Source organism: Halovibrio sp. HP20-59 (assembly GCF_033052795.2).
Classification (GTDB): domain Bacteria; phylum Pseudomonadota; class Gammaproteobacteria; order Pseudomonadales; family Halomonadaceae; genus Vreelandella.
In genome coordinates this window covers 57,672-114,646 of the sequence record NZ_JAWJUW020000011.1, presented here as the reverse complement: position 1 = coordinate 114,646, position 56,975 = coordinate 57,672, and the positions used below count along the sequence as shown (strand labels likewise).

Here is a 56,975-nt window from a genome sequence, read left to right as displayed (position 1 = left end):
CGGGCGCCGAGATGCTGGTGACTTATGCAAGCCCTAAGGACGAGGACAAAGTCAAACCGCTGGCCAGCGAGATGGGCGACCCCGAACTTGTGTACTGCGATGTTCAGAACGAGGAGCAGATGGAAGCGCTCTTTGAGCGTGCCAGGCAGCGCTGGGGCCGGCTCGACTTCGTGATCCACTCCATTGCCTTCGCCCCGATGGAAGACCTTCATGGTCGCTTGATCGACTGTTCGTTGGAAGGTTTCCAACTTGCCATGGACACTTCCTGTCACTCCTTCCAGCGCATGGCCAGGCGCGCTGAGCCACTGATGGAGGAGGGCGGCACTTTGATCTGCATGTCCTACCTCGGCGCGGAGCGCGTGGTAGAGAACTACAGCCTGATGGGCCCGGTGAAGGCAGCGCTTGAGTCCGCCAGCCGCTACCTGGCCATGGAGCTTGGCCCGCGGGGGATTCGCGTGCACGCCCTCTCTCCGGGGCCAATCCGTACCCGCGCCGCCTCCGCCCTCAAAGGCTTTGACGAACTGGTAGAGACAAGCCAGGCCCGTGCCCCGCTGAATCGTCTGGCCACCATTGAGGACGTGGGCCACGCCGCGGTCTATCTGGCATCATCCGCCGGTGCTGCCACCACAGGCACTCTGCACTACATCGACGGCGGTGATCGCATTCGCTACTGAGTGAACAACGACCGAGGGCAGCATGATGGAGATACACCAGGAAAACGAACGCTACATCGAAAATCACACGTTCGAGGAGATAAAAGTTGGCGACGAGGCCAGCTTCGAGAAGCGCCTCACCATGGATGACGTCAAGCTGTTTGCGATCATGTCGGGAGACGTCAACCCCTCCCATGTGGATAATGACTTTGCCCGCAGCAGCCGCTTCCAGGAGATTATCGCCCACGGCATGTGGGGAGGCGCTCTGATCTCCACTGTGCTCGGTACACGATTGCCCGGCCCCGGCACCCTCTACCTGGGGCAGACCCTGACGTTTCGCCATCCGGTGAAGCTCGGTGACGTGATCCGGGCCAGCGTCAAGGTCACCTCCAAGGATGACGAAAAGAATCAGATCACCTTCGACTGCCGCTGTGAGAATCAGCAGGGCAAGGTGGTCATCGAGGGCGAGGCGCGGGTACTCGCTCCCACCGAGAAAATCCGACGGCCGCGCACCGTTATGCCGGAGATTCGGCTGGCCGAGCGCGGTCGCCTGCACGAGATTCTCTCTGCCGCTGATCACCCAGAAGCCATCACAATGGCGGTGGTACACCCGGTGGATCGCGAGTCACTACTGGGTGCTGTTGCCGCCGCCGAGCATGGCCTGATCATTCCCCTGCTCGTGGGCCCCGCCCATAAAATAAAGGCGGCCGCAGAGGAGGCAGAGGCCGATATTGATAATTTTGAGCTGGTGGACGTGCCCCACAGCCACGCTGCTGCGGAAAAGGCTGTGGCCTTGGTGCGAGAGGGGCGGGCCGACTCGCTGATGAAGGGTGCTCTGCATACTGATGAGCTGCTACGCGAGGTACTCAAGCGCGAGAGTGGTCTACGTACGGAGCGCCTGATCAGCCACGTGATGGCTTTTGACGTGCCCACTTACCCGCGCCCCCTTTTCATCACTGATGCCGCCATCAATATCTATCCTAATCTCGACGACAAGCGCGACATCGTCCAGAACGCCATTGTCTTGGCCCATGCCCTGGGCAACAAGAACCCCAAGGTGGCCATCCTCTCCGTCGTGGAGACTATCAACTCCAAGATCGCCTCCACCGTGGACGCCGCCGCTCTCTGCCAGATGGCGCGTCGTGGACAGATCAAAGGCGGCACCCTGGATGGCCCACTCGCTTTCGACAACGCCGTCTCCGAGGATGCCGCCAGGGCCAAAGGGATTGACTCGGAGGTGGCCGGGCAGGCCGACATCCTAGTCGCCCCCGACCTGGAGTCCGCTAACATGCTCATGAAGCAGCTCACCTATCTTGCCGATGCCACCGGTGCCGGTGTGCTGGTGGGAGCGCGGGTGCCCATCGTGCTGACCAGCCGTGCCGACGAGGCGATCACTCGCATGGCCTCTTGTGCCCTGGCTCTGCTGCTGGCCGAGCACCAGAAACGCCAGCGTACCGAAAAGGAAAGCTGAAATGCGTAATGTTCTGGTCATCAACAGTGGCTCCTCGAGTCTCAAATTCGCTCTCTTCGCCGCGTCTGAAACGCAAGATGACGACCCGAAGAGCCTAGAGCTACGCTACCGGGGTAAGGTCGCGGGGCTCGGCGGCGACGACCACTCAACACCCGATGTGAGCGTAGAGAATGACCAGGGCGAGGTGATCGAACTCTCCGGCGACACCAAGTTGCCGGAAAGCACGAGACACAAAGACGCCCTTTCCTGGCTACTCGATTGGATCGACAAGCAGCCCGACCTGGAGGAGCTCGAGGTGGTCGGTCACCGCGTGGTGCATGGCGGTCAAAAGTTCCATGCGCCGGTGGTGCTCGACGCCGCGACGATCAATGAGCTCGATAAGCTCTCTCCTTTGGCGCCGCTGCATCAGCCTTATTGCCTCGATCCGGTCAAGCGGCTTGCAGAGCAGCGGCCCGAGCTCACCCAGGTGGCTTGCTTCGACACCGCTTTTCACACGACACAGCCGCGAGTGGCTCAGCAGTTCGCCCTACCCCGAGAGCTGACCGACAAGGGGCTGATCCGCTACGGCTTCCATGGCCTGTCCTACGATTATATTAACCGCGTGCTACCTGACTACTTAGATGATGACGAGCCCGCTGAACGGCTGGTGGTGGCGCACTTGGGGAACGGCGCAAGCCTGTGTGCTATCAAGAATGGCCAAAGCATAGCCTCCACAATGGGTTTCACCGCCCTCGAAGGGTTGCCCATGGGCACCCGGTGCGGCAGCCTTGATGCTGGGCTCGTGCTGTATTTGCTGAGTGAGGAGGGCATGAGCGTCGACGAGGTGAGCGAGCTTCTCTACAAGCGCTCCGGGTTACTGGGTGTTTCCGGTATCAGCAGCGACATGCGTGAGCTGCTGGCAAGCGACGCCCAGGAAGCCCGGGAGGCGATCGAACTCTACGTCTATCGTATCGCCCGCGAGATCGGCAGCCTTGCCGCCGCCATGGGCGGGCTTGACCAGTTGGTATTCACCGCTGGTATAGGTGAGCATGCGGCCCCCGTGCGTAAGGCCGTATGCCAACAGTGCGAATGGCTCGGCCTCGTCCTCGACGACGATGCCAATCGCCGTCACGCCAAGCGCATCGCTAACAGGGAAAGCCGCGTGGGTGCCTGGGTTATTCCAACCGACGAGGAGCGCATGATCGCTTGGCACGCCCTTCGCCTGATACGAGAAGCCTCAAATACTGACGCATCATGATTAGAAGGAGGCAGAGCTGCCTCCTATCAATGTCAGTTGCGAATTAGATAGTCGAAAGCACCCAGCGATGCCTTCGCGCCTTCACCCATGGCAATAATAATCTGTTTGTAGGGCACGGTGGTTACATCGCCCGCGGCGAATACACCAGGCACTGAGGTCATGCCATGGGCATCGACAATAATTTCACCGCGCGGGGTCATTTCAATCGGGGAGCCTTTGAGCCACTCGGTATTGGGCACTAAGCCAATTTGCACAAAAATACCTTCCAGCGCGATGGCTTTACTCTCATCGTTAGTGCGGTCGATATAGTTCAAGCCATTGACGCGGCTGCCGTCGCCGGTGACTTCGGTCGTCTGCGCATTCAGAACAATATCGACATTCGGTAGGCTTTTAAGCTTTTTCTGCAGCACTGCGTCAGCGCGCATTTCGCCCATAAACTCTACCAGCGTTACATGACCGACAATACCCGCTAGGTCGATAGCCGCTTCAACGCCGGAGTTGCCGCCGCCAATGACGGCAACGCGTTTGCCTTTGTACAACGGCCCATCGCAGTGGGGGCAGTAGGCAACGCCTTTGTTACGATATTCTTGTTCACCGGGGACGTTCATTTCGCGCCAACGGGCGCCCGTCGCCAAAACCAACGTTTTGCTTTTAAGCGTAGCGCCTGATTCAAACGCGATTTCGTGAAGGCCGCCGTCTACGTCAGCCGCTTTAAAAACGGTGGCGTGCTGTAAATTCATGACATCGACTTCGTACTCTTTCACGTGCTCTTCGAGCGCGCTGACCATCTTGGGGCCTTCGGTGTGCGAGACGGAGATGAAGTTTTCAATTCCCATGGTGTCCGCCACCTGCCCCCCGAAGCGCCCAGCGGCAAGGCCGGTATTGATCCCTTTGCGCGCCGAGTAAATAGCGGCCGCAGCGCCGGCCGGGCCGCCACCAATCACCAGCGTATCGAAAGCGGCCTTTTCGCTTAGTTTTTTGGCTTCGCGCTCGGCAGCGCCAGTGTCGACCTTGCCAAGAATCTGTTCAAGCGTCATGCGGCCTTGGTCAAACGGCTTGCCGTTTAGATAAATGCTCGGCACTGACATGATTTCACGTGCTTCTACTTCATCTTGAAACAGTGCGCCGTCAATGGCCACATGGCGAACCTTCGGATTGAAGATAGCCATTAAATTGAGCGCTTGAACCACGTCAGGGCAATTCTGGCACGACAGTGAGTAGTAGGTCTCAAACAGCATCTCACCGTCGAGGGCTCTGATTTGATCAAGCACTTCCTCAGACGTTTTAGGCGGATGGCCGCCAACTTGCAATAACGCCAGCACTAGCGAGGTAAACTCGTGGCCCATGGGAATGCCAGCAAACACCACGCCGGTGTCTTCGCCGGGGCGGTTGATCGCAAACGACGGCTTACGTGACGCTTGGCCGTCGCTGTGCAAGGTGATTTTGTTGCTTAGGCTGCTGATCTCTTCCAGCAGACTGAAAAGTTCTTGTGATTTGGCACCGTCATCAAGGGAGGCAACGATCTCGAACGGCTGCGTCACTTTTTCTAAATAGGTTTTTAACTGGGATTTTAAATTGGCGTCCAGCATGACAGTCGCCTCCTGGTAATTAACATGTCGGTGTTGAGTCACAGGGCACACAGTAAAACCATGCGCTTGAAACAAGTCACCCGGGCTGGTGGTGCCCGGGTGACGCGCTGCCAAAAGGGCAACTGAATTAAAAAATGTCCGCCTGGCAGCCGTGGGCAGTTTAGATTTTGCCGACTAGATCCAGTGAAGGTGCCAGTGTTTCTCCGCCTTCTTTCCATTTAGCCGGGCATACTTCGTTAGGGTTCTCACGAACGTATTGAGCGGCTTTAACTTTACGCAGCAACTCTTCGGCATTACGGCCAATGTTGCCCGCGTTGATTTCAACAATTTGGATCTTACCATCGGGATCGACAACGAAAGTGCCGCGCTCAGCAAGACCGGCGTCTTCGATCAAAACTTCAAAATTGCGTGAAATACGCAGCGTCGGGTCTGCAATCATCGGGTATTGCAGTTTGCCGATAGTTTCAGAGCTGTCGTGCCATGCTTTGTGAGTAAAGTGGGTGTCGGTTGAAACACTGTAAATTTCAACGCCCAGCTTTTTGAACTCAGCATAGTTGTCTGCCAAATCGCCAAGTTCGGTAGGGCAGACAAAAGTAAAGTCAGCCGGGTAAAAGAAGAAAATAGACCACTGGCCTTGCATGTCCGCTTCAGTCACGTCGACGAATTCGCCGTTCAGGTAAGCAGTCGCTTTAAATGGCTTTACTTCAGTGTTTATCAAGGACATAACGTTAATCTCCAGTTGTCATGAGTGAAAGGTGTATAAATAAGCTAATGCTAATGGCTAGCGACTAATGTCTAAAATTAAAAAAAGACATCAAATCAATAGTGTTGACCTATGGGGTGATGTGCAATCGTTGGTTGATGGGCAATAGTGACCCAGCGGTTTCTGGGGGTGGAAAGGGAAAAAACAAGTTTTTCTCACATTGCCTTGCGGTAGGGGGCGCGGCACCGCAAAATTCGCACGCTTATTCATATAGCCTAAGCTGATGTTAGCCGTTAGCTCACCAGCAACCGGCGTGCGTGAGGCTAAAACAGTGAAGACAATAGGAGTCATCGAATGGGGAATATCCACAAACTTTCCGCGGCCGTTGCGGCCATCTCGTTTGTCGCAGCGGCTAGCGCTGCCCACGCCCAAGAAGAGGTGCGGGTGTACAACTGGTCAGACTATATTGCGCCGGAAACGCTTGAAAAGTTCACCGAGCGAACCGGCATTGAAGTGACCTACGACGTTTATGACAGCAATGAGATTCTCGATGCGGCGCTTCTTGCCGGGCGTTCCGGCTACGATGTGGTGGTGCCTTCTACCTACTATTTTACCCGTCAATTGAAAGCCGGTGTTTATCAGCCGCTCAATCACGAGTTACTGCCTAATTTAGACAACCTCAATGCCGACCTAATGGACAATTTGGAAGCCATTGACGAAGGCAGTGAGTACTCGGTCCCCTATATGTGGGGGACCAACGGAATCGGCTATAACATTGACCGTGTGAAAGAAATCTTGGGGGATGGCGCGCCGGTGGATAGCTGGGCGCTGCTGTTTGACCCTGAAATAACCGCGGCACTAAGCGAAGCGGGCTGCGGCTTGTCAATGTTGGACTCCGGCGATGAGATGCTCTCGCCCGCTATGGCGTATTTAGGCTTAAACCCGACAAGTGAAAGTATTGACGACCTGGAAGCCGCCGGTGAGCTGCTTGCCGATGTTCGCGACGACATGACGTACTTCCATTCTTCGCGCTATGTGTCCGACCTCGCCAACGGCAATATCTGCGTGGCGGCTGGTTACTCGGGTGATGTTTTTCAAGCTGCCGAGCGTGCCGAAGAAGCCGGGCGTGAATTTAGTATCGGTTACAGCATCCCCAAAGAAGGCGCGGCCCTCTGGTTTGATATGATGGCAATCCCCGCTGATGCGCCGAATACTGAAAACGCCCATGCGTTTATCAACTTTATCCTCGACCCGAAAATCGCCGCTGAAATTACCGAGTACGTGCGGTACGCTAACCCCAACGCGGCGGCGAATGAATATCTGTCTGACGAAATACTAAACGATCCTGCGATCTACCCAGAAACCGAGGTCATGCAGAACCTATACGTCCAGGCTGAAAAGCCTCAAGATGTCTTGCGCGCCCGCACGCGCATCTGGAACCGCGTAAAATCCGGCCGTTAAGCAGATACTTACCCGATAGCGAGCCCAAGCACCTTCTCACCGGCTCGCTGTTCTTGTTTTTTAATGCCCGGAGTCCCGGGCCTTTTGATGGGAGTGGCTAATGGTCACTACGCCCCTATCGAACGCGCTTTCATCTGCTTCGCCAGCAGCACCTTCCTCGCGGCCCTTGGGCAAAACCCCGCGGTTTGCTGAGGATGTGGTGCTGGAAGTGAAGCGTTTGAGCAAACGCTTTGACGATGCGCTGGCGGTGGATGATGTCAATTTGAAGGTTAAGCGCGGTGAGATTTTCGCGCTTTTAGGCGGATCCGGATCGGGTAAATCAACCCTGCTGCGTATGCTGGCGGGATTTGAAACGCCGTCTGAGGGCAGCATTTTATTAGACGGTGACAACATCACCGCGATGCCGCCGCACAAGCGGCCCATCAATATGATGTTCCAATCCTACGCGCTGTTTCCGCATATGACGGTGGCGCAGAATATTGCTTTTGGCTTAAAGCAGGACAAGCTGCCTAAGGCGGATGTCGATGCCCGCGTGACCCAAATGCTCAAGTTGGTGCATATGGAACGCTTTGCCAAACGCAAGCCGCACCAACTGTCGGGTGGTCAACGCCAGCGGGTGGCGCTGGCTCGCTCGCTGGCCAAACGACCCAAGCTGTTACTGCTAGACGAGCCCATGGGGGCGCTGGATAAAAAACTGCGTACTGAAATGCAGCTTGAGGTGGTCGAGATCATTGAGCAGGTCGGCGTTACCTGCATGATGGTGACCCACGACCAGGAGGAGGCCATGACCATGGCCGACCGTGTGGCGATTATGGCCGACGGCTGGATTGAGCAGGTAGGGTCACCGGTAGATATCTACGAAAGCCCGGTAAGCCGTATGGTGGCGGAATTCGTCGGCACGGTGAATCTGTTTGAAGGCGAGATTATCGACGACGCTGCCGACCACTGTCGTATCGTCGCCCCCGCGCTTGAACGGCCTATCTACATAGACCACGGCATTACTACCCAGGCGATGAATCGACGCGTTTGGGTGGCCCTACGGCCGGAAAAAATTTGGCTAACGCGGGAAAAACCCACCACGGAGTATAACTGGGCGGAAGGCAAGGTCGATGATATCGCCTACCTAGGCGGTTTCTCGCTGTACTACGTGCGCACGCCGTCGGGCCAAATCATCAAGGTCAGCATGGCCAATACCGAGCGTCGCGGTGATCGGCCCACCTGGGAAGACAGCGTGTATGTCTACTGGGAAGACCACAGCACGATTGTTTTGAATCGTTGATGCCTGCGTTTTTACCGCGAGGAGACTGCTTTAAATGATGCCATCTCGTTTGTTAGCCCGTTCTTCAGCAATGTTCAAGCGCTGGCAGTTAGGGCGCCGGACTGTGATCGCATTTCCGCTCGTGTGGCTGACGCTGTTTTTTTTACTGCCCTTTGCGCTGGTGCTCAAAATCAGTTTGTCCGAGGCGGCGATTGCCATTCCACCTTACGGCCCGCTGCTTGAGTACGCCGACCAAACGCTGCAAATCTTTCTCAATCTCGGCAATTATCTCTTTCTGCTGTCAGATTCGCTGTATATCGCCGCCTACTGGGGGTCGGTGAAAACCGCGTTTATCGCCACGGCCGTCTGTTTGCTGCTGGGATATCCGATGGCCTATGCCATGGCGCGGGCGCCAGCACGTTGGCAGCTGCTACTATTGTTGCTGGTAATGCTGCCGTCGTGGACGTCGTTTTTGATTCGCGTCTACGCGTGGATGGGGATTCTCAGTAACAATGGATTAATCAATAACCTATTAATAGGACTGGGCCTGATTGATGAGCCGCTGCGTATGATGAACACGCAGTTTGCGGTCACTATTGGCATTGTGTACGCCTATTTGCCGTTTATGGTGTTGCCGTTGTATGCCCATTTGACACGCATGGACAACTCGCTGTTGGAAGCCGCCTCGGATCTTGGCTCGCGCAAGATAAATACCTTTATCAAAGTCACCTTGCCGCTTTCCATGGGCGGTATCGTGGCGGGTTCGATGCTGGTGTTTATCCCGGCGGTAGGCGAATTTGTGATCCCTGAGCTGCTTGGCGGCCCGGATACGTTAATGATCGGCAAGGTACTGTGGGAAGAGTTTTTCCTTAACCGCGACTGGCCCGTAGCGTCAGCGCTGGCGATGGTGATGCTGCTGCTGTTACTGGTGCCGATTGTCTGGTTCCACCGCTATCAGTCCAGGGAACTCGGATAATGAACAAGTTGCGGCGGATTAATTTCTCGACGTTTATGCTGGGTGTGGGCCTGCTGTTTCTCTATCTACCGATGGTCGTGCTGGTTGTATATTCGTTCAATTCGTCGCAACTGGTGACGGTATGGGCGGGTTTTTCCATCAAATGGTATGGCGAATTGTTTCGTGACGAACAGATACTATCGGCGGTGTGGACGAGTCTGCGCATCGCATTTTTCGCTGCCAGCATGGCGGTTTGTTTAGGCACCGTGGCAGCCTTTGTGATGACCCGCTTCGGCCATTTCCGTGGCAAAACGGCACTCTCGTCGATGGTGACGGCGCCGCTAGTGATGCCCGAAGTCATAACAGGCCTCTCGCTGCTGTTGCTATTTGTGCAAATGGCGCAGATTACCGGTTGGCCTGCCGACCGAGGTATGGCGACGATCTGGATTGCCCACACGACCTTTTGCAGTGCTTACGTGGCGGTGGTGGTGGCTGCGCGCCTGCGGGAAGTGGATCACTCGATTGAAGAAGCGGCGATGGATTTGGGCTCGCCGCCGATGAAAACCTTCTTTTCAATTACATTGCCGATCATTACCCCAGCACTGGTAGCGGGGTGGCTGTTGGCGTTTACGCTTTCCCTGGATGACCTGGTCATTGCCAGCTTTGTCTCTGGGCCAGGGGCCAATACGCTGCCAATGGTGGTGTTTTCGTCGGTGCGCATGGGGGTGTCGCCGAAGATCAATGCGCTTGCCACGCTGATTATCCTGGCGGTGTCGTTGGCAACGTTATTGGCCTGGTTTTTTATGCGCCGCAGTGAGACCAAGCGGGGAGCCGCCCTACAGGAAGCCGAGCTGCAAGACGACTAATTCACACTATAGAACATCGTCGTCGCGCCCAGCCACCACGCTTTCGAGCTCACCGGTCATTGGCGAGACGATAATTTGTAGCTGGATAGGCGCGCAGCACTGGTGGCAATCTTCCCAGGTGTCGTGGCTGCCCTGAGACGTGTCGATCATAAAAGTCAGCGGCGAATCGCAGTAAGGGCAGTGGAAGTCATAATTGACTAGGGCGTCGTCTTGCATTGTTGGCTACCTTGTATAGCGGGTGCGCTGATTCGGTTTGTTACTCTTATAGTGTAGCAGGGCCGCCGCCGGGTAGGGCATCGTGGGATTGAATCAGGTAGGATATCCAGGCTCTAAATACCTAAAGCAACGCAGTGAGAGTAGCGATGATGTTACGTAACATGGCAGTAGCGGCCCTGGTGGCCTTTCCGATGGTCGCGTTGGCTGAAACCCCTAATGTAGCCGCTGGTGAGTGGGAGTTTGTGAGTAAAACCAGCGTCAGCGGCGAAATGGAAATTCCGGATCAAACCGAAACCGAGCGTCAATGCATTACGCAGGCAGAGCTGGATGGGAGTGAATTTGGCTTCATTGAGGAAGAAGAAGGCTGTGAGTTGCTTGACCAAGACATAAACGCGGACGGCCTAAGCTACAGCATGGTATGCCATGCAGAGGGTGGCGAAGCGACTATTGATGGTGAAATGCGCTTTATGGGCGAGCGCATCGAAGGCAGCGTGGATATCCTGACCCAGTCACCTATGGGCGAGCTGAATATGAATACCGTTATTGAGGGTGAATACCTCGGCGAGTGTGGGTAACCACCAGCTCTTTTTAAAGCCTTTCTTCAAAGGGTGCCTGTTGGCACCCTTTTCATTAAGGGTGTCATTGCGACGAAGAAATCTTAAGCCTGTGGTGGCATTCAACCCTGAGATCGCCACGCTTCGCTTCGCGATGACAAACACAGTCACCCTCCGAGATTGCTTCACTGCGTTCGCAACGACATCCCATCTGTCGTTGCGAGGAGTGAAACGACGAAGCAATCTCAAGCCTGCGGGGGCAAATAACCCCGAGATTGCCACGCTTCGCTTCGCGATGACAAACACAGTCTACCGCTGAGATTGCTTCACTGCGTTCGCAACGACATTCCATCTGTCGTTGCGAGGAGTGAAACGACGAAGCAATCTTAAGCCTGCGGGGGCAAATAACCCCGAGATTGCCACGCTTCGCTTCGCTCAATAACATCAGTCAGACGGCGCGTTAGCTATTTCAGCTTCCAGCTGTTGCTTCACCGCCCCAGGTGAGCCGGTGTGGCGCGCCAGTAAGTCGTAAGCCACGGGCACCACAAATAACGTAAACAGCGTTGCTGAGCCTACCCCTGCCATAATGACGGTACCGATGACCAGGCGCGACTCAGCCCCTGGGCCCGTCGAGACGATCAGCGGAATAGCACCGGCCATCGTCGTCACCGCGGTCATCAAGATAGGCCGCAGGCGCGTCACCGAGGCTTCAATCAACGCTGTTTGAAACGCTTTACCCTCGTCGCGCAGTTGGTTGGCAAACTCGACAATCAGAATACCGTTTTTTGCCGCTAGGCCAATCAGCAACACCAAGCCTACTTGGCTGTAGATATTCAGCGACTGACCGCTTAGCAACAGGGCGAGCAGGGCGCCACTCATGGCTAAAGGCACCGTCAGCATGATCACAAAGGGGTGAATCAGGCTCTCAAACTGTGCCGCCAACACCAAAAACACCACCAACGCGCCGAGAATTAGCAGAAACGCAGTGGCACCGCTGGCCTGTTGAAAGTCCCGCGAAGCACCCGCCACGTTGGTTTGCGCCTCTTCGGGTAACAGGTCGGCAGCGGCCTGTTCTAAATACGCCAAAGCTTCGCCAAGCGGGTAGTCATCCGCCAGGTTGGCTTCAATGGTAATTGCCCGTATGCGGTCAAAGCGGTTCAGGGTGCTGGCACCGGCAAAGTCGGAAAGGGTGACCAAGCTTGCCAGAGGAATCAGCTCCCCGCTACGTGCCGAGCGCACCTGAATGTTATCCAGCGCCCTTGGGCTATTCTGGCGGCTCCGGTCACCTTCTAAAATCACATCGTATTCCTCGCCGTCGTCCACATAGCGGGTGACGTTACGGCCGCCTAAAAGTACTTCGAGCGTCCGGCCAATTTCGGTTACGGTCACGCCTAGCGAAGCGGCTCGCTCATAATTAATGTCTACCCGCAGCTGCGGTTGGGTTTCGTTGTAGTTGCTCTCAAGGGCCGTCAAGCGTGGGTTGTTGGCGCGCACATGGTCAATTAAGGTATCGCGCCACTGGGCAATTTCCTGGTAAGTACCGCCCCCTAGCACAAACTGCACCGGTTTTTGGGTGCGTTGACCAAACCCTTGGCGCATCACCGGGAAAGCTTGCACGCCTGGCAGCGTACTTAGGCTTTGGCGTACCTCCGCGATAATCTCCCAGGCGCTGCGGCGGCTGCCCCAGTCGGCCATATTGACGATAATAAAGCCGCTATTGAAATTCTCGATATTGCCGTAGCCACGTGGGGCGCGAACCACCACGCGCTCCAGTTCGCCACTTTCCACCAGCGGCGTCATGCGCGCTTCGATCTCATCCATATAGTCCATCATGTAGTCGAAGGTCGCGCCTTCTGGGCCGTTGACTAATACGATAAAGTTGCCGCGATCCTCCTGGGGGGTGTATTCGGTGGGCAGCGCCGTGGCCAGCCAAGCGGTGGCGGCAATCAGCAATGCAAACATAGTGACGACCAGCCAGCGCATTTTGAGCATCCACTCTAACGACGTTTGGTAGCGGCGTTGTGTGCCATTGAGCAGCCACTGCACGGCGTTGCCAATGCGGCTATCGTGCATGCCCGGCTTAAGAATTTTCGAGGCCATCATTGGTGTGAGGGTCAGCGCCAGCAGGGTGGAGACCACAACCGCGGCGGCCATGGTCAGCGCGAACTCGGAAAATAGCCGACCAATATCGCCTTGCAGCATGCTGAGTGGTACAAAGACTGCCACCAGCACCAGGGTGGTGGCGATGACCGCAAAAGCGATTTGGCGGGTGCCGCGAAAAGCCGCGACGAGTGGGGTTTCGCCGTAGTCGTGCATGCGCCGGTTAATGTTTTCCAGCACCACGATGGCGTCATCGACGATCAGGCCAATGGCGAGCACCAGTGCTAACAGCGTTAACAGATTGATCGAAAAATTCATCACCGCTAGGGCCGTGAAAGCGCCGATAACCGCAATCGGTACGGTCACCGCGGGGACCAGGGTGGTGCGCAAATTACCCAGGAACATAAAAATCACCACCACGACCAAGCCCATGGCGATAAACAGTGTTATGACGACCTGCTCAATGGCGCCGGCGACAAACAGCGAGGCGTCGTAGTTGAGGCTCAATGACATGCCGTCGGGCAGGGTGCCTTGCAGGCGTTCAAGTTCTACCTGTACCGCGTTTGAAAGCTCTAATACATTGGCCGTCGACTGCATGATCAGGCCCAGACCGACCATGGGCATGCCGTTAGAACGAAAGACAGTGCGATCCTCTACCGCGCCGACCTCTACCCGCGCCACATCTGCAAGCCGCACCAGGTAGCCGTTATCGTCCTGAGTGAGGGCGGGCGGATTCAGCGCTAGGCGCTGAAAATCCTCGGCGCTGGCAAAGCTGCGGGGCAGGCGGACAATAAACTGGCGATCTTCGGATTCAAGCGAGCCTGCCGGGAGTTCCACGTTCTCGGCGCGTAGCGCCTCTTCGATATCGCTAACGGTGAGTCCGCGGGCGGCCATTGCATTGCGGTCCAGCCAGACGCGCATGGCATAGTCGCTACCGCCGCCGACACGCACTCGGGCAACGCCGGGCTGAACGGAAAGGCTGTCGACCAGAAAGCGATTAGCGTAGTCGGTCAGCTCGGTGATGGAGTAGTCTTCGCCAGAAAGGCTTAGCCACACGACCACCTCTTCGCTGCTATCGGCTTTGGTCACCTCGGGGTTGTCAGCGTCGTCGGGAAGGTTGCGTAGCGCGCCGGCAATGCGGTCGCGAATATCGTTGGCGGCGGCGTTGATATCGTTATTAATACCAAATTCGATTTCAATCTGGGAGCGGCCGTCTTCGCTTTCCGAGGTGATCAGCTCTATACCTTCAACGCCCGCAATCCGATCTTCCAGCACTTGGGTTATGCGCGTTTCCACCACGCTAGCCGAGGCACCAGGGTAGCGGGTATCGATAGTGACCACCGGCGGGTCGATAGTGGGGTACTCTTGGAGCGGCAGACGATTGAGCGCCAGTAGGCCAAAGGCAACAATCAGCGCCGCGATAACCATTGCCAGCACCGGGCGTTGGACAGAGATATCCGACAGGCGCATTAGCGGTCAGCCTCCAGCAACGCACGGATATCGGTGTCATCATCGGCAATGCCTATTAACCTGACGGCTAAGCCATCCCGGGCCAGCTGCAGGCCGTGAAAAACAATTAAATCGCCAGCCGATAGCCCTTCGATAATTTCCACGTCACCCTGGCGGCGTTCGCCGATTTCGACCTCTCGCTGAGCCAGCCGGGTGGTTTCGTCGCGCGCTTCAATCAGCATCACAAAGTGGCGATCTCCGCTGGGTACAATCGCCGCTTCGGGAATCACTACGGTGTCGCGTACGCGCTGTTGAATGTTTACTTCCATCAACATGCCGGGGCGCAGGCGCCCATCGGTATTGTCGAGTTCAGCGCGGACGCTGACGCTGCGGGTAATAGGGTCGATTCGCGTGCCGAGGGTGGCAATTTCGCCGCTAAACACTTCGTCGGGGTAGGCGGCCGTCGTGGTACTCAGCGTTAGCCCCGGAGACAGACGGCCGAGATAAACTTCAGGCACGCTGAAATCGAGTTGCATCACGTCCAGTTTATCGAGGGTAACCAGTTCCATCCCTGGGGTGACTAGAGCGCCAATGCTGATATCGCGAAAGCCGACGCGGCCGGTGAAGGGCGCTTTTATTTGGTAGTTGGCGAGCTGAGCCTCAATGGCTTGAATATCCGCGTCCGCTTGGCGTAAACGTGACTGACTATCTTCCACGTCGGCGCGGGCCGCTAGATTGCGTTCTTGCAGCTGCGAAGCGCGATTTGAGGCGTTGCGGCGTTCTTCGCGTAGTGCTTGGGAGGCCCTCAGTTGCGCCTGTTCTTCGGCATCCTCCAGGCGAATAAGCAGTTGCCCCGCTTCGACCTGCTGGCCGTCGCGGAAATTGATTTCAGCGACAATTTCCGTGACGGTGGCGGATAGCGTGACGCTCTCATCAGCGCTAAGCGTGCCTAGCGCTTCGATGGGATCCGACCAGGCAGTGGTGACCGCCCGTGTGCCAATGACCGAGGGTGTCGATTGGGCAATCGCCACATTGGTCAGTAGTAGAGTGAGAGGCACAAATAAGAGTCGCAACAACTGTCGTCGATAAAAGGGCAAAAGCATAGTGTTCTCAGCGTTAGGTACTATTTATACAACAATTGTATAGAGTAATTTGATCATATAATAATTTTTAAGCCCGACCCTGTTAGAATGCCTGCTTTTTACAGCAGGAGTCGCCCTCATTATGATCTATGACGTCGTCATCATCGGTGCTGGCGCGGCTGGCTTAATGTGCGCGGCGCAAGCGGGCTATGCTGGCAAGCGAGTGTTAGTACTTGACCATGCGAACAAAGCGGGTAAGAAGATTCTGATGTCCGGGGGCGGGCGCTGCAATTTTACCAACCTGGGTACTACGCCACAGCACTTTTACTCGTCAAATCCTTACTTTTGCATTTCGGCCCTTAAGCGCTACCGACCTGAACACTTTGTCGAGCTGGTGGAGCGCCACGGCGTTGAACACGTCGAAAAAACGCCGGGCCAGCTGTTCTGTGCCTCCTCGGCAAAAGAGATTGTGCGTACGTTACTTACCGAGTGTGAATGGGCGGGGGCTGATATAAAGCTTAGTACCCAGATCACCCGCGTGGAGCAGCGGGGTGATGCCATGCAGCTAAGCACTTCACTGGGTCGTATTGATGCGGGCGTGGTCGTAGTGGCGTGCGGTGGGCTGTCTATTCCGAGTATGGGGGCGACAGGGTTTGGCTACGATATCGCTCGCCAATTTGGTTTAGACGTCTTTGCTACTCGGCCAGGGCTAGTGCCGTTTACCTTGAGCGATACCTGGAAAGCCCGCGCAGCAGAGCTTTCCGGCGTCAGCGTGCCCGTGGCCGCTAGCGCCAGTGGTCGCCGCTTTGTAGAGCCGATGCTATTTACCCATCGCGGCTTATCGGGCCCGGCGATGCTGCAAATTTCTAGCGTTTGGCAGCCGGGCGAGAGCCTCGCGGTTGATCTACTACCCGGTGAGAATGCGGCGGCGTCGCTGCGTGAGGCGCGCGAATCGACGCCCAAGCGTCAACTGTCTACCTGGCTTGGCGAACGCTTCCCAAAACGCTTGGCGCAAGCGCTGTTGGAATGGTATCCCGACCATGACCCGGCGCGCCCGCTGGCGCAATATGCCAACGCGGCGCTGGATGAGTGGGCGGCAAGGCTTAACGACTGGCAATTAAAACCAGCGGGAACCGAAGGCTGGCGTACTGCCGAGGTAACCATGGGCGGGGTTAATACCGACGCGCTGTCGTCCAAGACCTTTGAGGTTAAAGGCTTGCCGCAGCTGCGCTTTATCGGTGAGGTGCTGGATGTGACGGGAGAGCTTGGCGGGTACAACTTTCAGTGGGCGTGGGCCAGCGGCGTCGCCTGCGGACAATCTTGCTAGGCAACGCTGCTAGCCCAAGCAATAGCGTTAGAACTAGCTAGCTACTTTGGCTAACAATTTAAGCTTCTTAAGTAGCATGTAGCCCGCCAGAACTTTTCTGCCTGCCACCATTGCGCCGCCAGGGTGGCGCATCAGCTTGTAAGCGGTAAAGCCGCCGACAGCGTAGAGCGGCAGCTTAAAGCTTTGCCAGTGCTTGTCGAGTGGTGATGCGACCTGCTGTAAATAGTCACTATCCACCAAGATGTCTACGCGTTGCTGCTCAAGCTCAGCTAATATTAGTGCTTTGCGCTCGGCACGGCTGGGTGGCTTCGTTGGTGGTTTAGCGGTGTCTGCGGATGGTTTCATCACTTGGCTCCTCAAGCAGTGCTCGATCTGCGGCAAGCTGTTTGAGTGTTTCTTTTAAAAGCGAGTGGCGCTTCGATTGGCGAACGGCGATCCACGCTAGTAACAAACTTGCGCTTATCAACACCCCAGCGCTTATGGCGATGGCGGTTAAGCGATAGCTATCCCAGAACAGCACGACGACCAGGGCGGTCAGCGTGGCGATGCCTAATAAAAGCAACACCAAGCTAGCCCCGGCGAGAAGCAGCAGGACCAATAAGCGAGCACGCTCTTCCTCTAACTCAAACACCGCCAAACGCAGGCGAGTTTCGCTATTAGCGATTAGCGATTTCAATAAGCGTTTGGCGGCAGAGAAGACGCGTTGGGTAGGACCCAAAGCCATTAGCGACGACCGAGCAGCATACCCACCACCATGCCTGCAGCGGCAGCAACGCCAATGCTTGTCCAGGGGTTATCATGCACGTAGCGGTCGCAAGCATCGGCTTGCTGGGTCAATGAATCACGCGTGTCGTCATAGATACGCTCACCGCGTGCTTCAAGACGCTCCCGGGTATCTTTCAAGCGGCGCTCTGCGCGGCTACGCAGGTCGTTCATCTCGCCGCTGGCGTCCTTGGCCGTCGCGTTGACCAGCTCTTCAACGGTTTCGCTTAAGTGGCGCAGATCATCTTTAAGTTGATCGGCTTGAGTAGAATAAGTTGGTTGACGTTTAGCCATGGAGTCTTCCTTTGACGAATGAATGAACTATACAGACACTAGCATAGCAGCCAGACATCAACAGACAAGTGAATACGCCTATCGGTTCAGCCCTGAGGCACTAAATAAAGGATTTAAGCTAAACCCAATGCTTAGGCGGTGCACGCGATGATCATAATCAATCAAGCTTTCACCATAGCCATGATAGTACTGAACATGGGCTCGTAAGCTGTTGAAGGCAGGCCAGCTATAATCAATTTGGGTACCTATGTTGCCTGCGCTGGGGTTGCCGCGTAACTGACCACTCACTTCATGATTGTTGTTAAGGCGTTTAGCGAGTCGAATATCGCCGTATCCCATGTAGCGCTCGATATCCGGGTTGTCGTCATCCCCTGTGGATTCTGGAACGCGCCAATGCGGTGCCAAGGTGAACGCCCAGTCGCCGCTTTGGAAAATGCTTTCAAGGTAGACACGGTTCCAGCTGCGAGATAACGGGTCCGAGCGGCCGTTAGACTGGTGGTTGAAAGCCACTCGGTTACGGGTATTCACCCACCCAAGCGCCCCCCAGGCATTATCAAAGTCGATAAACATTTCGGGCTCGTAGTTGGTTTCGCGAAATGGCGACGAGGCATCTGTGTTGTAAGCCTGCCACCAGCTGCGCTGCGTATAGCCAAAATAGACATCGCCGTAGTCGCCGAATAATTGTTCAACAAGGTTAACTTTGACACTAAGCTGGAATTTTAGCTCTGTGCTACCCACCTCGGCGTCATCGGAAATACTGCGGAAGTTTTCACGGTTTTGGTTATCGTTATAGCTGATCGGAAATAGATAATTGGTGCGATGGGTGGTGATCGAAAACGGATTCCGGCTTGATTCCTGCTCCAATTCACGGCGCTCGCTCAAATCTTCCCGAGCAGTCTCTTCGGGTAGCGCTTCAAAGGGTAAACCTTGTAAGGCGTCGCTGGGTTTTTCAACCTGCTGAAGCTGTTGATGCAGCTGATAAAGTTCAGCGTTGAGTGCGCGTATACGTGCCTCAATCTCTGCTTGAGTTTCCGCTAGGGCATCCGCGCTAAAGGCAGCAAGACTGAGTATGACGAAAAGCTTTGTGAACAGCTGTTTTCGGGTGACCATCAAGGTGGCTCGCAAAATGAATGAATAGACAAATGCCGAGAGTGTTTCTATCACGCCGCCTGCGGAAGTCAACAGCACTGATTGCGCTAGCTATCAGAACGCCTGACAATACTCCTTTATCCGTTCTGCGGAGCTTTCGATGTCAATGAGGCATAAGTAACGTGTTGAGATGCGCTTGTCAGTGGTTCGTAACGTGTTTATTCCTGCTGCTTATCAATGGCAGTTTTATCCCTACTCCAGCCCACGCCGAGGTACTTGAACGCGTGCCCGAAAAGGCTGAACTAGCCTCAAGGCTTGCCGAGCTCGAAGCCATTGAAGACGCCGCGCTGACGGCCCAGCAAGCCAGTGATAAAGAGGCCTTAGAAGCAGCGCTAGACGCTTATGAAAGGCTGACATCGGTGGCTGAACGGCGCACGGCGTTAGAGGCTCGTATTGAACAAGCCCCTGAACAGCTAGCACGTTTAGAACGTGAGCTGAGTGAGGCCGAGGAGGCCTCTCAGCAGCTGTCGGTGTCTGACTTGAATGATCGGCCTCTCGACGAGCTAGAAACATTACAAAACCAAACCGTGTTGGAACTCCAGCAGCTACAAAGCCAACTAGCCGAGGTTAGCTCACAGCTACTCTCCGCTCAAACGTTGCCTGAGCGTGCCCAACAATTGATTGCTGAAACCCTTCAGCGTGCCGAGAGTTTACGCCGACAGCATGATGAGCGCGAGGCTTTGCTGGCGGATCGGCAACTTTCTGCGCTAAGCGATGCACGTTTAATTCAACTACGCCTTGAGCGAGCAGTCGCTGAACGCGAAGTGAATCTTTATCAGCGCGAATTAAGCGCTAATAGCCGCCTGCGCGAGCTAGCCCAGCAGCGCCGCGATTTGCTTTTGAGGCAGATCGATTATCAAGAGCAGCAGCTCAACATGCTGCAAGGGGTTATCGACAGCAAACGGCAGCTGGCCTCTGAGCAGGCCATTGCCGACGCTGCTCGGGATAACCCGTTGATTGCCGCCGGGCATCCGGTGGTGGTGCAAGCACAACAAACCAATCAGTCATTAAGCCTAGAGCTACTGCGGGCGACAGACCGTTCCAACAGTGTTGTGCGTGAAAACATTGAAGCTCAGCGCCAGTTGGAGCACGTTCGGCAGTTGCAGCGCAGCCTTAACGAACAAATTGAAGCTATACGTGGCAGCCAGCTACTGTCGCGCATCTTGCGCGAACAGCGCCAATCACTGCCGCCGTTGGCGGCACGGCGAGATTTACAGGACGAAATTGCTGACCTTCGCCTCAAACAGTTTGATTTGGTACGCCAGCGAGACCAGCTACGCCAAACTGAACAGTTTGCCACCCGGCGTTTAGAAGCGGCGGGTGTCGAAACCACGCCAGAGCTAGTGGACTCGCTCTCGCGGCTCTATCAATCGCGTCGAGAGCTGGTCGAGCAGTTGGAGCAGGTGTACGGCAGCTTATTAAGCGCGGCTATTGAGCTACAGCTTAACCAGCAACAGCTATTAACCACTACCAGCGAGCTGCGTGAAACCATCGATGAACAGCTGTTTTGGGTCGCCAACAGCCGCCCTCTCGATGTTAATTGGCTGCGCCAGCTGCCCTACAACCTGCGCACTGAATGGCAAGAGGGCGAGTGGCGCGCCATTTTACCTAGGCGTTGGCAAGGGGGCTCGTGGGAAGTGCTAAAGGGGGCGCCGCTTGTGGTGCTTAGCCTAGTCCTCATAGGGTTGCGGAGACGGATTAAGCAGCGCTTAGCCAATATACACTCGCAGATTGGGCGATTAAAAAGCGACACGCAGCTACATACCCCTAAAGCGGTGCTGTTGAACGCGCTGTTGGCGCTGTCAGGTCCGCTGGCGTTGGCGGGCGTTGGCGTTGGGCTGCAGGCCACGGCTGGGCCGCTGGCGACTAGCGTTGCCCCGGCGCTGCTTCAATTGGCTTTAAGCTGGGCCGTGGTTGCTTGGGTGCGCCGTCTATTGGTCGCCGACGGCGTGGCTGAGCGCCATTTCACCTGGTCGCCTAGTTACACCGCTCGCTTGCGGCAGCTCTTAGGGGGGTTAGGTATCGCTATTGTGCCGGTGATTGGCATTGCGGTGATGTCGGGTGAAATGGAAACGCCGTTAGCGCTGCGCCCCGTCGCGTTATTCCTTTTTTCAATAGGCTTGTTGGCCATGAGCTGGGTGCTCGCCCAGTTGATACTGGCGCATGTGCCGGTATTTGGAGTACGCCTATTTCGCTTATTGTTAGGGCTGGCTATGGCGTCAGTGCCGTTATTTCTACTCGGGTTAGTGGTCTGGGGATACGAATATACTGCGCTGCGCCTAGTCGGCAGGTTTGCCATTACGCTCTATCTACTCGGCTTGTGGGTAGTGGTGGAAGCCACCTTGGTAAGAAGCTTGGCAGTTGCCGCGCGACGGCTGGCCTATCGCCGCGCGTTGGCACGCCGCCGTGCGCAAGTGCAGGAAGGCGCCGAAGGTGGGCTTGAAGTGGTAGAGGAGCCGCCGCTTGATATGGAACAGATCAATAGTCAGTCGCTGCGGCTTTCCAAGCTGATTGTGTTAATTGGCTTCAGTGTGCTGCTTTACTTGGTTTGGTCGGATTTACTCTCAGTGTTGGGTTACTTAGACAATGTATCGCTGTGGGAGGCCCAAGACGGCGACTTAGTCGACGACGTACTGTCGATTTCCGATATGTTTACTGCTCTGTTAGTGGTCGCCATTACCTTCATTATGGCGCGTAACTTGCCCGGCCTTCTGGAAGTGATGGTGTTATCACGGCTAACGCTGAAGCAGGGTAGCGCCTACGCCATTAGCTCGCTGCTCTCTTACACCATTGTGGGCACCGGGATCGTGATGGGGCTGGCAACGCTAGGAGTCTCTTGGGACAAGCTGCAGTGGCTGGTGGCAGCCTTAAGCGTGGGTCTGGGGTTTGGCCTGCAGGAAATTTTCGCCAACTTCATCTCTGGCTTGATCATCCTGTTTGAGCGTCCAATTCGTATTGGCGACACCATCACCCTGGGCAATTTGCACGGTACCGTCAGCCGTATTCGTATCCGCGCCACGACCGTCACCGATTTTGACCGTAAAGAAATTATTATACCCAATAAAACCTTTGTTACCGACCAACTGATTAACTGGTCACTGTCGGACAATATTACCCGTGTGGTGCTCACTTACGGTGTGGCCCACGGCTCCGACATGGCAAAGGTGCACCAGCTATTACGCAAGGTGGCGGATGAAAATCCTCGTGTGCTAACCGACCCAGAACCCCAGGTTTTCTGTTTAAGCTATGGGCAGCACAGTCTTAATTTTGAGCTGCGTATCTTCGTCAACGACCTCTTGGATCGTTTGTATGCCGCCGATGAGATTAACTGCCGAGTCGACGCACTTTTCCGTGAGGCGGGCGTGCGCGTGGCGTTCGAGCAGATGGATGTGTGGCTACACCCAGATCAGGGCGAAGCGGTAAAAGTACAGTCGGCGAATCAATTTTCGCCTCCTGCGCCGACATAACGCGCTGGTTTTAAGCCTCTTTTACCGCGTGAAGGAGAAATTCGCGGTTGCCGTCGCCGCCGGTGATTGGGCTTTCCTGCCAATGGCGCAGGGTCAGTCCGCAGTCGTCACAAGCGCGGCGAATATTGGCTTCTACTTCGCTAAAACGCTTGGCATCGCGGACCACGCCGCGCTTGTCCAGAGCGTCGGCATTAAGCTCAAACTGGGGTTTGACCAGCGAGATCAGCTGGCCACCCTTGGGTAGCAGGGCGGCGATTTCGGGGAGTATTAACGTTTGGGAAATAAACGAAACGTCCATGATGGCGCTATCAATGGGCTGAGCGGAAAGCACCTTGTTAAGGGTAGCGTCACGGCTCATGGCGCGCGCGTTTAAACCTTCTAAACAGGTGATGCGTGGGTCGCCACGCAGTTCAGTGGCAAGTTGGCCGTGGCCAACTTCCACACCTATCACATGGCGCGCGCCGTAATGCAGCGCGCAGTCGGTGAACCCGCCCGTCGATTGGCCAATATCGAGCACGACGTCATTGTCAAAGCGCATCGCGAGGGTCTCTAATACCGCCTCAAGCTTTAAGCCAGCCCGAGAGGCATAACGCTCCTCAGGATCGTTTTCTACCGCAAAGCGGGTATCGTCAGGCCATTTTTCGGACGCTTTGGTTAATGGAGGGCCGCCATCGGCAAGGCGTATCCGCCCATGGCGGATCAGCCGCTGGGAGCGGGTACGCGAGTTGGCCAGCCCTTGGCTGACCAACAGCTGGTCAAGTCGCATCATCAGTCGATAGGTCGCTAAGCGGTTCGGTTACCCTTGGCCAGGAGGCGCACTAGGGCCTTGGTCGGCCTGAAGTTCGGCAGGCGGTAGGCGCGAGGCTCCCCAGCTGCGGTGCAGGTAGTGTTTAACGCTTTCGAGCTCGTCGCTAGTAACAGATACCAGTTCACCGCGCTCAAGCGGGTCATAGTGATAGATATATAGCCGCGACGCAAAGCGTTCAAAAGGCAGTGAGGCTTCGCCAAACCGCTCGCCATTGCCGGAGGTGCTGACGATGACGTTATCGCCCCAATCCTGACCGCTATCATTGTTGGGGTTATAGAAATACACCCGCATCATGTCAGTAGGATCAAGGGATACCCGCAGAATGGTAATCGCGTGCCAGCCAATAAAACGCGCTGCGCTATCGGTGACCGCAATCCCCGCCGGTTGCGGATGAATAAGCGGCTGGTTGCCATTGTAATAAGGGTGATAGCAAGCGAAGAAGTGACGCACAAAATCGTCGACCTCGTATAGCTGGCCGGTGGCAACATCAACATTGATACGAAAGCCGCGGCCTGACCACCAGCCGTGGAACTCAGGGTTCACCCAGCGGTGAGGGTCGCCTTCACGACCAATACAGCGTCGGCCCATTTCGGCATAAATACGGTCCAGGTGGGGTACAACGATGAGCGAAACGGGGTCGAGATCCATGGGTAAGGCGGTGGCAACGCCAGAGAGGCTTGCCATTGATGAGATGGCTTGGCCTTCGAAATGCATAATGATTTCATCATCACGCGCCGCCCAGGCGACCATTTGCAATAAATAATCCGGGTCATTATACGCCCACATAGACAACGCTCGAGCGGACTGGCAAGTCGGATTGTTGCCTTGGCCAACCCCGAGCGGCAGGCCCAGCATACACAGCACGCCTTCTATCAAACGGGCGCGTGCTGAGACACTGTCGCCATAGGCCATATTAAGCCGCGACTGTGCCCACTCGGAGAGCGGCAAATTAAGCTGTCGCCACATTGCCGGTGCGACCGGTGGCTGATAAAGAATGCCGCGTTCAAGCATCAGCGCTAGACCATAGACCGCTTGCGAAGTAGCCGAATAAACACCGCTACGAATCAGAGCGTGGACCAATTCGCGGTAGCAGAGCAGGCAGTCACGGCCGGTCGAGGAAAGCCCCAGCGCTTCGGAGACCAGGTGATCACCCTCTTCAAGCAGATAGCGCAGTAACACCGCATGATAAGGCGATACTAAGCCGGTATCGTGCATAGCCCGTGCGAACCCCGTGGATTCAGCCTGAAGCGCGGCTTGGTCCATGCGCTCTAGGCGATCGCGATAAATATCCACGCCGGGGTCTTCACGGCAGGCCTGGGTGGGGCCGTAAAGCGAACTCACCAGCCGGTCGGCGCCCTGGCCGCTGGCGCCAAGGTCAATCGCCGGATTGGCCTGACACAGCGCGATCTGGGTGATCATCTGTTTAATCGCATCCACTTGGATAGGGCGCTGCTTTAAAATGCGCCAAATCTCATCGATTAGCCGATCAACGATGTGCTCGTAGCCAATCCGCTCAGCCAAGTGCTGGAACAGCTGGCGAGGAATGGTGGCAAGTTGCCCCTGGTTTTCGCGTTCTGCCTCGCTGGGGGGCATGAACAGCAGCCAGAGGTTAATTGCCATCACCTGGGTGAGATAATGGTGGGCATGCTCGGCAGACACGAGCGGATGTGCATATACGCCTTTAGCGACAGAAAGCAGTCTGAGCTCGCTTAGCGCCTCAATGACGACCACGTTAGCATCCGCGCTTTTGAGCGCGAAGGGCGTCAGAGTGGGCACTAAATACTGCGGCGTTTCCCAGTCAGAGCCTAAAAATACGCCTGCCTGCTCATAGGCTTGCGCACGATTTTCTAATGCTTCACAACCGCCATCCTGCATTAGGATATGCCGCGCAGTGTCTAACACTTGCGGCAGCTGGGCGGCCTTTGATAAGTCGGTCGACTGCATCAGCAGGCGTACGGCCTCATCAAATTGGCTCAATAGCTCATTGAGCTTGTTATCTTCTTGGGAAGACGTGAGCTGATCTGTCTTCACGGTGACTCCTTATCCCTGCGTTAACGGGAAGTATACATAGAAGTCGAGATCTTCGTGGCATTTGAGTAGATCTCAAATCGTATGTGTATTCTCGCCTTTGAAGTAAACCAGACCCCAATGGGCACCCAACGCGGTGCGTTGCTTGGCGGCTTCTTCTATAGGTCTGGTTAGCCCATGAGACTCAAAGTAGGGATGATTTTTAGTTTCTTCGAAAATTTCCAAACGGCTCACCAAGTGATGGCGTGGATAAACGCCAAAGCAACCTACAGAGCCATCGGCATCGACCAATCGTCGGGAAGACGTGAGTCACGTCCCTTTTAGTAGTGTTCAGATCAAATACTACCATAGAGCCTTGATAGGCGTTGAAGTCGTTGAAGTCGTACGGACGATAGGCTACTTCGCCAAGTACTTCTCCCCATTGCTAGTGATAAAGTACGCCAGTTAAGTCAGACCAAACGCAAGATGGATTGAGTTATTGAGATCCTGTTGGGTGTAGATGCGTTTTTCAGGATGAATGAGCAGAGCCTCTTAGCTAGGTTTTCACCTTACACCAAGGTACTGACAATCGGCCAGTCAGCGCACTGGGTGTTGTATTAACGCGGTTTAGCCTACAGGCGCGCTGGCGCGGATATGGTAAGCTAGGCGGTTCAACTTCATGTACAAATGGCAAGAGGAAAAGGCCAAGATGGCGGCCAAACCGATCTACCGTGTAGTGGTTCACCAGCAGGGTGAAATTTGGGATTTATACGTCAGAGAAATATTTCAGAGCGAACTCTGGGGCTTTATTGAAGTCGAGGAGTTTGTCTTTGAAGATGCTTCACGGGTGGTCGTTGATCCTGCGACTGAAAAATTGCAGCGGACCTTTGATGGTGTTAAGCGTAGCTACTTACCGTTAAACGCCATTGTGCGCATTGACGAAGTTGAGCGTGAAGGGCCATTGAAAGCGGTCAAAACCGATGCCCGCGTAGCGGAGTTTCCTCGTCCCTTTCCGTTGCCTCCGCGCGGAGAAGGGTAAGCGTTTGAGACAAGCGCACACCGCTGAACCAAGCGATAAGCGCTGTTGGCTCCGTCCGCCTTGCAGCGTTTTTAATCAGGACATGATGTCATGCACGTAACTAGAATTCGTTTTCGATCTTACGCCGCCGCGGCTGGCGTTTTGCTCAGTGTGGCGAATATGGATGCCCTTGCCCAGTCAGATAATCAGGCGTGGGTGACCGATGAACTTAGCACCTATGTGCGCAGTGGCCCGACCGATGGCTACCGCATTATTGGCACCTTGAATGCGGGTGAACAGGTAGAAGTGCTGGAAACCAGCGGCAACTACACCCGGGTACGCAATAGCGACGGTAATGCGGTTTGGGTATTGAGCGAAGAGCTTCAGCAAACCCCCAGCGCCGTTGAGCAGCTACCCGCATTAGAAGCCCAGGTAGAAGAGCTAACCGCCGAGCTTGAAGGTATCAACGAAGCCTGGGAGCAGCGTGTTGCCTCAATGACGGAGACGTTAGAGGTTCGCGAACGTCGCATTGAAGAGCTTGAAGCGAGAAATCAAGAGCTGGATAGCCAGGCAGAAGCGTCCCGTCAGCAGGTTAGAGGGCTTCAAGCACGCCTTGAGACCCAGGAAGAAGACCTCTTGATGCGCTACTTCATGTATGGCGGCGGTGTTGCCGGCGCAGGTTTATTGGTGGGGTTAATTGTCCCGCACTTGCCGCGTCGGCGTAAAAAGCGTGATCGCTGGTTCTAAAAACGCGTTTACCACTAGCTAAAGGCAGCCGAGCAATGAGTGATCAGTGGCGCAAGCGCTGGCAAGAAGGGCGTATTGGCTTTCACCTGCAGCAGGCACACCCGGCACTGCTGCGTCATTGGGAGTCGCTTGGCGTTGCCACGCACACCAAGGTGCTGGTGCCATTATGTGGCATGAGCCTTGATATGCGCTGGCTAGCGGATAAGGGGCACCCCGTGCTGGGGATTGAATTTGCCCCCGAGGCGATAGAGCAGTTTTTAGACCAGCGCCGCATCCCCGTGTCACGCTACCGCCAGGCGGGTTTCAATATTTCCCGTCAGGGCAGTGTGGAATTGTGGTGCGGGGATTTTTTTCATTTGCACATTCAGCAGGCTGCTGAGATTGGTGCTTTTTATGATCGCGCTTCGCTGATAGCGCTGCCGCCAGCAACACGGCAGCGTTATGCGTTTCATCTTGCTCAGTTAGTGCCGCCTGGTGCAAAAGGTCTGCTGATTAGTTTATCGCACCCCGATGAGAGCGCTGGGCCGCCTTACAGCGTGCCCAATAGTGAAATTGAAAGCCTGTTCACCCCTAACTTCACGCTGACGCTTCTGGAAGAGGGCGGCCCTGATGAGCGCGGCCGAAGTGAAAGTGTTTGGGCACTCGAACGTCGCGGGCCGCGCCTCTAATTCCAGGACCTAACGTGCGAGTAGCCGAGCCAGTTCTGGGTCACTAAAGGCGCGGTTTAAACCATCGCTAAGTAGGTCGCTGAGCATCCGTGTGTTGCTATCAGCGTCGGGCTTTAGGGCATAACCCTGGGTGCGCCGCGAGGTGTAGGTGCCGGTGTAAGTGGTGCCCTGATTGCGGGCGATAGCGCGGAAAACACCTTCAAGACGTGCTTCATCGACTAGCGGCTGGCCGCTGTCGCCACGGGCGTAGTTAAGGCTGGCAAGTTCCAGCGTCAAGCTTGGGCGGCCCTGGGCCTGTTCACTCGTAGGATTAAAGCCCATATCCCGCACGGCGCGCTCAGCTTCTTGCTGTAAACGCGGAATTAGCTCGTGGCTGCTCACGGTGATATGCGCGGTGGACATGCCGCCACCAGCGCGGTTGCCGATAATATCGCTCTCCCGCCCATCTTGAGCAATCACCGTCACCTGCTGGCCTGAACCGACCTGCGGCACCTCTGCGCTGCGCTGGGGGCTAAGCTGCAAATATTGCGGGCTGGCACAACCGGCAAGCCAAACGCTGGCTAGTAGTACGCCTGAAATCCGTAAAAAACGACGCCGAAGCATGGTCTTCCTCCGCTATGGCTAAAACGTCAGTATAACGCGGCCAGCGCCCCGACGGTATGCTCTGTTGACGTGGCTTTGCCAACGACTATTAAGATTATCGTTTCATAAGCAACTGGGCTTGGCTTCTTGAAGGTATATGGGGGGCAAAAGAGGCATTGTGATGACGTATGCAGATCTATTTGAAAACGACGATATGAAGTTGATTAATGTGCTTCCACGGGACGGGGAGGTGTATTACTACGGCAGTATCCTGGATGCTGCGGTGGCTGACTTGTATCTGGATCAATGTGTAGACAGGTTAAGTTGGGAAAATGACCGTGCTTTTATTTACGGGAAAGAAATCGTCACTAAAAGAAAGGTGGCGTGGTACGCGGATCAGCCGGTCTCCTACAAGTACTCTGGATATACCAAAACGGCGCTAGTGTGGCCTGATTTTTTGGGTGACATTAAACAGCAAGTCGAACTTCGCTGCGCAGAAGCCTTCAATTCATGCCTGTGTAATTTTTATAGCGCTGGCGACGAAGGCATGAGTTGGCACAGTGATGGCGAGAAAGAGCTGGTTGAAAATGGCGTAATCGGCGCATTAACACTAGGCGGGGAGAGAAAGTTCTCGTTCAAGCACAAGCAGTCAGGCGAGAGTATTTCGCTTAGTTTGGCGCACGGTAGCCTGTTGATAATGAAGGGCACGACACAGAAAAACTGGCTGCATAGCCTGCCGAAAACAAAGAAAAAAATCGAGCCGCGGGTAAGCCTAACGTTTAGGCAAATGCGCTTCTGAGCTACCCAGATTAAAGCCAAACGCTAGCTGCCTCGCTTGAGGCAGCTAGCGCTTCTGTAGCGTTATGCAACGCGGCTTTGCTCTGTCTCTTTCGATTCCGTCTCGGGGAAGCGTCGCCAGTGGCGGGGGTGGGCGAATAAGCGTTGCCCGCGGCGTAGCGCCAAGTGTTCAAAGTCAGTATGGCGAACGGTGGCCAGCCAAGGCTGGGCAAGCCAATCCGCTTCAAGCTCCACGCGAACTTCCGCGCCCACCGGCGAGATCGCCGTAATGGTGACCGGCAGGTGGCTCTCTGACGTCGGCTGTTCAGTGAGACGCACTTCGTGAGGGCGTAGCAGTAACTCTTGATGACCATCGGGCAGGTCAACGTGCCAATAGGCGTCGCCGCAGGTAAGCACACCGTTCGTTACTTTGCCTTCCAAATGGTTCACGTCGCCCAGAAACTCAAACACAAAGCGGTTTTTAGGCTCGCGATAGAGCTCATCAGGGGTGTCAATCTGCTCAATGCGGCCGTTGCTCATTACTACTACACGGTCAGACAACTCCAGCGCTTCTTCCTGATCATGGGTGACAAAGACGCTGGTGAAATTGAATTCATCATGCAGATGGCGTAGCCAGCGGCGTAACTCTTGACGCACCTTGGCATCCAGAGCGCCAAAGGGCTCATCCAGCAGCAGTACCTCAGGCTCGACGGCCAGGGCGCGTGCCAGCGACACCCGCTGCTGCTGACCGCCTGAAAGCTGGGCAGGGTAGCGATTAGCCAGGTGCTCTAGCTTGACCATTTCGAGCAGCCTATGCACCCGAGCGCGAATCTCACCACTGCTGGGACGGCGTTTGCGCGAGAGTACGGTTAGCCCAAAGGCCACGTTGTCGTAGACGCTCATATGGTGGAACAGCGCATAGTGCTGGAACACAAAGCCAATCCGCCGGTCGCGCACATGCACGTTGGTGACATCGCGGTCGCCAAACAAAATCTTGCTGGGCTGAGCGTTGCTGTCAGCATTTTCCAAGCCGGCAATAATACGCAACAGCGTGGTTTTACCAGAGCCCGAGGGGCCCAGCAGGCCGACCAGTTCGCCTTTGTGAATATCAAGGTCGATCGGCTCTAACGCCTGGGTATTGCCAAAGTGTTTTGCAATGTTTTGTAAGCGAATGCTCATACAAGTGCCTCCTGGTGCGCTGCGCGCCATTCCAGCCCCGCCTTAGCCGCCAGCGTGAGTAGGGCAATCAATGCGAGTAAGGCCGCACAGGCGAACGCCCCCACGGCGTTATAATCCTGATAAAGCTGTTCAAGATGCAGGGGCAACGTGTTGGTTTTACCCCGAATGGCCCCTGAAACGACTGAAACAGCGCCAAATTCACCTACTGCACGGGCGTTGGTGAGGATGACGCCGTAAAGTAATGCCCAGCGAATGTTGGGCAGCGTAACGCGGCGGAACATGGTCCAGCCGGAGGCGCCGAGTGTCACAGCCGCTTCCTCTTCACGGGAGCCCTGGGCCTGCATCAAAGGGATTAATTCACGAGCTACAAAGGGGCAGGTAACAAAAATGGTCACCATTAAAATGCCCGGCCAGGAGAACATTAGCTGGATGTCGTAACTGTCTAACCAGCTGCCTATCCAACCGTTGCGGCCATACAGCAGCAGATAAATAAGCCCCGCCACCACGGGCGACACGGCGAAGGGGATATCGATCAGCGTTTGCAGAAGGCGTCGGCCAGGAAAGCTGAAGCGAGTGACCAGCCACGCCAGCGCAACACCGAAAACCAAGCACACTGGAATGGTTAACAGGGCGATTACAAGCGTCAAACCAATGGCATGCAGAGTAAAAGTGTTGCTGACATTTTCCCAGAACACCAACATGCCCTGGGAAAACGCCTGGGCAAAAATGGCCACCAGCGGTAGCAACAGGAACAGTGCTGAAAGCACCAGGGCGGCGCCTATCAGCAGGCGCCTCATAAGCGGCGCATCACCAATTCGACGCATTACCCCTTACCTCCGTGTAGGCGACGTATGAAACGTCCCTGCCAAACATTGATAGCCAGCAGCAATGTCAGGGAAACAAACAACACCACCGATGCAATCGCTGATGCCCCGGCATAGTCATACTCTTGCAGCTTGACGAAAATCATCAGGGCGGTGATCTCTGTTTCGTAAGGCATATTACCAGCGATAAAGATGATCCCGCCGAACTCGCCTAACGAGCGTACAAACGCAAGCCCAGTGCCGGTGACCAGGGCAGGCCAAATGTGAGGCAGAATAACTCGGCGAAAACCTACGCCATCGGTTGCGCCCAGCGTCATCGCGGCTTCGTCGACCTCGGCGGGCAAGTCTTCTAATACCGGCTGCACGGTACGCACGACAAAAGGGATGCTGGTAAACGCCATCGCCAGGGCAATTCCCACCCAGGTATAGGCGACTTGAAATCCCAAAGGCTCCAACAAACGGCCCATCCAGCCGCTGCTAGCGTACATCGTTGCCAGAGTAATACCCGCCACGGCGGTGGGCAGCGCGAAGGGCAGGTCCATTAGCGCGTCCAACAGCCGCCTGCCGGGAAATTCGTAGCGTACCAGCACCCAGGCCAGCAGCAGGCCAAACACTGCGTTAACCAACGCTGCCACGGCCGCTGCACCAATGGTGACCATATAGCTTGCCACTACGCGGCCTTCGGTGATGATTGCCCAGTATTCGGCCAAGCTAAGTCCTGCTAACTGGCCGAACAGGCCGGTAATCGGCAGTAGTAGCACCAGCGAAATAAACAGCACGCTGATACCCATCGAAAGGCCAAAACCCGGCAGCACGTGAGTGCTGCCGGAGCGCCGGAAGGTGAGTTGACTCATAGTTCAGTATGGCTCATGAGGTGATTAACGACGCTGCAGCTGATCAAGAAGCGCGCCACCCTCAAAGTGGGTCTCCATGGCCTCATCCCAGCTACCAAATACGTCATCTACTTCAAGCAATTCGGTTTTCGGGAATTGGTCGGCGAACTCTTCGACCACCGCCTCGTTATGTACACGATAGTTAAAACCCGCGAGCAGGCGCTGAATTTCTTCGGTATAGAGATACTCAAGGTAGCTTTGCGCTAAATCGCTATTGCCGTTGCGCTCAGCGTTTTCCTCAACAACCGCGACAGGAAACTCGGCTAGAATGCTCACCGGCGGTACGATAACTTCGTAATCATCACTGCCGTATTCACCACGAATATTGTTGACTTCCGACTCAAAGCTGATCAGTACATCGCCGATATTGCGCTCGATAAAGCTGGTGGTTGCTCCACGGCCGCCGGTATCAAACACCGCTACGTTGGCTAAGAAGGTGCGCATGAAGTCTTCAATCTGCTCTTCATCGCCGTCAAATTCGTTCTCGGCAAAGCCCCAGGCAGCTAGATAAGTGTAGCGGCCGTTACCCGACGTTTTCGGATTGGGGAAAACTATTTCGACATCTTCTTTAACCAAGTCGTCCCAGCTTTCGATGCCTTTGGGGTTGTCCTTACGTACAAGGAAGGCGGTCGTGGAGTAATAGGGCGATGCGTTGTTGTCGAACGCATCTTGCCAGTCTTCTGCCACTAGCCCGGCATCTGCAAGTACTTGCACATCGGTGACTTGGTTAAAGGTCACCACATCGGCGCGCAAGCCCTGCAGGATGGCGCGTGCTTGGGCAGAAGAGCCGCCGTGTGATTGGCTAATCTCAACCTCTTCACCGTGCTCTTCTTGCCACCAGGCTTGAAACTCAGGATTAATAGCGGAGAAAAGCTCGCGAGCGATATCATAAGATGAGTTGAGTAGTTCTCGCTCTTGCGCAGCTGCCGTGCCGCTAACACTGACGCCTAAGGCAACCGCCAGTAGACTGCGGCGTAAAATAACAGGTAAGGCCATGAGTAAACTCCTTAGAACGGTAAGCGAACCATATCGCAATAGCGCTAAGGTTAGATCGAGCAATGTGGAATTACAATCATGTTTGATATTCTTTTTTAGAATATGGGTGTGATCTGATGAGCAGCGTCGAGTAGTTTGTTGGCGCTAAGGCTCTGGTAAGATAGGCCAAATTATTGCAAGCCCCCGCTGCCGCTAAGCCGTAATTCGCGTGCGAGTGGGGCGTTTGCACCCGTTGATTGGTTCAGTACTTAGGAATGCAATATGACCGCTGCGCAAGATTGTTTGATTGCCCCGTCTATTTTATCGGCTGATTTTGCCCGCCTGGGCGAAGAAGTGGACAACGTGCTGGCTGCTGGCGCCGATATTGTTCACTTCGATGTGATGGATAATCATTATGTGCCCAACCTCACCATGGGCCCAATGGTTTGCAAAGCGCTACGCAAGCATGGGGTGACAGCGCCGATCGACGTGCATTTAATGGTTAAGCCGGTCGACCGCATGATTAGCGATTTTATTGAAGCGGGCGCCAGCTATATCACCTTCCACCCTGAAGCGTCTGAGCATGTTGACCGTTCGCTGCAGCTAATTCGTGATGGTGGCTGCAAAGCGGGCTTGGTATTCAACCCCGCCACACCGCTTTCCTACCTCGACTATGTGATGGATAAAGTTGATATGGTGTTACTGATGAGCGTCAACCCCGGCTTTGGCGGCCAGTCGTTTATTCCCGCCACGCTCAACAAGCTGCGCGAAGCGCGGGCGCGTATCGATGCCTCAGACTTCGCTATTCGATTAGAAATCGACGGCGGTGTCAAAGTGGATAACATCGCTGAAATTGCTGCTGCGGGCGCTGATACGTTTGTCGCCGGATCTGCCATTTTCAGCGCTCACCAGGCCAGCGACCCCCACGGTTATGACACCGTCATTAAGCAAATGCGTGAGGCGCTGGCAAAGTAACCAGCACACCCCGCCCTGTTTAGTGCAGCTTCATACGCGGTTTTAAGTACCGATTTAGCTTATCCACGACCCATGCGAGTGCCGTCTTCGGCGCTCCATGAATAGACAGCTGGTGCATACGGTAGAGCGACGCATAGGCTTTGCGCGCCAGCCAGCCCTCTAGAAATAGGCCTTTGGACGCGGAACTGCGCATTAAGCTGCCCACCGCGTCGTAACGGGCCAGCGATACCAGCGAACCATAGTCACGGTAGCGAAAATCATGCAGCGGCTTATTGGCTAATTGGTTAACCAGGTTTTTGGCGAGCAGCTTGGCTTGCTGGTGGGCCGCCTGAGCACGCGGGGGCACCACGGCGTTTTCTCCCATAGGGCAGCTGGCGCAGTCACCAAGGGCAAAAATTCTCTCATCGTCGACGCTTTGCAGCGTGGTTTTGACTTCGATCTGGTTTCTCTTATTAGTCGTTAAGCCTAGCTCTGCTAAAAACGGCGGTGCTTTAATGCCCGCCGCCCATACGTTTATATCGGTCTTAATTACGTCACCGTCACCGGTGATTAACTGATGTGCCTGGGCTTCCTTAACGGCGGTACCGGTATGGACGGTCACACCCATACCCTCAAGCTCAGTTTGCACGGTTTGGCTGACCCGCTCAGTAAGCGCTGGCAGTATCCGCGGCGCTGCCTCCAATAGGTGCACGCTGATTTGCTGGTTATCTAACGCCGTGACGCCGTAGGCATTCAGCATGCGCGAGGCATCAAACAGTTCGGCGGCCAGTTCGACCCCCGTCGCGCCGCCGCCCACAATCCCAATCGTTAGCTGGGTGTTTTGGCGTAGTGCTGGATCGGTGTAGCGCAAGAACGTATTGATCATATCGCGCTGAAACGCTTTGGCCTGCTGCGGCGAATCAATAAAGTGGCAGTGCTCCGCCACCCCAGGCGTACCAAAGTCGTTAGAAACGCTGCCTAGTGCCATTACTAGGTAGTCATAGGGAAGCTTGCGGGCGGGTAGCACCTCTTCACCCTCTTCATCATGGATAGGCGCTAGCTGTAGTATTTGCTGCTCGCAATCTATGCCGGTTAGCGAGCCGCGCTGATAGCGATAGAAATGGGCAGATGAATGACCGCGAAAATCCACTTCGTCCATGCTGGCGTTCAGTACGCCAGTGGCCAGTTCGTGTAGCAGCGGTTTCCAAACGTGGGTAGTGTTACGATCCAGCAGTACAATTTCAGCGCGTTTGTGCTTGCCTAGTTGACGCCCCAGCCGCGTGGCGAGCGCTAGCCCGCCTGCTCCGCCACCAACAATCACGATTCTGGATGTGCCCATATAACTATCTCCTTAACTAAACAAGCGCTAGCATAAAAGGTTCTTTCGCTACTGACGAATGCAAACAGTGCGGCTTGGGCGGGTGAGAGGGTTGGCTAACGTGAAAAACGCAGAGGACATTGCAGGTGAATTCAAAACCCTATTCAGCACTCCATTCAGTCCTTCAAGGTAAACGCCTGATTGCGTTTGACTTGGATGGCACGCTGATCGATTCCGTGCCGGACCTTGCGGTGGCCGTGCAAAAGACGCTGGAAGCGTTGTCGCTGCCCTTACCAAAAGAAGCCGAGGTGCGCGATTGGGTTGGCAATGGTGCGCCGGTACTGATTGAAAGAGCCCTCACTTGGGCCTTGCAAGCGAGGCCGGAAGCCGAACTACAAAAGCGCGCCTACGATGCCTTTATAACGCACTACAGTGCAGCACCTGATACGCTGACGACGCTCTATCCGGGAGTCAAGCAAGCGCTTCAGGCGCTGCATCAGCAGGGTATGATCTTGGTGCTGATCACCAATAAACCCGAGCGCTTTATTGAGCCGTTGTTAAGTCACTTCGAACTGCTGGACTATTTCACCCTTTGGCTCGGCGGCGATTCACTGGCGGAAAAAAAGCCTCATCCGTTGCCGCTGCTTCATGCCGCCCAAACCTGCCAGATTCCACCTGCGGCATGTGTGATGGTGGGCGACTCCCGTCACGATATTGCCGCCGGTAAGGCTGCCGGCTTTGCGACAGTGGCGCTGCCCTATGGCTATAATCACGGCGAGCCGATTGAAAACAGTCAGCCGGACCTGCTGCTCGCTTCGTTATCGGCACTATTGTGTAGCCCCGCCTAAGGCGGCATGCATCACTTCAGCGTTGTGGCGTAGCAGGGCAGCGTAATTGGCCGCCGGGCCGTCAGTTTTACTTAGTGAATCGACGTAAAGCGGGCCTGCCAGGGGGATGGAGGCCTCTCTCGCCAAGGCATCCATATGAATGTCGGGGGTGGTGCTTTCATAAAACAGCGCCGACGGGCGCTTCTCGGCAAGGTGTTTGCTCATATTAGCCATGGCCTCGGCGCTGCCTTGGGTTTCATGATTGACTCCCCAAATACTCAGCGTTTCAAATGCGAAGGCGCGGGCAAAATAGCCAAAGCCTGCTTCACTGGTTAGTAGCGTGCGGTTGGTTTGGGGAATGCCTTCTAGCCGCTCTTTTACCGCCTGGTTGAGTGCTATGAGCGCTTCGCGTGCCTCCTCCGCACGGGCATAAAAGGCATCGGCCTGGTCGGGTTGGTGTTCAGCCAAGGTCTCAGCAATCACATCAATATAAGCCGCAGCCCCTAGTGGGTCCATCCACATATGCGGGTCAGGCTCGCCTGCATACTCGCCGTTGGGTATTGTCAGCGCTGGATAATCGGCTTTTTCAGCCACGCCCACGAGGGTAAGCTGGTCGTCAGACATCGCTTCGATATGGCGTATCCACGGCTCTAAGCCCAGTCCGTTATAAAACACGATATGGGTCTCTTCCAGAGCGAGCACGTCGGGCGGCGTTAACTCCCAGCGGTGTACATCTTCCCCCCGAGGCACGATCACGTTGACGTTAACCGTGTCACCCGCTACCCGTTTGACGAACTCTTCCATGACTGAGAAAGACGTCATTACGCGTAACGTCGAGTTGGCATAGGCTGGCGTAACGCTCATCAGCACGGCGAAGAACAGCGTACCCATCCACCAGGTGACCCGCTTAAACATCCTACGCTCCTAACTGTCTTGATAGCCGTTTTAGAGCCATCGAACTTAAAAACGATCGAACTTAAAAAACGATCAAAAAAAGATGGCAGATAATAAAGACTGCAATGGCCCGTTGCCAGTGCTAATACAACGTAAACGATACGGATATAACCCCAGTGAAGTTTTCCCCAATAGTCAATCGCTACTATGCTAAACAGCATTACTTTCTTAAGCATAGCGTGCCTTATGACTGGCCCAATAGCTTCTTGTTTTTAACCTCGCCGCCATTTTTAAGCTTTTCGATTGAGGCAATGGCCGGTCGGTTCACCCTGCGCGACACTTAACCCCTGCAAGGCAGTGCTCGGTTGCGGTATCATCAATGAATTAGCGGTTTCATCTGTGGTCGGTATGACGCAACGGAGTAGGTGAAGCAATGGCGCAAGCCCATTCGGTACAGCAACAGCCAGTGCAAGAGCGGTCAGTGCACAAAGTGATGATGATCGATAATTACGACAGCTTCACGTTCAATATAGTCCAATACCTGGGTGAGCTGGGCGTTGAAGTGGTCACTTATCTCAATGACAGCATCACCATTGAGCAAATTGAAGCGCTGGCGCCGACGCACCTGATTGTGTCGCCAGGGCCCTGCACGCCCAGCGAGGCCGGCATCTCCATGGCCGCCATCGAATACTTTGCCGGCAAGTTACCCATTCTAGGCGTTTGCCTGGGCCATCAGGCTATTGGCCAGGTCTACGGTGGTAACGTCGTACGTGCCCCAGACGTTATGCACGGAAAAACTTCGGCTGTGTTGCACGCCAATCAAGGGGTCTTCGAAGGGCTAAGTAATCCCGTGGAAGTCACTCGTTACCACTCGCTGGTGGTCGACAAAGTAAGCCTGCCCGACTGTTTGCAAGTCACCGCATGGACAGGTGATGACGACGTAACACCCGGTTTGATAATGGGCTTGCGCCACCGTGAATTGAATATCGAAGGGGTGCAGTTTCACCCTGAGTCGATTCTTACCCGCCAAGGCCATGCGCTGTTGGCCAACTTTTTAAAACGCGGCTAATGGCCGGTTTCACACGCTTTTAGGGGCCCCTCTGCTCATGCAAATGCGAGACGCGATTAATGCGGTGATGCGCCGCGAAGACCTCTCTTTCGATGCCATGCACGCCTTGATGCGCCAAATCATGACGGGCGATGCCAGTGACGCGCAAATTGGTGGCCTGCTGGTCGGTTTGGCCATGAAGGGTGAAAGCGCCGTTGAAATTAGCGCCGCCGCCGAGGTAATGCGCGAACTGATGAAGCGCGTTGAACTGGATGCCGAAAACGTGGTGGATATCGTCGGCACCGGCGGCGATGGCGCTAATTTATTCAATGTTTCCACCGCCGCTAGCTTTGTCGCCGCTGCAGCGGGCGCCCACGTGGCCAAACACGGTAACCGCAGCGTATCGTCGTCATCCGGCAGTGCGGATTTATTCGATGTGGCGGGTATCTACCTGGACCTAAAACCGGAAGAAGTCGCGCGCTGCATCGAGCAGGTAGGCGTAGGCTTTATGTTTGCCCCTAATCATCACCCGGCCATGCGTCACGCGATTGGCCCGCGGCGTGAAATGGGCGTGCGCACGCTGTTTAATATTTTGGGGCCGTTAACCAACCCCGCGGGCGCACCCAATCAAGTGCTGGGCGTTTACGCGCCTGAGCTGGTGCCGCTGATGGCGGACGTGCTACAAACGCTGGGTAGCCGCCATGTAATGGTGGTGCATTCAGAGGACGGCCTGGACGAAATATCTCTGGCGACGCCGACCTTGGTCGCCGAGCTTAAAGATGGCGAAATTACCCAGTACACGATTACGCCGGAACAGCTGGGTATTGAGCGTCAAAGCTTGGCAACGCTTAAAGCTGCCAGCGCGGAAGACAGCCTGCGTCTGGTGAAAGCCGCGTTGGCCGGGGAGGGCGCTGCCGCCGATATTGTAGCCCTAAACGCAGGCGCCGCCATTTACTGTTCGGGGGTAGCTGATACGTTGAAAGAGGGCGTGATGGTGGCCCAGGATGCCCAAGCATCCAAACTGCCGCTAGAGAAGCTCAAAGAGCTTTCGCACTTCACCAGCGTTTTTAAGCAGTAGGTTTTTAAGCAGATCGTTTTTAAACAGACCGTTTTGAAGAACAAGAGATCATCATGACTCAACAGGCAACGCCGACGATTTTAACGCGCATTCTGGCCCGCAAAGAACAGGAAGTGGCCCAGCGCCGCCAAGCTGTTTCAGAAGCCGATCTGCTCGCCTTAGGCGATAAGCAGAGTGCTCCCCGTGGTTTTATCGAAGCCCTGAATACCTGCATTGCCACCGGTGATCCGGCGGTTATCGCCGAGATCAAAAAGGCATCGCCTTCAAAAGGCGTTATTCGCGAGGAGTTTCACCCGGCGGACATCGCTAAAAGCTATGCCCAAGGCGGTGCGGCTTGCCTGTCGGTGCTTACCGACGCTGATTTTTTTCAGGGCCACGAAGACTATCTGATTGCCGCCCGGGACGTCTGCACGTTACCGGTGATTCGCAAGGACTTTATTACCCACGGCTACCAAGTGTGTGAAGCCCGTGCGATTGGCGCGGACTGCATTCTGCTTATTGTGGCTGCGCTGGATGACGCACAGCTACGTGACCTGAATCAGCAGGCCAAACAGCTGGGTATGGATGTGTTGGTGGAGGTTCACGACGCCAATGAGCTAGAGCGCGCTCTAGCGCTGGATCTACAGCTGGTAGGTATCAATAACCGCGATTTACATACCTTTGAAACCAGCTTGAGCACCACGCTTGAGCTGTTGCCGCGTATCCCTGACGGCGTCACGGTGATTACTGAGTCGGGTATCCACACCCGCGATGACGTTGAGCTAATGCGCGACCATAACGTCAACGGCTTCTTAGTGGGCGAGGTGTTTATGCGCGAAAGCGACCCAGGCCTAGCGCTTAAGCAGCTTTTTTTCTAACCTGCCCGCTTCATGCACACAAGCAGCGCCTGAAGCGGGTGCGGTAGCACTTGTTCCGAGTAGCGCTTCACCTGGCTGCGGCAGGAGTAGCCGGTGGCCAGCAATTTGCCTGCGTTTTCTTCGGCTTCCACTTGGGGTTGCCAGGATTGGGCGTAGATGGTTTTTGACGTAGCGGCGTTGCGGGTTTCATGGCCGTAGGTGCCCGACATGCCGCAGCAGCCGCTCGCCATCAGTTCAAGCTCTAACCCAAACGCTGCGAATACCTGCTGCCACGCCTTGGGGCTACCTGGTGCATTAGTTTTCTCAGTGCAGTGGGAAAGCAGCTTAAAGCCCGGGTCGGTTAGCTTAAGCTGACTGGGCGCCAGGGTATTGATGCGGGTCGCGAGCCATTCCTGCAGCATCAACACATCCGGCACCGCGTCTTCGCCTAGCGCTTTAATGTACTCCTGGCGGTAGGTGAGCGTCATCGCCGGGTCGATGCCTACCATGGGGATATCAAAACGAGCTAGGGTGCGCAGCCGTTCAGCCTGCTTGGCGGCGGCACGCTCGAAAGCGCCTAAAAAGCCCTGTACCTGGAGCGGTTTGCCGTTAGCTGAGTAGGGCATCACAAACACGCGTAGGTTGAGGCGCGAGAGTAGCTCGACGACATCCATCACCAACTTGGCTTCAAAGTGAGTGGTGAAGGCATCCTGAACAATAATCACGCTGTTGGAGCGCTGCTGATCAGTTAACAGGGCCAGCGAGAGCGGGGTTGCCTCGGCGACTCCCCAAGCCGTTAGCTGTTTTTTAACACTGGCTCGTGAAAGCGCCGGGGAGTCGCTCATGCCCAGCGTGCGACGCATCAGTTTTTCCACCCAGCGCTGGCCAATCACCGCGTTATACAGCGGCGCGATGTTAGCCAGTGTGGGTAGCATAAACTCAGTGCCGCCAACCACGTAGTCCCGCACTGGGCGCAGGTATCGGCCGTGGTAGACCTCCAAGAACTGCGAACGGAACTGCGGTACGTTGACCTTAATGGGGCACTGCCCCGCGCAGGATTTACACGCCAGGCAGCCCGCCATGGCGTCATAAACTTCATGGGAGTAGTCGTGGTGCTGCTTGCGGCTTAAGCTGTTTGCCACCCGCAGCGGGAAACTTTTAATGAAGCCCCAGCCGCCCTCAGCTTTTTTCTTGCGTGACTCTTCCACCACATCGATACCCGCCTGTGACTGCAATCGCAGCCACTCGCGGATTAAACTGGCGCGGCCATTGGGCGAGTGGCGGCGGTCCCGCGTGGCTTTCCATGACGGGCACATTGGGTCGTCTACATCGTAGTTGTAGCAGGCGCCGTTGCCGTTGCAGTACACCGCGGCGTCATAGGACTGCCAGGCACGTTCATCGATGGTGCGGTCAAACTGGCCGCGCATAGGCACGCCATCGACTGCTAATAAATTAGGGTCGCTATCCTTGGCGATTAGCTCGCCGCTTTCGGATGGTGAGGCAATTTTGCCGGGATTAAGCTGATTAAAGGGGTCAAACGCCGCTTTGACCCGTTGCAGGCTGGGGTAGAGTTCGCCAAAGAATTTGGGGCCGTACTCAGAACGCACGCCCTTGCCGTGTTCGCCCCATAGCAGGCCACCGTATTTCTGGGTCAGCGCGACGACTTCATCAGAGATTTCGCGAATCAGCGCTTCCTGAGCGGGGTCTTTCATATCCAGCGCCGGGCGCACGTGCAGAACCCCGGCATCCACATGGCCAAACATCCCGTAGGAGAGGCCGCGAGCGTCCAGCGCGGCACGAAACTCGGCGATGAAGTCGGCCAAATGCTCAGGCGGTACCGCGGTATCTTCCACAAATGCAATCGGCCGCTTTTCGCCCTGCACGTTGCCTAGCAGGCCTACCGAGCGTTTGCGCATGGCATAGACTTTCTGGATCTGCCCACGCCCTTCGGCCAGGGTGTAGCCCAGGCGCTCAACGGTGGCGTCTTGGCTTAGATGATCGGTGAAAGCGCGCACTCGTTCGGCGAGGGCGGCCTCATCGTCGCCATTAAACTCAATCAGGTTAATACCGCGAATGGGCGTGTTACCAGCGGGGAAAAATGCTGCCACGCTGTCCCAAACAAAGTCCTCCATCGCGAGTTCAAGCACCGTGTCATCCACAGTTTCTATGGAGGTGGGCTGCGCCGGGCTGGCCTTTAAGGCATTGGCATCCCGCAACGCGTCCATAAAGCTGGTATAGCGCACATTAACCAGGATGGAGTGTTTAGGAATCGGCAGCACATTGAGTACGGCTTCGTTCAAAAAGCCCAACGAGCCTTCCGAGCCGCACAGCAGGCTGTTGAGGTTGAGCTGTCCTTCATTATCGCGCAGATGGGCCAGGTCGTAGCCGGTTAAGCAACGGTTGAGCGGCGGGAATTTTGCTTCGATCAAGTCGCGCTGCTGGTCGATAATCTCCGCGGCGGTAGTATGCACGCGGCCGATAATGCCTTCCTGCTGGCGCTCAGCCTGCTCTTCCTCCGGCGTTAAAGCGTAGCTGTGCAGGTGCGTTCCGCCGATCAGAACGGTGTCGAGTTCCAGCACGTGGTCGCGGGTTTTGCCGTATTCACAGCTGCCCTGGCCGCTGGAATCGGTAGCGATCATCCCGCCAATGGTGGCGCGGTTAGAGGTCGAAAGCTCTGGCGCAAAGAACAGCCCGTGAGGTTTAAGGGCGGCGTTGAGCTGGTCTTTTACCACCCCTGCCTGGACACGTACGCGGCGATTCTCAACATCGATGTCGACAATCCGATTCATGTGACGAGAAACATCGACCACAATGCCGTCGGTTAACGACTGGCCATTGGTGCCGGTGCCGCCGCCGCGGGGCGTTAACACAATACTCCGGTGGGTGGTTTGCGCGGCAAGCCGGGCGAGGCGCTCAATATCTTCGGCATGCTTGGGGTAGACCGCCGCCTGGGGCAGGCGCTGGTAAATCGAGTTATCCGTCGCCAGCACCGTGCGGTTAGCGTAATCAGGCGCTATTTCGCCTTCAAAGCCACGCGTTTTGAGGGCTTGTAGAAACCGTACATAGTCGCTGCCCAGGCGTTCAAAAGGGGCGGTACGTGTGTCTAGAGATGCAATCATAGGTGATTTAGCCGTCAGTGCCGGGAGCGCGATAAAGGAAGATGACTACTTTACCGCAGCAGCTCGTCAGCTGCATCTCACAGTAGCGTTCTACTCCCCGCTTTATTGCTTCTCTTATGCTTCACCCAAGGCCTCTTTTACCAATGCTAATGAGGTGTCTGACATTGGCAGTGCTAAGGCCAGCTGGTGGGCGCGGGGTGACATTTTACGCCACGTCATCTGCACAATCCGCACTAAATGGTCATGCTCAATCTTGCGCGAGAAATCGGCAAAGTAGTTCTCCAAAAACACCAGACAGGCGCAATCTTCCAGCGCCTGTACATCGGGGTCGCGGCCCAGGCCTTTTTTGCCAATCATCGCTATGACGCGTTGAGCATCCTCGGCGCTATAACCGGCTTCCTGCATCAATTGGGCGGTGGTCTCGCCCGCACGTTTTCCCTGGTCGCGTCGCCAAGTGAGATAACCGACACGGCCTTCAGGATACTCATCACGGGGGACTAACCAGCGCTGCAGGTGCTGGGCGCGCACGGCCAAACGCAGCACGTCGTCCGGAGCGTCATGCACGTGGCCTAACCAATCGCTCATGCGCTGGGCATAGGCCAGTTCCTGGGGCATGGATGTGCCATCGGCGAGGGTGGTGGAACGCGGGTCCTCGGCGTGCAAGGCGTCGATGGCGGCGAGCGTTTGATCAAAAGCAGTAGACATGGCAATAGTGCTCGGCTAGAAATAATACTAATAGGTTGCCGAGAAACCGCTTGAATCACAACTCTATACGCTTGCTGGCTGACACCGCCATGGCTCCCCGCCGCTCTTTTGCCTACAATAGAAGTCTTTCTGCACGTGCATTGGCGCGTTGCTTTTATTGTTTTCAGGCCAAGGGAAAGGATTCATGCTCGATCCGAAACTGCTGCGCGGTGATCTTGACACGGTTGCTCAACAACTGGCCCGGCGGGGCTTTGTGCTTGATAAAGAGGAGTTACAGGCGCTGGAGTCACGGCGCCGCGAGCTGCAAACGCAAACTGAGCAGCTGCAAAACGAGCGCAATATGCGCTCCAAAGCGATTGGTAAGGCCAAGGCCAATGGTGATGATATTCAGCCGTTGCTGGATGAAGTCAGCGATTTAGGTGATCGTCTGGATAAAGCCAAGCGCGAGCTGGCCGACGTTCAGGACGAGTGGGAAAACGCCATTAGCGGCATCCCCAGCCTTCCCCACGAAAGCGTGCCGGAAGGCAAAAGCGAAGACGATAACGTTGAACTGCACCGCTGGGGCACGCCGCGAGAGTTTGATTTTAAAGTGTTGGATCACGTTGACCTGGGCAAGAAGTCGGGGTACCTCGATTTTGAGTTGGCGGCTAAAATCACTGGCGCCCGCTTTGCGGTAATGCGCGGGCCAATTGCGCGCCTACATAGGGCATTGGCGCAGTTTATGCTGGATACCCAAACCGAGCAGCACGGCTACGAAGAGTGCTACGTGCCCTATATGGTCAATCGCGATTCGTTAATGGGCACCGGTCAGCTGCCGAAGTTTGGCGAAGATTTGTTCAAGCTGGACGATGAGCGCGATTACCACCTGATTCCCACTTCAGAAGTACCGCTGACCAACTTTGTACGCGATGAAATCGTTGAGCAGGCGGCCTTGCCGATGAAACTCACCGCGCATACGCCCTGTTTCCGCTCCGAGGCAGGCTCACACGGGCGCGATACCCGCGGTATGATCCGCCAGCACCAGTTCGATAAAGTCGAAATGGTGCAGATCGTGGAACCAGAGAAAAGCTACGAGGCGCTGGAAGAAATGCGTGGCCATGCCGAGGCAATCCTGCAGGCGCTGGAATTGCCGTACCGCGTGGTAACGCTGTGCACGGGGGATATGGGCTTCGGGGCGACAAAAACTTATGATTTGGAAGTGTGGCTGCCCAGCCAGGAGACTTACCGGGAGATCTCTTCGGTGTCTAACTGCGAAGACTTCCAGGCGCGGCGGATGCAGGCGCGTTACCGCCATCCCGATATGAAAAAGCCCCAGCTGTTGCATACCCTGAACGGCTCGGGCTTGGCAGTGGGGCGTTGCCTGCTGGCGGTACTTGAAAACCACCAGCAGGCGGATGTCTCGGTGACTATTCCTGAGCCGCTTCGCCGCTATCTGGGCGGTCTGGAGCGGCTGGCCCTTTAAGCGCCCACTCAACGCTAACCCCGGCATCAATGCGGATGGTGCCGGGGCGATACTCGCTGGCGGCACCGGATTGACCACCAGCGGCATCGCTTTCTGCCCGCATCGCCATCATGCGCGGCTGGAAGATAGGTGATTGTGTCTCTTCAATGCGCTGCACAGGGCCCAGTTCGGCATCTAAGCTGTCGGCCATTAGGTTTGCTTTGTGTTGCGCTTTTTCTAACGCTTTAACCAACGCTTCATCCGTAGCTGCCTCGCGGTCTTGTAGATCAAACTGCACGCCATCCAATGAGTTCACTCCAGCTGCGATTAGCGCATCTAATACCTCGCTTAACTGATCAAGATCGGTTAACTCGACGGTGATAGGGCGCTCTAGGCGTGTGCGCTGGAGTGTCTCATGTTCGCCCTCTTCGTTGCGGGGTCCTTGAATTTGCTCGGGGTAAACGTTTAACGAGCCCGCACTGATAGCGTTGCGTTCCAAGCCGGTGGCTCCCATCTTCTCGATTAATTCGCTGGCGCGGGCCTCTAAGCGCTTTCGGGCGTCACTAAGTGCGCTACTATCGCTTTCTTCCAGGGTAGAAAGGGCGGGCGTGTTTTCCCACAGCCGCGCATTCAGTGTGGCTTTATCGGGCGCGACTTCTACCCACGACTGCGCTTGAACATGTAGGCTAGGTTGCGTTGAGGGTGAAGGCGAAGCGTGCGCGAAAGGCGCGCTCAATAGGGCCAATAAGGCGCCGCCTAGCAAGCCGTAGCCGAGCAGTTGAGTGCGAAGCTTTTGAGCGAATGGCTGTTGAGACGCTGGTTTTATAGGGCTAGATCTTTGATAGACAGAGGTTAATACGGTCATAAATGACTTCCTTAATGAGCAGGTGGGGCCTGCAAGTTAATACTTGGTTTTTAGTTAATACTGGGTATTTTGGTTAGTACTAAGTTTTAAAAACTGTCCTCAGAAAATTAGCGCAGACGAAGCTTGGAAGCGCGCTAGCAAGGAAAGTTCAGCTTACAAGAGTCGCTGCAAAACAGTTGCTTATTGTTTGCACGGTTTGTGCAATAGCGTGTTTACAGCCAATATGCATATGACAACAGACTAGGGATGGGTTTATGTCGAAATTGTCGGACGAGGATTACCGTAGTGTTCCCCTTAATGCCACTCTGGCACTCGCTGCCTTGGTTGTCATTATTGCGGGAATGAAGGTGGGCGCGGATTTGCTAGTACCGTTGCTGCTAGCGACTTTTATTTCTGTTGTGTGTACCTCGCCGGTGCAGTGGTTGCATCGCTGTGGCTTGAGCATGCGGGTCTCGGCTTTTTTAACCTTGATGGTATTGCTGGCTTTTTTATCGCTGATTGGCCTGCTGGTGGTCAATAGCTTTAGTACCTTTGTCACCGCGTTACCAGAAATTGAATCGCGGCTCTATGAGCAGTATTGGAATTTGCTTAATGCACTGTCTTCCCGTGGGCTAGCCATTGATCCCGACCAGATCAACTCGCTCTTTGAGGGCGAGGATCAGGGCTCCTGGATGCCAGGGGTGCTGAGCCAGATTGGCAATCTGTTTATGCAAAGCATCATTGTTGGGCTACTGGTCATTTTTATGCTGTTCGAGACGCTGAACTTGCGTGACAAAATTTCTCGGGCATTGGAAAATCCTGCGCCTAGCTTGGAACGTTTTAGTGAATTTAGCTTAACGCTGAAGCGCTATCTGGCTGTTAAGACCATGATCAGCCTGGCAACCGGAGTATTAGTATGGTTTTCATGCCTGATCGTGGGTGTGGAGTTCCCGCTGCTGTGGGCTGTGTTGGCTTTTGCGCTCAACTTTATACCCAATATCGGCTCTGCGTTGGCGGCGATACCTCCCGTACTCTTACTGCTGGTTTCTCAAGATGGCGGCGCCTTTCAGGCGTTGCTATTGGCTGCTGCCTATCTGGCCATTAACTTTGTGCTTGGCAACCTGATTGAGCCTCGGATAATGGGACAGGCGCTGGGGCTTTCAACGTTCGTGGCGTTTTTATCGCTAGTGGTGTGGGGGTGGATCTTTGGTGCGGCGGGGATGTTGCTGTCGGTAGTGTTGACCACGACACTGAAGATTGCTTTGGATAGTCATCCGCAAACGCGTTGGATTGCTCGGCTGCTGGGGCCAGGAAAGCGTCGCACGGAAGATGCTAATATAAGTGATGCTAGATTGCCGCCCTGGAAGCGTAGGAGCAAGTAATAAGCAGCGTAAACGTAGAAGAAAAAAACAGCCGCCCACAGGGTCGGCGGCTGTTTTAAACATCAGGCGTTTTGTTCGATGAACTGCGTCAGTTGCGATTTAGATTGCGCGCCGACCAGTGAAGCGACTTTGGTGCCGGATTTAAACAGCATAACGGTAGGTACACCGCGGACGCCTTGTTCGGCAGCAATTTCTGGTGCGTCGTCTACATTGACGCTAACGACTTTCAGGTTGTCCTGACGCTCTGTAGCCACTTCTTCAACAACCGGGGCCATGACTTTGCATGGGCCGCACCAGGGCGCCCAGAATTTCATTAGCACAGGCTGTTCAGCGTTGAGGACTTCTTGTTCAAAATTGGCGTTGGTGACATCAACATTATTAGCCATTTGATTCTCCATTTGCGTTGCTCTTACTGTTTCGTTGCCTCTAATGGAGCAACGGTCATTGCGCGGACTAGCGCTCTTTCACCGCGGCTAGTTTTCATCGCGCCTTGTGTTTACCGCGACAAGTCGTGGGCAGATGGTAGCGGGCGCGAGGGTTGCTGGCAAATTTCCTACCGGGCTAGTTATTTAAATAGCAGAAATTAAAGGGTGCCGTTAGGAAGATTTTTTTATAATATAAAAGTATTATAGATGTGTTTTTTATTCTATCCAGTGCTGCGCGGCTTGAGGTTGCCACTACAGCCCATCATACGCTGCGACTGGTCATGCATTAGGGCGTTTCAGCGCGCCTGCACAGGCCTGCATAGACAATAATCAAGGTGAGGATATGAAGCTACAGCAGCTACGCTATATCTGGGAAGTCAATCGACATAACCTGAACGTCTCAGCTACCGCACAAAATCTATTTACCTCACAACCGGGTATTTCAAAACAGATTCGTCTGTTGGAAGATGAATTGGGTGTGGAAATTTTTGCCCGCAGTGGCAAGCATTTAACCCGTGTAACGCCTGCGGGCCAATCAATTATTGAGCTGGCAGGCCAAGTGCTGCGTCTCTCCGATAATATCAAGCAAGTGGCTCAAGAGCATAGCGATGAGCGTCGCGGCAGCCTTGCCATTGCCACCACCCACACCCAGGCCCGCTATGCGTTGCCGCCCATTATCAGTGAATTTACCCTGAAATATCCTGATGTGGCGCTGCATATGCAGCAGGGGACGCCTAAGCAGATCGCGCAGATGGTCAGTGAAGGGCAGGCTGATTTTGCCATCGCCACTGAGTCGCTAGAGCTGTTTACCGACTTGGTATTGCTGCCGTGTTATCGCTGGAACCGATGTGTGCTAGTGCCCAAGGGCCACTCTTTGGCTACCCATCAAGGCCCGTTAACGCTGGAGGCGCTGGCTGAACACCCGCTGGTCACCTACGTATTTGGGTTTACCGGCCGCTCGCAGTTAGACGATGCTTTCAAGGCGAAGGGGTTAACACCTAATGTGGTACTGACGGCGGCCGATGCCGATGTTATCAAGACTTACGTTCGGCTAGGTATGGGGGTTGGCATTGTGGCCCATATGGCGGTCGATGAGGCGCTCGATGATGACTTGGTAGCGCTGGATGCTAGACACTTATTCGCCAGTTCCACGACCAAAATTGGCATTCGGCGCGGCACCTTTATGCGTGGCTATATGTATGACTTTCTTGAGCGATTTGCGCCTCATCTAACCCGCGACCGTGTAGATGAAGCACTAACGGCAGGCCCGCGCCATGAACAGTCGCTATTTGATGGCTTGGACCTGCCGGAGTATTAACTCTCAGTGTGGAGTTAATGCTGTAAATGCAGCCCGCATTCACGCTTTTCTTCCACTTTGGTAGGGTCGAAGTAGTCGAAGTTGTTGGGCAGGTTGTGCGCCTGAAGATACTGGTACATATCTTTGGCGCTCCACTGCAGCAGCGGGGCGATTTTCAATAGGCCGTCGCTGTTGCGGCTAACCGGCTGCATTTGGGCGCGCTCAGGGGTGTCTTCGGCGCGCAGTGCGGTAAACCACACGTCGGGCTGCATTTCACGCAGTGCGCGCTCAAAGGGCTCGATTTTAACTTCCTGGGTAAAGGCCGCGTGGCGCGGGTCGTCGATGCCCGGCATCGGGCCTTCCAGGGCTTCGCGGTGGGCGCGGGTACGGCGAGGCACAAAGCTGACGATATTGAGGTTGAGCTGTTTAATGACCTCGTCGGCGAATTGATAAGTTGCCTCAGTGTTGTAACCGCTGTCCATCCACACAATCGGGATATCCGGACGCACCTGACTCACCATATGCAGGATCACCGCCTCAAAGGGTCGAAAGTTGGTGGTGCAAATAGGCCGTGCGCCTTGGGCAAGTGCCCACTCAATCAAGCCTTGAGGGTTTTTGTTACCGTTGTTGGCAAATTCGTTATTGATCGCTTCAAGCGCTGAGGACATGCTGCCTCCTGTTCGGGTATAGAGTCATAGTGACTAGGCTATCAAACCCGAGGCTACTCGCCCCAATACCGTTTAGTTAGGCTTTTATATTCCTTTTTGATTTAGCAATCGTGCTGTTTATTCCAAAGCGCCAATTAAGTGGCGAATTTTATCCAGCGTCTCGGTGTACTCTTCGTCCGCTTGGGAGTCTGCTACCAAGCCCCCGCCGCCCCATACGTGCAGCCTTCCCGCCTCGGCCACCATGGTTCGAATGGCAATCGATGTATCCATACTGCCGCGTACATCCACATAGCCAAGGCTGCCGCAATAAACGCTGCGTAGGCAGGGCTCCAATTCATCAATGATTTGCATCGCGCGAATTTTAGGCGCGCCGGTAATCGACCCGCCAGGAAACGCGGCTTTGAGCAGTGCTAACGGCGTATAGCGTTCAGCCAGCGTGCCCTGCACCACGCTGACCAGGTGATGGACGTTTGGGTAACTTTCCAGCTGGCACAATTGCGGCACACGGATGGACCCCGGCTGGCAGACGCGGCCTAAATCATTGCGGAGCAGATCGACGATCATGACGTTTTCAGCGCGATCTTTAGGGCTGCTCAATAGCTGCTCAGCCAGCGCCTGGTCATCTTCAAGCGTCGCGCCACGTGGTCGGGTGCCTTTGATGGGGCGGGTTTCCACTTTATTATCACGGCACTGAATAAAACGCTCCGGTGATAGTGAGAGAACGGCCTTGTCGCCCCAGGCCATGAATCCCGAAAAGGGGGTAGGGGTCGCCTGTCGCAAGCGTAGGTAAGCCTGCCATTCGTCGCCTTGATAGTCGGCATAAAACCGCTGGGCCAGGTTGATTTGATAGCAGTCACCCGCCCGAATATAGCGCTGCACAGCGTCAAAACGAGCGGTGTATTGGGCGCGACTAAGCTCCGCCTTGAAGTCACCTTTCAGTGTAAACGAGGGGGTCGGCGCGGGCGTTTGAGTCAGCCAGTCTTCCACCTGCTCACGCCGCCCTGGTGAGGCGATTAACCACGCCTGCTGAGCCATGTGATCTAAGGTGATGCACCAGTCGTAAAGTCCTAAGCGGGCCTGGGGAAGTGAGGCCGGGCTAGCCTGAGCGCTGGGAATTGACAAGGTGTTGCGCCCTAGGTCATAGCCCCAGTAGCCAATCAACCCACCCAGAAAAGGGAGTTCACTGGGTGGGTTGGTGATATCAAGCTGATCCAGCAGCCATTGCTGAAGGCCAAACGCATCATTGGCCAAATACGCTGGCGGGCTAAGCTGGTGGGAACACACACGCGGTTTGCCATCGCCAGACACTTCCAAGGTCGCCAGCGGGTCACAGCTGATAATATCAAATCGCCCGGTGGCGGCTGGTCGGCCGCTATCGAGCAGCACCGCGCCGGGCCTGGCGCGCAGGCGAGCGAAGATTTCCAGGGGATCGGAAGAATAGGGCAGGGCCGTTATTGATAACGCCTTGATCATTAAGCAAACGCCTAGCCAGTTAAGGGCGTGCCATTTTAGAGGGGTGTAGACAATGACACCAGCGCGCCGCTTCGACGCCTTTCTCACGCTTAGCGCAGGATTGTTGACAAGCAAGTTTTATTTGCGTTTTTTGATACAACGAAAGGCGTATAAAATCAGCAAACATGGCTGGTTGACGGTTCAATTGGCACGCGCTAAAGTTTAGTAACTTTTCAATTGTCGACAATAAATCATGGTTTCTCTCGCTAATACTTTATCAAGCGCCGCTGAAAATGCGCCCGAATCGACTTCCTCCGAAGTGCGCACGCTCGCAGAGCGGGTATTTAACCAGCTCCAGGATGCCATCGTTCGCGGCGAACTCGCCCCCGGCAGTAAGATCACCGAACCGGGGCTATCTAAAACCTACGGCATTTCACGTGGGCCACTGCGCGAGGCGATGCGGCGCCTGGAAGCCCACCGACTGATTGAGCGAGTTCCCCATGTGGGCGCGCGAGTGGTTCAGCTCTCAATGAAGGAGCTTTTAGAGCTGTTTGATCTGCGTGAAGCCCTGGAGAGTATGGCTGCGCGCTTGGCGGCAGAACATATGTCACCGGAAGAGGTGCAGGGCTTGCGAGATGTGCTGGCGCTGCACGAAGGTCAGGCTGATCTGAAGCGTGGTGAAGCTTACTACCAGCGCGAAGGCGATCTTGATTTCCACTACTGCATTGTTCAGGGCAGCCACAACAATATGCTAATGAACCTGCTCTGCGACGACCTTTACTACCTTGTGCGCCTTTATCGCACCCAATTTAGTGCCAGTGGTAAGCGGCCCCAGCGCGCCTTTGTCGAGCACCATCGCATTGTGGATGCCATTGAGGCTGGCGATGCGGAGCTGGCCGAGTTGCTTATGCGCCGCCATGTTAGTGCCTCCCGCGCCAATGTGGCGGATCGCTATGCAGCGACCTTAGAACAATCAGTATCTAAATCGCAAAGCTAAAACATAACTAGAAATTAGCAATAGGAGAAACGCCCCATGTCCCAGATGACTCCCGGCGCCCGGTTTCGAGCCGCGCTTGAGGCTAACCGACCGCTGCCGATCTTAGGCACCATTAATGCTTATACAGCGCTGATGGCCGACAAAGTAGGCCATCAAGCCATCTATCTTTCAGGTGGCGGTGTTGCCAACGCCTCGTTTGGGTTGCCGGATCTGGGCATGACGACCATGAATGATGTGGTGGAAGATGCCCACCGTATCTGCGGCGCTACCGAACTGCCGCTGCTGGTGGATATCGATACCGGCTGGGGTGGCGCCTTCAATATCGCCCGCACCGTGAAAGAGATGCAGCGCGCTGGCGTGGCCGCGGTACATATGGAAGATCAGGTCGCGCAAAAGCGCTGTGGACACCGCCCCAATAAGGCGATTGTCTCTCAGCAGGAGATGGTCGACCGCATTAAAGCGGCAGCGGATGCCAAGATCGACCCAGACTTCTATTTAATTGCCCGCACCGATGCGTTTCAAAAAGAGGGCCTCGATGCGGCCATTGAGCGGGCCAACGCCTGCGTGGAAGCGGGGGCGGATGCTATTTTCGCCGAAGCGGTTCACACCTTGGATGATTACAAAGCCTTCTGTGAACGGGTCAATGCGCCCATTTTAGCCAACATCACCGAATTCGGTGCTACGCCGCTATTTACTCAAACGGAGCTTGGTGACGTTGGCTGCCGCATGGTGCTTTACCCGCTTTCGGCTTTCCGCGCTATGAACGCTGCTGCTCTGCAGGTCTATCAAAGCATCCTCGACAACGGCCACCAAAAAGACGTGGTGCCTATCATGCAAACCCGCGACGAACTCTACGATTTTCTGAACTACCACGACTTTGAGCAAAAGCTGGATGCCTTGTTTGCCGAAAAAGGCGATGACCAGTAAAGCCATCTGGTGAGAGGGGAGGTTGAAGCGAGGGTCTTTTGTCATGGATGACAAAAGTAGCGCCCAGGGATGGGTTCACAGCGCCCTCGCGGAAACCTGCTCTCGTCACCGAGACTGCCTTGCCGAAAGTTAAATGAAAAACACAATTTAAAATAAAAGCAGTAATAGGAGACACACCATGGCTGATAAACCCGTGACAGGTGCAGGACTGCGTGGCCAGAGCGCTGGTTCCACCGCGCTGTGTACGGTAGGCAAGACAGGCTCAGGCCTGACCTACCGAGGATTTGATATTAAAGAGCTGGCTGAAAAAGCCAAATTTGAAGAAGTCGCTTACCTGCTGTTAAAGGGCAAGTTGCCTAATCAGGGTGAGCTAGATCACTACATCAGCAAGTTGAAAAGCCTGCGCGGTTTGCCCGATGCATTGAAAACGGTGCTTGAGCAGATTCCCAAAGACGCCCACCCGATGGACGTAATGCGCACCGGCACTTCAATGCTGGGCAACCTAGAAACCGAGGAGAATTTTGACCAGCAGCAAGATGTTGCGGATCGGCTGCTGGCGGTGCTGCCCTCGATTATTTGTTATTGGTACCGCTTCTCCCACGACGGCGTGCGCATTGATACCGAAACTGATGATGACTCGGTAGGCGGCCATTTTCTGCATATACTGCGCGGCGAGCCCGCTTCTGAGCTGCATGCGCGGGTCATGAACGTCTCGCTGATTCTTTATGCCGAGCACGAGTTCAACGCTTCTACCTTCACTGCGCGAGTTTGCGCCTCCACGCTTTCCGATATGCACTCCTGCGTAACCGGTGCGATTGGGTCGCTGCGCGGCCCACTGCATGGCGGCGCCAACGAAGCGGCCATGGCGATGATCGAGGATTGGCAGTCGCCGGAAGAAGCAGAAAGCAAGATCATGGGCATGCTGGAGCGCAAAGATAAGATCATGGGCTTCGGGCATGCGATTTATCGCGAGTCCGACCCGCGTAACGCGATTATCAAGCACTGGTCTAAAAAGCTTTCTGATGACGTTGGCGACACGGTGCTCTATCCGGTTTCCGAGCGCGTCGAAGCGGTTATGTGGCGTGAGAAGAAGCTGTTCTGTAACGCGGATTTCTTCCATGCCAGCGCCTATCACTTTATGGATATACCCACCAAGCTGTTTACGCCGATTTTTGTCTGTTCGCGTCTGACTGGCTGGGCGGCCCACGTATTTGAACAGCGCGCCAATAACCGCATTATTCGCCCTAGCGCCGATTACACTGGCCCCGAGAAGAGTGAGTGGGTGCCAATAGAAGCGCGAGACTGACCCGCGTAATGCCCGGTGCCTTGGCAGCCGGGTTTTTTTAGCCCCTCTTCTTGTGAGTCTGCCCGCATGAATACCCAATACCGTAAACCCCTGCCTGGCACCGCGCTGGATTTTTTTGATGCTCGCGAGGCGGTGGAAGATATCCAGCCCGGTGCCTATGCGCAGCTGCCCTATACCTCTCGTGTACTGGCCGAGCAGCTGGTGCGCCGCTGCGATCCTGAACTGCTTACCGACGCGCTAAAGCAGCTGATCGAGCGTAAGAGTGATCTGGATTTTCCCTGGTACCCCGCACGCGTGGTTTGTCACGATATTCTCGGCCAGACTGCACTGGTCGACTTAGCCGGGCTGCGTGATGCCATTGCCGAGATGGGTGGTGATCCTGCCAAAGTCAATCCCGTGGTGCCGACGCAACTGATTGTCGATCATTCGCTAGCCGTAGAGCACGCTGGCTCAGAAGAGGGCGCCTTCGAGAAAAACCGCGCTATTGAAGATCGCCGCAACGATGACCGTTTCCACTTTATCAACTGGACTAAAACGGCGTTTGAGAACGTCGATGTGATTCCCCCCGGTAACGGCATCATGCACCAGATCAATCTGGAAAAAATGTCACCGGTGGTGCAGAACCGCGACGGCATCGCCTATCCGGATACCTGTGTCGGCACCGATAGCCACACGCCCATGGTTGATGCCCTTGGCGTGATTTCGGTGGGCGTGGGTGGTTTGGAAGCCGAGAGCGTCATGCTGGGCCGTGCCTCCATGATGCGCCTGCCGGATATCATCGGCGTGGAGCTAACCGGCAAGCTGCAGCCAGGGATTACCGGCACCGATATGGTGCTGGCGATTACTGAATTTTTGCGTAAAGAGCGGGTGGTCGGTGCCTACCTGGAGTTTTACGGCGAAGGCGCTGATGCGCTCACCGTGGGTGATCGTGCCACTATCTCCAATATGACCCCCGAATACGGCGCGACCGCAGCGATGTTCTACATCGACGGCCAAACCATTGATTACCTGAAAATTACCGGCCGTGAAGATGAGCAGGTGGCGCTGGTGGAAACCTATGCCAAACAAACCGGCCTGTGGGCAGACAGCTTGACTGAAGTTGAGTACGAGCGGGTACTGACCTTTGATCTCTCATCGGTACATCGCACCCTGGCGGGGCCTTCTAACCCTCATGCGCACTTGCCGACCTCGGAGCTTGCTCAGCGCGGCATTGCCGTGGGGCTTGAGGCCGCACGGGAAGAGGAAAAAGCGGGCAAGATGCCCGATGGTGCCGTTATTATCGCCGCCATCACCAGCTGCACCAATACCTCTAATCCGCGCAATATGGTGGCGGCAGGGCTGATTGCCCGTAATGCCAACCGGCTTGGGTTGCTGCGCAAACCGTGGGTGAAGTCGTCGCTGGCGCCGGGCTCGAAAACCGTCAAGATGTACCTGGAAGAAGCCGGGTTGATGGGCGAGCTGGAAAACCTCGGTTTTGGGGTGGTGGCCTACGCCTGCACTACCTGTAACGGCATGTCCGGGGCGCTGGATCCAAAAATCCAGCAAGAGATTATTGAGCGTGATCTTTATGCTACCGCCGTGCTTTCCGGCAACCGTAATTTCGACGGGCGTATACACCCCCATGCCCAGCAGGCTTTTTTAGCCTCACCACCGCTGGTGGTCGCCTACGCCATTGCGGGCACGATTCGCTTTGATATCGAAAAAGACGTCCTAGGTGTGGATCAGGCAGGAAATCCTGTCACCTTGAAGGATATCTGGCCAGCCGATGAGGAGATCGATGCGATTGTGAGAGCCTCGGTGAAGCCAGAACAGTTTCGCCAGACCTATATTCCCATGTTTGATCTGGACAAGGGCGCTCGCGCCCAAGTGAGCCCGCTGTATGACTGGCGGCCCCAGAGCACTTATATCCGTCGCCCGCCTTATTGGGAGGGCAATATGGCCAAAGAGCGCACCCTGAAAGGCATGCGGCCGCTGGCGATTCTGCCGGATAACATCACCACTGATCATCTCTCGCCCTCCAACGCCATTCAGCTCAACAGCGCGTCGGGTGAGTACTTGGCTAAAATGGGCGTGCCGGAGGAGGACTTTAATTCCTATGCGACTCACCGCGGCGACCACTTAACCGCCCAGCGCGCGACCTTCGCCAACCCTAAACTGTTTAACGAGATGGTGCGCGATGCCGACGGTAACGTAAAACAAGGCTCGCTGGCGCGAGTAGAACCCGAAGGTGAAGTGACCCGCATGTGGGAGGCGATTGAAACCTACATGGCGCGTAAGCAGCCGCTGATTATTATTGCCGGTGCGGATTACGGCCAGGGTTCCTCACGTGACTGGGCGGCCAAAGGCGTGGCGCTGGCGGGCGTGGAGGCCATCGCCGCCGAAGGCT

General features: G+C 55.4%; 50 protein-coding genes (2 of these 50 cut by a window edge). 26 read left to right on the top strand and 24 right to left on the bottom strand.

Translation table 11 applies throughout. From position 1 onward, the window contains the following. The 3 genes in view from fabI to RZA33_RS13405 are tightly spaced (at most 22 nt apart) and all read left to right on the top strand, a layout consistent with a single transcriptional unit that may run on beyond the window. Positions 1–674 carry the 3' portion of an enoyl-ACP reductase FabI gene (gene fabI / locus RZA33_RS13415; protein WP_317508219.1) on the top strand. The gene continues 100 nt to the left of window position 1, outside the view, so the window shows 674 of its 774 coding nt (coding positions 101–774); its start codon lies beyond the left edge, outside the window; it ends in the stop codon at positions 672–674. Positions 675–696: 22 nt separating this feature from the next. Continuing rightward, entirely contained in the window at positions 697–2,124 is a 1,428-nt protein-coding gene (locus RZA33_RS13410) for a bifunctional enoyl-CoA hydratase/phosphate acetyltransferase (protein WP_317508218.1), read from the top strand. A gap of 1 nt (position 2,125) precedes the next feature. Further along, positions 2,126–3,361: an acetate/propionate family kinase gene (locus tag RZA33_RS13405; RefSeq protein ID WP_317508217.1), complete on the top strand. Its 1,236-nt coding sequence runs from the start codon at positions 2,126–2,128 to the stop codon at positions 3,359–3,361. Between the two features lie 32 nt (positions 3,362–3,393). Here RZA33_RS13405 and ahpF read toward each other — a convergent pair whose 3' ends face one another. After that, entirely contained in the window at positions 3,394–4,950 is a 1,557-nt protein-coding gene (gene ahpF / locus RZA33_RS13400) for an alkyl hydroperoxide reductase subunit F (protein WP_317508216.1), read from the bottom strand. 160 nt (positions 4,951–5,110) lie between these two features. Further along, positions 5,111–5,674, bottom strand: coding sequence for an alkyl hydroperoxide reductase subunit C (gene ahpC, locus RZA33_RS13395; protein WP_317508215.1), 564 nt, complete (start codon positions 5,672–5,674; stop codon positions 5,111–5,113). A gap of 333 nt (positions 5,675–6,007) precedes the next feature. Here ahpC and RZA33_RS13390 point away from each other — a divergent pair, with 333 nt between their 5' ends. From RZA33_RS13390 to RZA33_RS13375, 4 genes are all read left to right on the top strand, one after another. Beyond that, positions 6,008–7,114 (top strand): polyamine ABC transporter substrate-binding protein, encoded by a 1,107-nt coding sequence (locus RZA33_RS13390; protein ID WP_317508214.1) that lies wholly within the window; start codon positions 6,008–6,010, stop codon positions 7,112–7,114. 100 nt (positions 7,115–7,214) lie between these two features. Then, on the top strand, positions 7,215–8,393 hold the full coding sequence (locus tag RZA33_RS13385; RefSeq protein WP_317508213.1) for an ABC transporter ATP-binding protein: 1,179 nt from the start codon (positions 7,215–7,217) through the stop codon (positions 8,391–8,393). Positions 8,394–8,427: 34 nt separating this feature from the next. Continuing rightward, complete coding sequence (locus RZA33_RS13380; RefSeq protein ID WP_317508212.1) at positions 8,428–9,348, top strand: ABC transporter permease subunit; 921 nt, start codon at positions 8,428–8,430, stop codon at positions 9,346–9,348. Continuing rightward, positions 9,348–10,193, top strand: coding sequence for an ABC transporter permease subunit (locus tag RZA33_RS13375; protein ID WP_317508211.1), 846 nt, complete (start codon positions 9,348–9,350; stop codon positions 10,191–10,193). The genes RZA33_RS13380 and RZA33_RS13375 overlap by 1 nt, the downstream gene beginning before the upstream one ends. A gap of 6 nt (positions 10,194–10,199) precedes the next feature. Here RZA33_RS13375 and RZA33_RS13370 read toward each other — a convergent pair whose 3' ends face one another. Continuing rightward, a complete protein-coding gene (locus RZA33_RS13370; protein WP_317508210.1) occupies positions 10,200–10,409 on the bottom strand; it encodes a CPXCG motif-containing cysteine-rich protein in 210 nt (69 codons plus the stop codon). Between the two features lie 146 nt (positions 10,410–10,555). On the opposite strand from RZA33_RS13370, the gene RZA33_RS13365 reads away from it, so the two are divergent. Beyond that, entirely contained in the window at positions 10,556–10,984 is a 429-nt protein-coding gene (locus tag RZA33_RS13365; protein ID WP_317508209.1) for a DUF3617 domain-containing protein, read from the top strand. Positions 10,985–11,407: 423 nt separating this feature from the next. On the opposite strand, the gene RZA33_RS13360 is transcribed toward RZA33_RS13365, so the two are convergent. Together RZA33_RS13360 and RZA33_RS13355 are read right to left on the bottom strand one after the other, a co-directional pair. Further along, positions 11,408–14,533: an efflux RND transporter permease subunit gene (locus RZA33_RS13360; RefSeq protein WP_317508208.1), complete on the bottom strand. Its 3,126-nt coding sequence runs from the start codon at positions 14,531–14,533 to the stop codon at positions 11,408–11,410. After that, on the bottom strand, positions 14,533–15,615 hold the full coding sequence (locus RZA33_RS13355) for an efflux RND transporter periplasmic adaptor subunit (protein ID WP_317508207.1): 1,083 nt from the start codon (positions 15,613–15,615) through the stop codon (positions 14,533–14,535). Before RZA33_RS13355 ends, RZA33_RS13360 begins: the two co-directional genes overlap by 1 nt. Before the next feature lie 121 nt (positions 15,616–15,736). On the opposite strand from RZA33_RS13355, the gene RZA33_RS13350 reads away from it, so the two are divergent. Beyond that, positions 15,737–16,921: an NAD(P)/FAD-dependent oxidoreductase gene (locus RZA33_RS13350; protein WP_317508206.1), complete on the top strand. Its 1,185-nt coding sequence runs from the start codon at positions 15,737–15,739 to the stop codon at positions 16,919–16,921. A 33-nt stretch (positions 16,922–16,954) separates the two neighbouring features. Here the strand turns inward: RZA33_RS13350 and RZA33_RS13345 are convergent, their stop codons facing one another. The 4 genes from RZA33_RS13345 to RZA33_RS13330 all read right to left on the bottom strand — a co-directional run bounded on the left by RZA33_RS13345 (position 16,955) and on the right by RZA33_RS13330 (position 19,087). Further along, positions 16,955–17,266, bottom strand: coding sequence for a YqjK family protein (locus RZA33_RS13345; protein ID WP_317508205.1), 312 nt, complete (start codon positions 17,264–17,266; stop codon positions 16,955–16,957). Then, on the bottom strand, positions 17,241–17,645 hold the full coding sequence (locus tag RZA33_RS13340; protein WP_317508204.1) for a phage holin family protein: 405 nt from the start codon (positions 17,643–17,645) through the stop codon (positions 17,241–17,243). The genes RZA33_RS13345 and RZA33_RS13340 overlap by 26 nt, the downstream gene beginning before the upstream one ends. Then, the gene (locus RZA33_RS13335; protein ID WP_317508203.1) at positions 17,645–17,977 is read right to left on the bottom strand and encodes a DUF883 family protein; all 333 of its coding nucleotides are present in this window, start codon (positions 17,975–17,977) and stop codon (positions 17,645–17,647) included. The genes RZA33_RS13340 and RZA33_RS13335 overlap by 1 nt, the downstream gene beginning before the upstream one ends. Positions 17,978–18,055: 78 nt before the next feature. Next, on the bottom strand, positions 18,056–19,087 hold the full coding sequence (locus RZA33_RS13330; protein WP_317508240.1) for a phospholipase A: 1,032 nt from the start codon (positions 19,085–19,087) through the stop codon (positions 18,056–18,058). A gap of 161 nt (positions 19,088–19,248) precedes the next feature. Here RZA33_RS13330 and mscK point away from each other — a divergent pair, with 161 nt between their 5' ends. Then, positions 19,249–22,593 carry a mechanosensitive channel MscK gene (gene mscK, locus RZA33_RS13325; RefSeq protein ID WP_317508202.1) on the top strand — a complete coding sequence of 1,115 codons (3,345 nt, stop codon included), beginning with the start codon at positions 19,249–19,251 and terminating at the stop codon, positions 22,591–22,593. A 10-nt stretch (positions 22,594–22,603) separates the two neighbouring features. Here the strand turns inward: mscK and RZA33_RS13320 are convergent, their stop codons facing one another. Together RZA33_RS13320 and RZA33_RS13315 are read right to left on the bottom strand one after the other, a co-directional pair. Beyond that, the gene (locus RZA33_RS13320) at positions 22,604–23,362 is read right to left on the bottom strand and encodes a TlyA family RNA methyltransferase (RefSeq protein ID WP_317508201.1); all 759 of its coding nucleotides are present in this window, start codon (positions 23,360–23,362) and stop codon (positions 22,604–22,606) included. A 27-nt stretch (positions 23,363–23,389) separates the two neighbouring features. Next, positions 23,390–25,432: a hypothetical protein gene (locus RZA33_RS13315; protein WP_317508200.1), complete on the bottom strand. Its 2,043-nt coding sequence runs from the start codon at positions 25,430–25,432 to the stop codon at positions 23,390–23,392. Positions 25,433–26,117: 685 nt separating this feature from the next. Here RZA33_RS13315 and RZA33_RS13310 point away from each other — a divergent pair. The 3 genes from RZA33_RS13310 to RZA33_RS13300 all read left to right on the top strand — a co-directional run bounded on the left by RZA33_RS13310 (position 26,118) and on the right by RZA33_RS13300 (position 27,841). After that, positions 26,118–26,447, top strand: a complete 330-nt coding sequence (locus tag RZA33_RS13310; protein ID WP_035583969.1) for a DUF1820 family protein — start codon at positions 26,118–26,120, stop codon at positions 26,445–26,447. A 90-nt stretch (positions 26,448–26,537) separates the two neighbouring features. Then, positions 26,538–27,173, top strand: a complete 636-nt coding sequence (locus RZA33_RS13305) for a TIGR04211 family SH3 domain-containing protein (protein WP_317508199.1) — start codon at positions 26,538–26,540, stop codon at positions 27,171–27,173. Positions 27,174–27,208: 35 nt separating this feature from the next. After that, positions 27,209–27,841, top strand: coding sequence for a thiopurine S-methyltransferase (locus RZA33_RS13300; RefSeq protein ID WP_317508198.1), 633 nt, complete (start codon positions 27,209–27,211; stop codon positions 27,839–27,841). Positions 27,842–27,850: 9 nt separating this feature from the next. On the opposite strand, the gene RZA33_RS13295 is transcribed toward RZA33_RS13300, so the two are convergent. Continuing rightward, entirely contained in the window at positions 27,851–28,444 is a 594-nt protein-coding gene (locus RZA33_RS13295) for a YajG family lipoprotein (protein ID WP_317508197.1), read from the bottom strand. A 160-nt stretch (positions 28,445–28,604) separates the two neighbouring features. Between RZA33_RS13295 and RZA33_RS13290 the strand changes: the two genes are divergently transcribed. Next, on the top strand, positions 28,605–29,222 hold the full coding sequence (locus RZA33_RS13290) for an alpha-ketoglutarate-dependent dioxygenase AlkB family protein (RefSeq protein ID WP_317508196.1): 618 nt from the start codon (positions 28,605–28,607) through the stop codon (positions 29,220–29,222). A gap of 62 nt (positions 29,223–29,284) precedes the next feature. Here RZA33_RS13290 and RZA33_RS13285 read toward each other — a convergent pair whose 3' ends face one another. Genes RZA33_RS13285 through cysP form a run of 4 tightly spaced genes read right to left on the bottom strand, consistent with a single transcriptional unit; the run spans position 29,285 to position 33,092 of the window. After that, positions 29,285–30,379, bottom strand: coding sequence for a sulfate/molybdate ABC transporter ATP-binding protein (locus RZA33_RS13285; protein WP_317508195.1), 1,095 nt, complete (start codon positions 30,377–30,379; stop codon positions 29,285–29,287). After that, entirely contained in the window at positions 30,376–31,203 is an 828-nt protein-coding gene (cysW, locus tag RZA33_RS13280; protein WP_317508194.1) for a sulfate ABC transporter permease subunit CysW, read from the bottom strand. Before cysW ends, RZA33_RS13285 begins: the two co-directional genes overlap by 4 nt. After that, positions 31,203–32,057, bottom strand: coding sequence for a sulfate ABC transporter permease subunit CysT (cysT, locus tag RZA33_RS13275; RefSeq protein ID WP_317508193.1), 855 nt, complete (start codon positions 32,055–32,057; stop codon positions 31,203–31,205). Before cysT ends, cysW begins: the two co-directional genes overlap by 1 nt. Before the next feature lie 24 nt (positions 32,058–32,081). Next, a complete protein-coding gene (cysP, locus tag RZA33_RS13270; RefSeq protein ID WP_317508192.1) occupies positions 32,082–33,092 on the bottom strand; it encodes a thiosulfate ABC transporter substrate-binding protein CysP in 1,011 nt (336 codons plus the stop codon). 261 nt (positions 33,093–33,353) lie between these two features. On the opposite strand from cysP, the gene rpe reads away from it, so the two are divergent. After that, a complete protein-coding gene (gene rpe, locus RZA33_RS13265; RefSeq protein WP_317508191.1) occupies positions 33,354–34,046 on the top strand; it encodes a ribulose-phosphate 3-epimerase in 693 nt (230 codons plus the stop codon). Between the two features lie 19 nt (positions 34,047–34,065). Here the strand turns inward: rpe and RZA33_RS13260 are convergent, their stop codons facing one another. After that, on the bottom strand, positions 34,066–35,364 hold the full coding sequence (locus RZA33_RS13260; RefSeq protein ID WP_317508190.1) for an NAD(P)/FAD-dependent oxidoreductase: 1,299 nt from the start codon (positions 35,362–35,364) through the stop codon (positions 34,066–34,068). 125 nt (positions 35,365–35,489) lie between these two features. On the opposite strand from RZA33_RS13260, the gene RZA33_RS13255 reads away from it, so the two are divergent. Next, a complete protein-coding gene (locus tag RZA33_RS13255) occupies positions 35,490–36,191 on the top strand; it encodes a phosphoglycolate phosphatase (protein ID WP_416337867.1) in 702 nt (233 codons plus the stop codon). Here RZA33_RS13255 and RZA33_RS13250 read toward each other — a convergent pair. Then, the gene (locus tag RZA33_RS13250) at positions 36,171–37,085 is read right to left on the bottom strand and encodes a metal ABC transporter substrate-binding protein (RefSeq protein ID WP_317508188.1); all 915 of its coding nucleotides are present in this window, start codon (positions 37,083–37,085) and stop codon (positions 36,171–36,173) included. The genes RZA33_RS13255 and RZA33_RS13250 overlap by 21 nt on opposite strands. Before the next feature lie 412 nt (positions 37,086–37,497). On the opposite strand from RZA33_RS13250, the gene RZA33_RS13245 reads away from it, so the two are divergent. The 3 genes from RZA33_RS13245 to trpC are packed head-to-tail and all read left to right on the top strand — an operon-like array spanning position 37,498 to position 40,047. Further along, entirely contained in the window at positions 37,498–38,133 is a 636-nt protein-coding gene (locus tag RZA33_RS13245) for an aminodeoxychorismate/anthranilate synthase component II (RefSeq protein WP_317508187.1), read from the top strand. A gap of 37 nt (positions 38,134–38,170) precedes the next feature. Continuing rightward, entirely contained in the window at positions 38,171–39,190 is a 1,020-nt protein-coding gene (trpD, locus tag RZA33_RS13240) for an anthranilate phosphoribosyltransferase (RefSeq protein WP_317508186.1), read from the top strand. Positions 39,191–39,243: 53 nt separating this feature from the next. Continuing rightward, a complete protein-coding gene (trpC, locus tag RZA33_RS13235) occupies positions 39,244–40,047 on the top strand; it encodes an indole-3-glycerol phosphate synthase TrpC (protein ID WP_317508185.1) in 804 nt (267 codons plus the stop codon). Here trpC and RZA33_RS13230 read toward each other — a convergent pair. Further along, complete coding sequence (locus RZA33_RS13230; protein ID WP_317508184.1) at positions 40,044–43,145, bottom strand: FAD-binding and (Fe-S)-binding domain-containing protein; 3,102 nt, start codon at positions 43,143–43,145, stop codon at positions 40,044–40,046. The genes trpC and RZA33_RS13230 overlap by 4 nt on opposite strands. Before the next feature lie 114 nt (positions 43,146–43,259). Further along, on the bottom strand, positions 43,260–43,850 hold the full coding sequence (locus RZA33_RS13225) for a DUF4202 domain-containing protein (protein WP_317508183.1): 591 nt from the start codon (positions 43,848–43,850) through the stop codon (positions 43,260–43,262). A 184-nt stretch (positions 43,851–44,034) separates the two neighbouring features. Here RZA33_RS13225 and serS point away from each other — a divergent pair, with 184 nt between their 5' ends. Further along, positions 44,035–45,312 (top strand): serine--tRNA ligase, encoded by a 1,278-nt coding sequence (gene serS, locus RZA33_RS13220; RefSeq protein WP_317508182.1) that lies wholly within the window; start codon positions 44,035–44,037, stop codon positions 45,310–45,312. Here the strand turns inward: serS and RZA33_RS13215 are convergent. Beyond that, positions 45,257–46,156 carry an SIMPL domain-containing protein gene (locus RZA33_RS13215; RefSeq protein ID WP_317508181.1) on the bottom strand — a complete coding sequence of 300 codons (900 nt, stop codon included), beginning with the start codon at positions 46,154–46,156 and terminating at the stop codon, positions 45,257–45,259. The two genes, serS and RZA33_RS13215, sit on opposite strands and share 56 nt — an antisense overlap. A gap of 254 nt (positions 46,157–46,410) precedes the next feature. Between RZA33_RS13215 and RZA33_RS13210 the strand changes: the two genes are divergently transcribed. Beyond that, a complete protein-coding gene (locus RZA33_RS13210; RefSeq protein WP_317508180.1) occupies positions 46,411–47,517 on the top strand; it encodes an AI-2E family transporter in 1,107 nt (368 codons plus the stop codon). A 62-nt stretch (positions 47,518–47,579) separates the two neighbouring features. On the opposite strand, the gene trxA is transcribed toward RZA33_RS13210, so the two are convergent. Continuing rightward, a complete protein-coding gene (trxA, locus tag RZA33_RS13205) occupies positions 47,580–47,903 on the bottom strand; it encodes a thioredoxin (RefSeq protein WP_317508179.1) in 324 nt (107 codons plus the stop codon). A 382-nt stretch (positions 47,904–48,285) separates the two neighbouring features. Between trxA and cysB the strand changes: the two genes are divergently transcribed. After that, positions 48,286–49,260: an HTH-type transcriptional regulator CysB gene (gene cysB, locus RZA33_RS13200; protein ID WP_317508178.1), complete on the top strand. Its 975-nt coding sequence runs from the start codon at positions 48,286–48,288 to the stop codon at positions 49,258–49,260. 14 nt (positions 49,261–49,274) lie between these two features. Here the strand turns inward: cysB and RZA33_RS13195 are convergent, their stop codons facing one another. Together RZA33_RS13195 and pabB are read right to left on the bottom strand one after the other, a co-directional pair. Further along, a complete protein-coding gene (locus tag RZA33_RS13195) occupies positions 49,275–49,907 on the bottom strand; it encodes a phosphoadenosine phosphosulfate reductase family protein (RefSeq protein ID WP_317508177.1) in 633 nt (210 codons plus the stop codon). A 117-nt stretch (positions 49,908–50,024) separates the two neighbouring features. Further along, entirely contained in the window at positions 50,025–51,380 is a 1,356-nt protein-coding gene (gene pabB / locus RZA33_RS13190; protein ID WP_317508176.1) for an aminodeoxychorismate synthase component I, read from the bottom strand. Positions 51,381–51,612: 232 nt separating this feature from the next. Here pabB and RZA33_RS13185 point away from each other — a divergent pair, with 232 nt between their 5' ends. The 4 genes from RZA33_RS13185 to acnD form a co-directional block, all read left to right on the top strand. Further along, entirely contained in the window at positions 51,613–52,356 is a 744-nt protein-coding gene (locus RZA33_RS13185; protein ID WP_317508175.1) for a GntR family transcriptional regulator, read from the top strand. A 36-nt stretch (positions 52,357–52,392) separates the two neighbouring features. After that, positions 52,393–53,283 carry a methylisocitrate lyase gene (prpB, locus tag RZA33_RS13180; RefSeq protein WP_133732757.1) on the top strand — a complete coding sequence of 297 codons (891 nt, stop codon included), beginning with the start codon at positions 52,393–52,395 and terminating at the stop codon, positions 53,281–53,283. A 178-nt stretch (positions 53,284–53,461) separates the two neighbouring features. Continuing rightward, positions 53,462–54,589, top strand: coding sequence for a 2-methylcitrate synthase (gene prpC / locus RZA33_RS13175; RefSeq protein ID WP_317508174.1), 1,128 nt, complete (start codon positions 53,462–53,464; stop codon positions 54,587–54,589). Between the two features lie 66 nt (positions 54,590–54,655). Further along, positions 54,656–56,975 carry the 5' portion of a Fe/S-dependent 2-methylisocitrate dehydratase AcnD gene (gene acnD, locus RZA33_RS13170; RefSeq protein WP_317508173.1) on the top strand. 290 nt of this gene lie beyond the right edge of the window, so the window shows 2,320 of its 2,610 coding nt (coding positions 1–2,320); its start codon is at positions 54,656–54,658; the stop codon falls past the right edge of the window.

Excerpts from the sequence above, each read along its gene's own strand:
- RZA33_RS13215 (WP_317508181.1), bottom strand. The coding sequence starts at position 46,156 with ATGACCGTATTAACCTCTGTCTATCAAAGATCTAGCCCTATAAAACCA.
- RZA33_RS13410 (WP_317508218.1), top strand. The coding sequence starts at position 697 with ATGATGGAGATACACCAGGAAAACGAACGCTACATCGAAAATCACACG.
- RZA33_RS13195 (WP_317508177.1), bottom strand. The coding sequence starts at position 49,907 with ATGTCCTCAGCGCTTGAAGCGATCAATAACGAATTTGCCAACAACGGT.
- RZA33_RS13305 (WP_317508199.1), top strand. The coding sequence starts at position 26,538 with ATGCACGTAACTAGAATTCGTTTTCGATCTTACGCCGCCGCGGCTGGC.
- RZA33_RS13355 (WP_317508207.1), bottom strand. The coding sequence starts at position 15,615 with ATGCTTTTGCCCTTTTATCGACGACAGTTGTTGCGACTCTTATTTGTG.
- RZA33_RS13360 (WP_317508208.1), bottom strand. The coding sequence starts at position 14,533 with ATGCGCCTGTCGGATATCTCTGTCCAACGCCCGGTGCTGGCAATGGTT.
- cysW (WP_317508194.1), bottom strand. The coding sequence starts at position 31,203 with ATGCGTCGAATTGGTGATGCGCCGCTTATGAGGCGCCTGCTGATAGGC.
- prpC (WP_317508174.1), top strand. The coding sequence starts at position 53,462 with ATGGCTGATAAACCCGTGACAGGTGCAGGACTGCGTGGCCAGAGCGCT.
- pabB (WP_317508176.1), bottom strand. The coding sequence starts at position 51,380 with ATGATCAAGGCGTTATCAATAACGGCCCTGCCCTATTCTTCCGATCCC.
- RZA33_RS13350 (WP_317508206.1), top strand. The coding sequence starts at position 15,737 with ATGATCTATGACGTCGTCATCATCGGTGCTGGCGCGGCTGGCTTAATG.
- rpe (WP_317508191.1), top strand. The coding sequence starts at position 33,354 with ATGACCGCTGCGCAAGATTGTTTGATTGCCCCGTCTATTTTATCGGCT.
- RZA33_RS13185 (WP_317508175.1), top strand. The coding sequence starts at position 51,613 with ATGGTTTCTCTCGCTAATACTTTATCAAGCGCCGCTGAAAATGCGCCC.
- RZA33_RS13340 (WP_317508204.1), bottom strand. The coding sequence starts at position 17,645 with ATGGCTTTGGGTCCTACCCAACGCGTCTTCTCTGCCGCCAAACGCTTA.
- cysP (WP_317508192.1), bottom strand. The coding sequence starts at position 33,092 with ATGGCCTTACCTGTTATTTTACGCCGCAGTCTACTGGCGGTTGCCTTA.
- RZA33_RS13320 (WP_317508201.1), bottom strand. The coding sequence starts at position 23,362 with ATGATGCGACTTGACCAGCTGTTGGTCAGCCAAGGGCTGGCCAACTCG.
- trxA (WP_317508179.1), bottom strand. The coding sequence starts at position 47,903 with ATGGCTAATAATGTTGATGTCACCAACGCCAATTTTGAACAAGAAGTC.
- RZA33_RS13225 (WP_317508183.1), bottom strand. The coding sequence starts at position 43,850 with ATGTCTACTGCTTTTGATCAAACGCTCGCCGCCATCGACGCCTTGCAC.
- RZA33_RS13405 (WP_317508217.1), top strand. The coding sequence starts at position 2,126 with ATGCGTAATGTTCTGGTCATCAACAGTGGCTCCTCGAGTCTCAAATTC.
- RZA33_RS13390 (WP_317508214.1), top strand. The coding sequence starts at position 6,008 with ATGGGGAATATCCACAAACTTTCCGCGGCCGTTGCGGCCATCTCGTTT.
- RZA33_RS13230 (WP_317508184.1), bottom strand. The coding sequence starts at position 43,145 with ATGATTGCATCTCTAGACACACGTACCGCCCCTTTTGAACGCCTGGGC.
- RZA33_RS13380 (WP_317508212.1), top strand. The coding sequence starts at position 8,428 with ATGATGCCATCTCGTTTGTTAGCCCGTTCTTCAGCAATGTTCAAGCGC.
- RZA33_RS13335 (WP_317508203.1), bottom strand. The coding sequence starts at position 17,977 with ATGGCTAAACGTCAACCAACTTATTCTACTCAAGCCGATCAACTTAAA.
- RZA33_RS13330 (WP_317508240.1), bottom strand. The coding sequence starts at position 19,087 with ATGGTCACCCGAAAACAGCTGTTCACAAAGCTTTTCGTCATACTCAGT.
- RZA33_RS13250 (WP_317508188.1), bottom strand. The coding sequence starts at position 37,085 with ATGTTTAAGCGGGTCACCTGGTGGATGGGTACGCTGTTCTTCGCCGTG.
- RZA33_RS13365 (WP_317508209.1), top strand. The coding sequence starts at position 10,556 with ATGATGTTACGTAACATGGCAGTAGCGGCCCTGGTGGCCTTTCCGATG.
- RZA33_RS13210 (WP_317508180.1), top strand. The coding sequence starts at position 46,411 with ATGTCGAAATTGTCGGACGAGGATTACCGTAGTGTTCCCCTTAATGCC.
- RZA33_RS13370 (WP_317508210.1), bottom strand. The coding sequence starts at position 10,409 with ATGCAAGACGACGCCCTAGTCAATTATGACTTCCACTGCCCTTACTGC.
- serS (WP_317508182.1), top strand. The coding sequence starts at position 44,035 with ATGCTCGATCCGAAACTGCTGCGCGGTGATCTTGACACGGTTGCTCAA.
- RZA33_RS13375 (WP_317508211.1), top strand. The coding sequence starts at position 9,348 with ATGAACAAGTTGCGGCGGATTAATTTCTCGACGTTTATGCTGGGTGTG.
- RZA33_RS13295 (WP_317508197.1), bottom strand. The coding sequence starts at position 28,444 with ATGCTTCGGCGTCGTTTTTTACGGATTTCAGGCGTACTACTAGCCAGC.
- trpD (WP_317508186.1), top strand. The coding sequence starts at position 38,171 with ATGCAAATGCGAGACGCGATTAATGCGGTGATGCGCCGCGAAGACCTC.
- RZA33_RS13300 (WP_317508198.1), top strand. The coding sequence starts at position 27,209 with ATGAGTGATCAGTGGCGCAAGCGCTGGCAAGAAGGGCGTATTGGCTTT.
- RZA33_RS13245 (WP_317508187.1), top strand. The coding sequence starts at position 37,498 with ATGGCGCAAGCCCATTCGGTACAGCAACAGCCAGTGCAAGAGCGGTCA.
- RZA33_RS13385 (WP_317508213.1), top strand. The coding sequence starts at position 7,215 with ATGGTCACTACGCCCCTATCGAACGCGCTTTCATCTGCTTCGCCAGCA.
- ahpF (WP_317508216.1), bottom strand. The coding sequence starts at position 4,950 with ATGCTGGACGCCAATTTAAAATCCCAGTTAAAAACCTATTTAGAAAAA.
- trpC (WP_317508185.1), top strand. The coding sequence starts at position 39,244 with ATGACTCAACAGGCAACGCCGACGATTTTAACGCGCATTCTGGCCCGC.
- RZA33_RS13345 (WP_317508205.1), bottom strand. The coding sequence starts at position 17,266 with ATGAAACCATCCGCAGACACCGCTAAACCACCAACGAAGCCACCCAGC.
- RZA33_RS13290 (WP_317508196.1), top strand. The coding sequence starts at position 28,605 with ATGACGTATGCAGATCTATTTGAAAACGACGATATGAAGTTGATTAAT.
- cysT (WP_317508193.1), bottom strand. The coding sequence starts at position 32,057 with ATGAGTCAACTCACCTTCCGGCGCTCCGGCAGCACTCACGTGCTGCCG.
- RZA33_RS13260 (WP_317508190.1), bottom strand. The coding sequence starts at position 35,364 with ATGGGCACATCCAGAATCGTGATTGTTGGTGGCGGAGCAGGCGGGCTA.
- RZA33_RS13310 (WP_035583969.1), top strand. The coding sequence starts at position 26,118 with ATGGCGGCCAAACCGATCTACCGTGTAGTGGTTCACCAGCAGGGTGAA.
- cysB (WP_317508178.1), top strand. The coding sequence starts at position 48,286 with ATGAAGCTACAGCAGCTACGCTATATCTGGGAAGTCAATCGACATAAC.
- ahpC (WP_317508215.1), bottom strand. The coding sequence starts at position 5,674 with ATGTCCTTGATAAACACTGAAGTAAAGCCATTTAAAGCGACTGCTTAC.
- RZA33_RS13285 (WP_317508195.1), bottom strand. The coding sequence starts at position 30,379 with ATGAGCATTCGCTTACAAAACATTGCAAAACACTTTGGCAATACCCAG.
- prpB (WP_133732757.1), top strand. The coding sequence starts at position 52,393 with ATGTCCCAGATGACTCCCGGCGCCCGGTTTCGAGCCGCGCTTGAGGCT.